This is a genomic window from Ruegeria sp. CH6, from assembly GCF_056537005.1.
Genome location: NZ_JBQFQS010000003.1, coordinates 391779 through 449449, shown reverse-complemented (window position 1 = coordinate 449449; position 57671 = coordinate 391779). Strand labels below are relative to the sequence as shown.

54 protein-coding genes, 1 pseudogene and 2 riboswitches (2 of these 57 cut by a window edge) are annotated in these 57671 nt (G+C 54.2%); of the genes and pseudogenes, 21 read left to right on the top strand and 34 right to left on the bottom strand.

From position 1 onward, the window contains the following. Positions 1-468, top strand: partial view of a TetR family transcriptional regulator C-terminal domain-containing protein gene (locus tag ACR0CW_RS10820; protein ID WP_480787783.1) — the 3' portion only. Its footprint begins 174 nt before the window's first position; only the last 468 of its 642 coding nucleotides appear in the window; its start codon lies beyond the left edge, outside the window; it ends in the stop codon at positions 466-468. Positions 469-744: 276 nt separating this feature from the next. Here the strand turns inward: ACR0CW_RS10820 and ACR0CW_RS10815 are convergent, their stop codons facing one another. The 4 genes from ACR0CW_RS10815 to ACR0CW_RS10800 are packed head-to-tail and all read right to left on the bottom strand — an operon-like array spanning position 745 to position 4136. Next, on the bottom strand, positions 745-1500 hold the full coding sequence (locus tag ACR0CW_RS10815) for an ABC transporter ATP-binding protein (protein ID WP_480787782.1): 756 nt from the start codon (positions 1498-1500) through the stop codon (positions 745-747). Further along, positions 1490-2497, bottom strand: coding sequence for a FecCD family ABC transporter permease (locus ACR0CW_RS10810; RefSeq protein ID WP_480787781.1), 1008 nt, complete (start codon positions 2495-2497; stop codon positions 1490-1492). The genes ACR0CW_RS10815 and ACR0CW_RS10810 overlap by 11 nt, the downstream gene beginning before the upstream one ends. Further along, positions 2498-3430, bottom strand: coding sequence for an ABC transporter substrate-binding protein (locus tag ACR0CW_RS10805; protein ID WP_480787780.1), 933 nt, complete (start codon positions 3428-3430; stop codon positions 2498-2500). After that, positions 3417-4136 carry a (2Fe-2S) ferredoxin domain-containing protein gene (locus ACR0CW_RS10800; RefSeq protein ID WP_480787779.1) on the bottom strand — a complete coding sequence of 240 codons (720 nt, stop codon included), beginning with the start codon at positions 4134-4136 and terminating at the stop codon, positions 3417-3419. The genes ACR0CW_RS10805 and ACR0CW_RS10800 overlap by 14 nt, the downstream gene beginning before the upstream one ends. An 88-nt stretch (positions 4137-4224) precedes the next feature. Beyond that, positions 4225-4430, bottom strand: a riboswitch (cobalamin riboswitch). A 125-nt stretch (positions 4431-4555) separates the two neighbouring features. Next, positions 4556-4747: riboswitch (cobalamin riboswitch) on the top strand. An 82-nt stretch (positions 4748-4829) separates the two neighbouring features. Here ACR0CW_RS10800 and nrdH point away from each other — a divergent pair. The 5 genes from nrdH to ACR0CW_RS10775 are packed head-to-tail and all read left to right on the top strand — an operon-like array spanning position 4830 to position 8954. Next, a complete protein-coding gene (gene nrdH, locus ACR0CW_RS10795) occupies positions 4830-5051 on the top strand; it encodes a glutaredoxin-like protein NrdH (RefSeq protein ID WP_480787778.1) in 222 nt (73 codons plus the stop codon). Between the two features lie 15 nt (positions 5052-5066). Beyond that, positions 5067-5480 (top strand): class Ib ribonucleoside-diphosphate reductase assembly flavoprotein NrdI, encoded by a 414-nt coding sequence (gene nrdI / locus ACR0CW_RS10790; protein WP_480787805.1) that lies wholly within the window; start codon positions 5067-5069, stop codon positions 5478-5480. Further along, entirely contained in the window at positions 5462-7585 is a 2124-nt protein-coding gene (gene nrdE, locus ACR0CW_RS10785; RefSeq protein WP_480787777.1) for a class 1b ribonucleoside-diphosphate reductase subunit alpha, read from the top strand. Before nrdI ends, nrdE begins: the two co-directional genes overlap by 19 nt. Before the next feature lie 11 nt (positions 7586-7596). Beyond that, entirely contained in the window at positions 7597-8568 is a 972-nt protein-coding gene (gene nrdF / locus ACR0CW_RS10780) for a class 1b ribonucleoside-diphosphate reductase subunit beta (RefSeq protein WP_480787776.1), read from the top strand. After that, on the top strand, positions 8568-8954 hold the full coding sequence (locus tag ACR0CW_RS10775) for a pyrophosphohydrolase domain-containing protein (RefSeq protein ID WP_480787775.1): 387 nt from the start codon (positions 8568-8570) through the stop codon (positions 8952-8954). Before nrdF ends, ACR0CW_RS10775 begins: the two co-directional genes overlap by 1 nt. Here ACR0CW_RS10775 and ACR0CW_RS10770 read toward each other — a convergent pair whose 3' ends face one another. The 6 genes from ACR0CW_RS10770 to ACR0CW_RS10745 all read right to left on the bottom strand — a co-directional run bounded on the left by ACR0CW_RS10770 (position 8955) and on the right by ACR0CW_RS10745 (position 13096). Continuing rightward, the gene (locus ACR0CW_RS10770; RefSeq protein ID WP_480787774.1) at positions 8955-9104 is read right to left on the bottom strand and encodes a hypothetical protein; all 150 of its coding nucleotides are present in this window, start codon (positions 9102-9104) and stop codon (positions 8955-8957) included. It lies immediately after the preceding gene. Between the two features lie 496 nt (positions 9105-9600). Then, positions 9601-10074: a phosphoribosyl-AMP cyclohydrolase gene (gene hisI, locus ACR0CW_RS10765; RefSeq protein ID WP_480787773.1), complete on the bottom strand. Its 474-nt coding sequence runs from the start codon at positions 10072-10074 to the stop codon at positions 9601-9603. A 695-nt stretch (positions 10075-10769) separates the two neighbouring features. After that, positions 10770-11012 carry a hypothetical protein gene (locus ACR0CW_RS10760; protein ID WP_480787772.1) on the bottom strand — a complete coding sequence of 81 codons (243 nt, stop codon included), beginning with the start codon at positions 11010-11012 and terminating at the stop codon, positions 10770-10772. Between the two features lie 31 nt (positions 11013-11043). Beyond that, positions 11044-11841 (bottom strand): metal ABC transporter permease, encoded by a 798-nt coding sequence (locus ACR0CW_RS10755; RefSeq protein WP_480787771.1) that lies wholly within the window; start codon positions 11839-11841, stop codon positions 11044-11046. Then, positions 11841-12581 (bottom strand): metal ABC transporter ATP-binding protein, encoded by a 741-nt coding sequence (locus ACR0CW_RS10750; RefSeq protein ID WP_480787770.1) that lies wholly within the window; start codon positions 12579-12581, stop codon positions 11841-11843. Before ACR0CW_RS10750 ends, ACR0CW_RS10755 begins: the two co-directional genes overlap by 1 nt. Before the next feature lie 2 nt (positions 12582-12583). Further along, positions 12584-13096, bottom strand: a complete 513-nt coding sequence (locus ACR0CW_RS10745; protein WP_155150338.1) for a Fur family transcriptional regulator — start codon at positions 13094-13096, stop codon at positions 12584-12586. Positions 13097-13152: 56 nt separating this feature from the next. On the opposite strand from ACR0CW_RS10745, the gene ACR0CW_RS10740 reads away from it, so the two are divergent. From ACR0CW_RS10740 to ACR0CW_RS10720, 5 genes and pseudogenes are all read left to right on the top strand, one after another. Further along, positions 13153-14298, top strand: a complete 1146-nt coding sequence (locus ACR0CW_RS10740; protein WP_480787769.1) for a zinc ABC transporter substrate-binding protein — start codon at positions 13153-13155, stop codon at positions 14296-14298. Between the two features lie 227 nt (positions 14299-14525). Further along, positions 14526-15650, top strand: coding sequence for a CobW family GTP-binding protein (locus tag ACR0CW_RS10735; RefSeq protein ID WP_480787768.1), 1125 nt, complete (start codon positions 14526-14528; stop codon positions 15648-15650). Then, entirely contained in the window at positions 15643-15744 is a 102-nt protein-coding gene (locus ACR0CW_RS10730) for a GTP-binding protein (protein ID WP_480787767.1), read from the top strand. Before ACR0CW_RS10735 ends, ACR0CW_RS10730 begins: the two co-directional genes overlap by 8 nt. 77 nt (positions 15745-15821) lie before the next feature. Next, positions 15822-16001, top strand: a pseudogene (locus ACR0CW_RS10725) (GTP-binding protein); the annotation flags it as partial. Between the two features lie 98 nt (positions 16002-16099). Continuing rightward, positions 16100-16363, top strand: coding sequence for a DUF6525 family protein (locus ACR0CW_RS10720; RefSeq protein WP_155150333.1), 264 nt, complete (start codon positions 16100-16102; stop codon positions 16361-16363). 260 nt (positions 16364-16623) lie between these two features. Here the strand turns inward: ACR0CW_RS10720 and ACR0CW_RS10715 are convergent, their stop codons facing one another. Together ACR0CW_RS10715 and ACR0CW_RS10710 are read right to left on the bottom strand one after the other, a co-directional pair. Next, on the bottom strand, positions 16624-19167 hold the full coding sequence (locus tag ACR0CW_RS10715) for a hybrid sensor histidine kinase/response regulator (protein WP_480787766.1): 2544 nt from the start codon (positions 19165-19167) through the stop codon (positions 16624-16626). Continuing rightward, entirely contained in the window at positions 19131-19622 is a 492-nt protein-coding gene (locus ACR0CW_RS10710; RefSeq protein WP_480787765.1) for a putative pterin-binding protein, read from the bottom strand. The genes ACR0CW_RS10715 and ACR0CW_RS10710 overlap by 37 nt, the downstream gene beginning before the upstream one ends. 346 nt (positions 19623-19968) lie before the next feature. Here ACR0CW_RS10710 and ACR0CW_RS10705 point away from each other — a divergent pair, with 346 nt between their 5' ends. Beyond that, positions 19969-20583 carry a response regulator transcription factor gene (locus ACR0CW_RS10705; protein WP_170424629.1) on the top strand — a complete coding sequence of 205 codons (615 nt, stop codon included), beginning with the start codon at positions 19969-19971 and terminating at the stop codon, positions 20581-20583. 21 nt (positions 20584-20604) lie between these two features. Here the strand turns inward: ACR0CW_RS10705 and ACR0CW_RS10700 are convergent, their stop codons facing one another. The 6 genes from ACR0CW_RS10700 to ACR0CW_RS10675 form a co-directional block, all read right to left on the bottom strand. Continuing rightward, positions 20605-23184, bottom strand: a complete 2580-nt coding sequence (locus tag ACR0CW_RS10700) for a calcium-binding protein (protein ID WP_480787764.1) — start codon at positions 23182-23184, stop codon at positions 20605-20607. Positions 23185-23261: 77 nt separating this feature from the next. Further along, on the bottom strand, positions 23262-24656 hold the full coding sequence (locus tag ACR0CW_RS10695) for a nucleotide sugar dehydrogenase (RefSeq protein ID WP_480787763.1): 1395 nt from the start codon (positions 24654-24656) through the stop codon (positions 23262-23264). Positions 24657-24839: 183 nt separating this feature from the next. Then, positions 24840-26258 carry a mannose-1-phosphate guanylyltransferase/mannose-6-phosphate isomerase gene (locus ACR0CW_RS10690; RefSeq protein WP_480787762.1) on the bottom strand — a complete coding sequence of 473 codons (1419 nt, stop codon included), beginning with the start codon at positions 26256-26258 and terminating at the stop codon, positions 24840-24842. A gap of 99 nt (positions 26259-26357) precedes the next feature. Further along, on the bottom strand, positions 26358-27935 hold the full coding sequence (locus tag ACR0CW_RS10685; RefSeq protein ID WP_170331981.1) for a glycosyltransferase: 1578 nt from the start codon (positions 27933-27935) through the stop codon (positions 26358-26360). Continuing rightward, positions 27928-29427, bottom strand: a complete 1500-nt coding sequence (locus ACR0CW_RS10680) for an HlyD family secretion protein (protein ID WP_480787761.1) — start codon at positions 29425-29427, stop codon at positions 27928-27930. Before ACR0CW_RS10680 ends, ACR0CW_RS10685 begins: the two co-directional genes overlap by 8 nt. Positions 29428-29845: 418 nt before the next feature. After that, positions 29846-30724 carry a LysR substrate-binding domain-containing protein gene (locus tag ACR0CW_RS10675; protein ID WP_480787760.1) on the bottom strand — a complete coding sequence of 293 codons (879 nt, stop codon included), beginning with the start codon at positions 30722-30724 and terminating at the stop codon, positions 29846-29848. Between the two features lie 118 nt (positions 30725-30842). Here ACR0CW_RS10675 and ACR0CW_RS10670 point away from each other — a divergent pair, with 118 nt between their 5' ends. Together ACR0CW_RS10670 and ACR0CW_RS10665 are read left to right on the top strand one after the other, a co-directional pair. Continuing rightward, positions 30843-31592 (top strand): SDR family oxidoreductase, encoded by a 750-nt coding sequence (locus tag ACR0CW_RS10670; RefSeq protein ID WP_480787759.1) that lies wholly within the window; start codon positions 30843-30845, stop codon positions 31590-31592. Between the two features lie 17 nt (positions 31593-31609). Beyond that, positions 31610-31999 carry an ectoine synthase gene (locus tag ACR0CW_RS10665; RefSeq protein WP_155150316.1) on the top strand — a complete coding sequence of 130 codons (390 nt, stop codon included), beginning with the start codon at positions 31610-31612 and terminating at the stop codon, positions 31997-31999. 240 nt (positions 32000-32239) lie between these two features. Here ACR0CW_RS10665 and ACR0CW_RS10660 read toward each other — a convergent pair whose 3' ends face one another. After that, a complete protein-coding gene (locus ACR0CW_RS10660) occupies positions 32240-33118 on the bottom strand; it encodes a LysR family transcriptional regulator (RefSeq protein WP_480787758.1) in 879 nt (292 codons plus the stop codon). Between the two features lie 75 nt (positions 33119-33193). Here ACR0CW_RS10660 and ACR0CW_RS10655 point away from each other — a divergent pair, with 75 nt between their 5' ends. From ACR0CW_RS10655 to ACR0CW_RS10640, 4 genes are all read left to right on the top strand, one after another. Continuing rightward, on the top strand, positions 33194-34111 hold the full coding sequence (locus ACR0CW_RS10655; RefSeq protein ID WP_480787757.1) for a DMT family transporter: 918 nt from the start codon (positions 33194-33196) through the stop codon (positions 34109-34111). Between the two features lie 362 nt (positions 34112-34473). Further along, a complete protein-coding gene (locus ACR0CW_RS10650) occupies positions 34474-35175 on the top strand; it encodes a hypothetical protein (RefSeq protein ID WP_480787756.1) in 702 nt (233 codons plus the stop codon). Positions 35176-35617: 442 nt separating this feature from the next. Continuing rightward, on the top strand, positions 35618-37279 hold the full coding sequence (locus ACR0CW_RS10645; protein WP_480787755.1) for a hypothetical protein: 1662 nt from the start codon (positions 35618-35620) through the stop codon (positions 37277-37279). Further along, positions 37213-38898 carry an EF-hand domain-containing protein gene (locus ACR0CW_RS10640; protein WP_480787754.1) on the top strand — a complete coding sequence of 562 codons (1686 nt, stop codon included), beginning with the start codon at positions 37213-37215 and terminating at the stop codon, positions 38896-38898. Before ACR0CW_RS10645 ends, ACR0CW_RS10640 begins: the two co-directional genes overlap by 67 nt. Positions 38899-39358: 460 nt before the next feature. Here ACR0CW_RS10640 and tcuB read toward each other — a convergent pair whose 3' ends face one another. The 3 genes from tcuB to ACR0CW_RS10625 are packed head-to-tail and all read right to left on the bottom strand — an operon-like array spanning position 39359 to position 42505. Next, positions 39359-40429, bottom strand: coding sequence for a tricarballylate utilization 4Fe-4S protein TcuB (gene tcuB, locus ACR0CW_RS10635; RefSeq protein WP_480787753.1), 1071 nt, complete (start codon positions 40427-40429; stop codon positions 39359-39361). Next, the gene (tcuA, locus tag ACR0CW_RS10630; protein WP_480787752.1) at positions 40419-41813 is read right to left on the bottom strand and encodes an FAD-dependent tricarballylate dehydrogenase TcuA; all 1395 of its coding nucleotides are present in this window, start codon (positions 41811-41813) and stop codon (positions 40419-40421) included. Before tcuA ends, tcuB begins: the two co-directional genes overlap by 11 nt. An 11-nt stretch (positions 41814-41824) precedes the next feature. Then, positions 41825-42505 carry a GntR family transcriptional regulator gene (locus ACR0CW_RS10625; RefSeq protein WP_480741052.1) on the bottom strand — a complete coding sequence of 227 codons (681 nt, stop codon included), beginning with the start codon at positions 42503-42505 and terminating at the stop codon, positions 41825-41827. Between the two features lie 108 nt (positions 42506-42613). On the opposite strand from ACR0CW_RS10625, the gene ACR0CW_RS10620 reads away from it, so the two are divergent. After that, the gene (locus ACR0CW_RS10620) at positions 42614-43648 is read left to right on the top strand and encodes an AbrB family transcriptional regulator (RefSeq protein WP_480787751.1); all 1035 of its coding nucleotides are present in this window, start codon (positions 42614-42616) and stop codon (positions 43646-43648) included. On the opposite strand, the gene ACR0CW_RS10615 is transcribed toward ACR0CW_RS10620, so the two are convergent. From ACR0CW_RS10615 to ACR0CW_RS10595, 5 genes are all read right to left on the bottom strand, one after another. Further along, complete coding sequence (locus tag ACR0CW_RS10615; protein WP_480787750.1) at positions 43617-44597, bottom strand: D-2-hydroxyacid dehydrogenase family protein; 981 nt, start codon at positions 44595-44597, stop codon at positions 43617-43619. The two genes, ACR0CW_RS10620 and ACR0CW_RS10615, sit on opposite strands and share 32 nt — an antisense overlap. Next, positions 44594-44830, bottom strand: coding sequence for a hypothetical protein (locus ACR0CW_RS10610; protein WP_155150295.1), 237 nt, complete (start codon positions 44828-44830; stop codon positions 44594-44596). The genes ACR0CW_RS10615 and ACR0CW_RS10610 overlap by 4 nt, the downstream gene beginning before the upstream one ends. Before the next feature lie 51 nt (positions 44831-44881). Then, on the bottom strand, positions 44882-45970 hold the full coding sequence (locus ACR0CW_RS10605) for a 4-oxalomesaconate tautomerase (protein WP_480787749.1): 1089 nt from the start codon (positions 45968-45970) through the stop codon (positions 44882-44884). Between the two features lie 66 nt (positions 45971-46036). Further along, the gene (locus ACR0CW_RS10600) at positions 46037-48067 is read right to left on the bottom strand and encodes a tripartite tricarboxylate transporter permease (RefSeq protein ID WP_480787748.1); all 2031 of its coding nucleotides are present in this window, start codon (positions 48065-48067) and stop codon (positions 46037-46039) included. Positions 48068-48147: 80 nt separating this feature from the next. Beyond that, positions 48148-49236: a tricarboxylate transporter gene (locus tag ACR0CW_RS10595; protein WP_480741061.1), complete on the bottom strand. Its 1089-nt coding sequence runs from the start codon at positions 49234-49236 to the stop codon at positions 48148-48150. Between the two features lie 139 nt (positions 49237-49375). On the opposite strand from ACR0CW_RS10595, the gene ACR0CW_RS10590 reads away from it, so the two are divergent. Further along, positions 49376-50044, top strand: coding sequence for a response regulator transcription factor (locus ACR0CW_RS10590; protein WP_480787747.1), 669 nt, complete (start codon positions 49376-49378; stop codon positions 50042-50044). Continuing rightward, positions 50041-51408 carry a sensor histidine kinase gene (locus ACR0CW_RS10585; protein ID WP_480787746.1) on the top strand — a complete coding sequence of 456 codons (1368 nt, stop codon included), beginning with the start codon at positions 50041-50043 and terminating at the stop codon, positions 51406-51408. The genes ACR0CW_RS10590 and ACR0CW_RS10585 overlap by 4 nt, the downstream gene beginning before the upstream one ends. 526 nt (positions 51409-51934) lie before the next feature. Here the strand turns inward: ACR0CW_RS10585 and ACR0CW_RS10580 are convergent. The 7 genes from ACR0CW_RS10580 to ACR0CW_RS10550 all read right to left on the bottom strand — a co-directional run. Further along, on the bottom strand, positions 51935-52879 hold the full coding sequence (locus ACR0CW_RS10580) for a YHYH protein (protein WP_480787745.1): 945 nt from the start codon (positions 52877-52879) through the stop codon (positions 51935-51937). Positions 52880-52956: 77 nt separating this feature from the next. Next, on the bottom strand, positions 52957-53895 hold the full coding sequence (kce, locus tag ACR0CW_RS10575) for a 3,5-dioxohexanoate:acetyl-CoA acetone transferase (protein WP_480787744.1): 939 nt from the start codon (positions 53893-53895) through the stop codon (positions 52957-52959). 4 nt (positions 53896-53899) lie between these two features. Further along, positions 53900-54928 (bottom strand): branched-chain amino acid ABC transporter permease, encoded by a 1029-nt coding sequence (locus ACR0CW_RS10570; protein ID WP_480787743.1) that lies wholly within the window; start codon positions 54926-54928, stop codon positions 53900-53902. Continuing rightward, entirely contained in the window at positions 54925-55788 is an 864-nt protein-coding gene (locus tag ACR0CW_RS10565; RefSeq protein ID WP_480787742.1) for a branched-chain amino acid ABC transporter permease, read from the bottom strand. The genes ACR0CW_RS10570 and ACR0CW_RS10565 overlap by 4 nt, the downstream gene beginning before the upstream one ends. Before the next feature lies 1 nt (position 55789). Further along, the gene (locus tag ACR0CW_RS10560; RefSeq protein ID WP_480787741.1) at positions 55790-56497 is read right to left on the bottom strand and encodes an ABC transporter ATP-binding protein; all 708 of its coding nucleotides are present in this window, start codon (positions 56495-56497) and stop codon (positions 55790-55792) included. Next, positions 56490-57218: an ABC transporter ATP-binding protein gene (locus ACR0CW_RS10555; RefSeq protein ID WP_480787740.1), complete on the bottom strand. Its 729-nt coding sequence runs from the start codon at positions 57216-57218 to the stop codon at positions 56490-56492. The genes ACR0CW_RS10560 and ACR0CW_RS10555 overlap by 8 nt, the downstream gene beginning before the upstream one ends. 50 nt (positions 57219-57268) lie before the next feature. After that, positions 57269-57671: the 3' end of an ABC transporter substrate-binding protein gene (locus ACR0CW_RS10550; RefSeq protein ID WP_480787739.1), read on the bottom strand. 878 nt of this gene lie beyond the right edge of the window; 403 of the gene's 1281 nt are visible here — the last part of the coding sequence; its start codon lies off the right edge, out of view — the gene reads right to left on this strand; it ends in the stop codon at positions 57269-57271.

The following is a 57671-nucleotide window of genomic DNA, read 5'->3' as shown; positions in this document are numbered from 1 at the left end:
GTTGATGAGGCTGCCCGGCACTCGTCCGAGCAGTATTACAACGGTATATATGCCCTGCTGGAAACAACCGGACAAACTGGCCAAGAACACATTGAGATGATTGTCAGAGGAGACTTGAGTGAAGCCATCCTCAACAAGAAGAACGTTTCAATTTGGTACGCATTTCGCGGGGAAGCCCGAAACAGAGCAGCGATAGCAGCCTTTTCAGATACACGCGATGCAAAGCTTCGGAATCTGGTCTTCAATGCATTCGCGCGAATTGCGAAAGAAGCCGACATCGAACATGCCAATCAGGTTGCACGGGATGCAACCCACGGCACACTCGCCATGTTGGAAGGCATGTGGACCGATTATCTGCTCCACCCGGATTCATTTGATCGCACCGAGGCAATGAGAATTGTTTTTCGATTTCTGCAGGCAATGTTCCCCAAACACTTTGACCTAAGCGGTGCCCTCTTACTTGAGTGAGATTTGGGACCAGTTTCCTAACAGGCGCTTAGGAAGTGGATAATCTCCATCTTTAAATCAACACGATGACAGCATCGTACGCGCGCACGAAATTCATTTGAACCGACAGCAATGGGCAACTTTTTCGTCACGCCGAGCCGGTCTCGTTCCGATCCCGATGAAGCAGTTTGTGTTTCACGCCCCGCTGCCCCACCTCTCATCAAGACAAACCTTCATATCAAAATCGGGACCTTTCTGATACAATCTGATCTGCTTCAATGATGAGCAAACTAACAACTACCTCATCACCGGACCATTGATCACCAAAGACTGCATGTTGAGATGTGCGTCGACTAGAAAATGCTCCATCAGGTTCTGGCGTGACAGGACATCTGCCGGTTTTCCATGATCGACGATCCGTCCGCTGCTCAACAAATGTACCTGATCGCAATATCGTGCCACTAAATTCAGATCATGCAGGGTCATAAGAACCGTCCGGCCTCGCCGTTTGACCTCGTTCAACAGCACCAATTGGTAGTGGAGATCAAGATGGTTGGTTGGCTCATCCAGAATGTAGATTTCTGGGTCACAGGCCAGCAACTGAGCAAAGTAACACCGCTGAAGTTCTCCGCCTGACAGGCGATCGGCAGGCTGGTTCCGCTTTTGGATTAGCCCCACCAGCTTAAGTGCTTCATCTCTGCGTAGAACCAGATCAACTCCGTCCAGGCCAAGAGCGGACAGACCAATTTCAACGATATCCGATGGGGTCAACCCGGCCAGCAAACCAGAGCTTTGCACCAACGCACCGCATTTCCGCGCCCACTCGTTATAGGCATAGTCTTCAATATCGCGACCATCTGCAGCGATTTCACCTGCTGCAGGGCGCTCAGCGCGGTAGATCGTACGAAGAACAGTGGTCTTACCCGCCCCGTTAGGACCAAGCAAGCAATGCACCTCGCCCCTGGGGACGGCCAGAGAAACACCTTGAACATATGGCTTGCCTCCGACATCCACCGACAAGTTGCGGATATCGAGTGCGGGATCAGACTGCACGGCGCAAACCTCTCAGTATCAGGATGAAAGGCGGTGCCGCAAACAGGGCCAAGAGCACACCAAGCGGCAGTTCCTCCGGCGCCAGTAGGGTTCTACATAGAAGGTCAACCGCAATCAAAACAATCGCCCCCAGCACCATCGACAGGGGTAGAAGAACCCTGTGCCGCGCACCTACCAGCAGCCGTGCCATATGCGGGACAATCAGGCCGATAAAGCCGACGATGCCGGCGACGGAAACCGCCAACCCGGTCAACACAACCGTTGCCACGAATATCATGACACGCAGGCGCTCTGTGCGAATTCCCAGTGCCTGAGCCCGCTCCTCCCCCAACAAGGTCGCGTCCAGAGCATTCGCGCGCATCAAGAACATGCCAGCAATAACCACAAGTGCCAGCGCGAGCAAGGGCAACTCTCGCCACTCTGTGCCCGCCGCTGTGCCCATGAGCCAACCCAAGGCGTTACGGGTAACATGTGGATCCCCAATATAGAGGAAAAAGGCCGTCACCGACTGGAACATCAACGAGACAGCGACGCCCGCCAGAATAACAATCAGCGGATCAAGCTGACGCCCACGTTGCTGAGACAGTCCAAGCGTCATCAGAAACGCCAGCGCTGCACCTGAAAACGCGATCAGGGGGACACCGACGGTTTCGGTCACTTCGGACGGCAACCAGATGATCGCCGCGACCGCTGCCGCAGAGGCACCGGATGACAGACCCATCAGGTATGGGTCCGCCATCGGGTTTCGCAGGGCTGTTTGCATCAACGCCCCGGCAAGGGCGAGCCCGGCCCCGATCAGTCCGACTGCCAATACGCGCGGGATGCGCCACTGCCACACAATCAGGGACAGCCCCCGCGGGGCATCCTCATTGCGCATCAGAATGGCTACACGATCCGACCAGCTTATGTCGGCTGTCCCCCACAGAATGCCCGCAATGGCGACAAGCACCATTACGACCATCGCCGTGGGAAACAGGACAAGGAACCGGGATTGCATTTACTCGAGTTCCGCCAGTTGGGCGTTCAGGTTCTCAACACCATCGGCAAAACGCATCCCGAGAAGGGTTTCAGAGAACGGAACAGTGACGAAGCGACCCTCTTTAACAGCAGTCAACTCGGACAAAACCGGATCGCTTTCCATGTAGGCACGCTTTTCGCCCGCCGAAGACCAGCCCGCTTCGATCAACAGGATCACATCGGGGTCAGCCTCGACCACGCGTTCCCATGCCAGATCGACCCAAGTGCCTTCGACATCGTCACTGATGCTTTTCAGCCCGGCGGTTCTTGCGACCAAAGCAGGCCCTCCGCAGCAACCGATCGAGTAAGGTGTCTCATCGCCACTGTCGTAGATAAACGCCGTACGGCCAGCCCCTTCCGGGTCAGTCTGAACCGCCTCGATACGCGCACGGGTCTCAGCGATCAGCTTGCCCGCGCGATCTTCAACATCAAAAATCTGCCCGATCTTTTCGATGTCGTTCAGGATCGGCTCGATGGTCAAAGGTACATCCTTCGGATGCGCTTCCTTGCAGGATGCGTCAACCAGGTAGGTACCGATAGCCAGATCATGCCATTTCTGCGCTGATCCAAGGTTGTCTTCGGAAAATGCGGACCCAAAACCCGCGAACAGAAAATCCGGCTCATTGGCCAGCACCACCTCTGCGGCCGGGTATTTCTCGGCCAGGACCGGGACGGACTCAAACGCCGCTTTCCACTGGGCTGGCATTTCATCGTCCAGATAAGCGGTACCAACCATCGAACCTTCAAGCCCAAGCGCCAGCATCACTTCGGTCGCTTGCTGGTTCAGGGTAATCGCCCGCGTTGGCGCCTTGTCGAAGGTGTAATCGATCCCGCAGCTTTGTACGGTGACCGGATCGGCCTGGGCTGTAGCCGCGACAAATCCAAGCGGCACGATGAATTTATGCAGGTTCATGTGTATCTCCTATTTGATGAATAAGCAGTGATCGAGGAGTGGTTCCAGCGCAAAGCGCCTGAGAAACAAAGGTCCGGATGTCGTCTAGGTTCTCCACGCGATACCAATCGCCGTGTGGATAGTGGACGATCACTGGCCCCGCATTGCAGGGAAACAGGCAGCCGGTTGTGGTCACCAGACATTCAGAGCTTTTACCTGCATGGCCGAGTTCTTTTTTAAGCGCATCCACCAGATTGGGGGCGTCTTTCAGGTGACATCGCGGGCCTGCACAGACGAATAGATGGTGGCGAAAGGCAGGAGGGCTGTCCCACCCTTTGCCGAGCTCACCGGAAGGTTTCGGCCTAATCGGTTTCAGCAGAACATCTGCATTTGCGGCAGCCCGAATGACGTCTGAATCCATTTGCAGCGGTTTGGCGAAGAACAGCTCAGGTGCGGTTTTTGCCCGCCTGTGCAACCAGCTTGCTGCCGCATTTGGCAACCAGTTTTCGAGGCTCTGGGAAAACGGCAAACCAATTGGACGCAACTCGATGCGCTTGGCTCCCTGCTCCGTGAGATCATCTAGAGCATGCCAAAGCCCATCACCGGATGCCTCCAACCTGACAGCACGGGCTTCTGTAGGCGCGGCCTCAATCAGAGCGTTTGCAAGGTGGCGGAACCGGGATTGGCTGACGTAATTTGCCGAAATCAAATAGATAAATGCGTCCATCTCTGCCCCGAAACAGGAGGCAGGTCGGCACAATGCACTGGCCCGAAGATATCCATCATCTCATCCTCCTCGGGCCCTCCGCCCGGTTGGTTACATCCTGATGATGGCAGGTCTCCTGACTTGCGGATCAAAGCTTGCCGTCCCTTCCCGGATCTTGGGCGATCCAGTGGCTCTGACGGGTTGCTCACCGCTTACAGTTGCGGGGGCAGTTTCGGATTTGGACAAACGTCCGCACCGAATTCCCTTTTATCCTTGCGGCAATCACCTCAAGGAACCATCACGGCGAAAAAACACAAGCAAAGTTGATTCGACAAGAGTACGTGCTGGCTGATCGCTGGTATTTTGCCAGAACCTGCACGAGCGGACAAAGAAGTTCGCTACACTTCACTCTATATATTGACAACTTGCCCTGGTGAAACCCAATATAGTGTTGCTTCGGTTCTTTCGATTCCTGTCGAAAGCTAAGAGGGAAACCGGTGAAAAACCGGCGCTGCCCCCGCAACTGTGAGCGGAGAGTTCGGCTGAACACGCCACTGAAAGCACGCTTTTGGGAAGGCCAGACCGAACGATGATCCGCGAGCCAGGAGACCTGCCGCAAGCTCGAATGATAACCACGAACGGAGGGTTCGGGGGCGTTTGACGGGCCTGTTTGCCCATGGCGTCCTCGGCTTTGATTAAAAGGACAGAGGATAAATGAGCATTACCGTATATTCCAAACCCGCCTGCGTACAATGCACCGCGACCACCCGAGCGTTGGATGCAAAAGGCATCAATTATGATGTCGTGGACCTGACGCAGGACGACAGCGCCATGACCCATGTGACCGAGCTGGGTTATCGCCAGGCACCAGTCGTTGTGGCCGGCAGTGACCACTGGTCGGGCTTCCGCCCCGACATGATCGCCCAACTGGCCTGATCCATGGCAGCGCCGATCCCGGCGCTGGTCTACTTCTCATCGAAATCCGGAAACACCCACCGCTTTGTTTCGCGGCTGGGCCTGACCTCTTTCCGCATTCCGAATGGAATGGACCCGCTGCCTGACCCCGGACACGCCTATGTGCTGATCAGCCCCACCTATGCCGATGGCGAAGGACGTGGGGCGGTTCCGAAACAGGTGATCCGGTTTCTGAACGAACCGGACAGACGCGCCGGGATCGTTGGGGTGATCGGCACAGGCAACCGCAATTTCGGTGCGACCTACGCTTTGGCCGGTCGCATTATCGCCCAGAAATGCAACGTACCGCTGCTCTACACGTTTGAGCTGGCCGGAACAGAGACCGACATCGCCCGCGTCCGCGCCGGGCTGGAAAAACTAGGGAGACACCAATGCTCGACAGCAGCATAAACGAGCAGGACTATCACGCGCTGAACGCGATGCTGAACCTCTATGATGGTGAGGGGAAGATCCGCTTTGACGCTGACCGCATGGCCGCTCGGCAATACTTCCTTCAGAACGTGAACCAGAACACCGTGTTCTTCCATTCGTTGGATGAAAAGCTGGGATACCTGGTGTCCGAAGGCTACTATGAAGAGGCCGTGCTGGACCAGTATTCCAAGAACTTCATGCGCAAGATCTGGGATGCGGCTTATGCCAAGAAGTTCCGTTTCCCGACCTTTCTGGGCGCGTTCAAGTATTATACCTCGTATACGCTGAAAACCCGCGACGGACAGCGCTATCTTGAGCGCTATGAGGATCGCGTTGTCATGACCGCGCTGGCACTGGCGCGTGGGGATGAGGCGCTGGCGATGTCCTTCATGGAGGAAATCCTCGATGGCCGGTTCCAGCCTGCCACGCCGACCTTCCTGAACGCAGGCAAAGCTTCACGCGGTGAGTTGATCTCGTGCTTCCTACTGCGGTTGGAAGACAACATGGAGAGCATCGGGCGCGGCATCAACTCGGCCCTGCAACTGTCCAAGCGCGGCGGAGGTGTGGCGCTGCTGCTGACCAACATCCGCGAGCACGGCGCACCGATCAAAGGAATTGAGAACCAGTCCTCCGGCGTGATCCCGGTAATGAAACTGCTGGAAGACAGCTTCTCCTACGCCAACCAACTGGGTGCGCGGCAAGGCGCGGGTGCAGTCTATCTGAACGCGCACCACCCGGACATCATGCGGTTCCTCGACACCAAGCGCGAAAACGCGGACGAGAAAATCCGCATCAAGACGCTGAGCCTTGGCGTGGTGATCCCTGACATCACTTTCGAACTGGCGAAGAAGAACGCCGATATGTACCTGTTCTCGCCCCATGACGTGGAAAAGGTCTATGGCGTGCCGCTCTCGGAAATCTCGGTGACCGAGAAGTATCACGAGATGGTCGATGACAAGCGAATCCGTAAATCCAAAGTCAACGCGCGGGAATTCTTCCAGACCATTGCCGAGATTCAGTTCGAATCCGGTTATCCATACGTGATGTTCGAAGACACGGTGAACCGGATGAACCCCATCGCGGGCAGGATCAACATGTCGAACCTGTGTTCCGAGATTTTGCAGGTCAATGAAGCATCCGAATTCAACGATGACCTCAGCTATTCGCATCTGGGCACGGATATCTCCTGCAACCTCGGCTCGCTGAACATTGCCAAGACAATGGATGGCGGCGATCTGGGACGCACTGTTGGCGCTGCGATCCGCGCGCTGACGGCGGTGTCCGAAATGTCGGCAATCGACTCGGTGCCGTCGGTGCGTCGGGGCAACGATGAAAGCCACGCGATCGGTCTGGGCCAGATGAACCTGCACGGATTTCTGGCGCGGGAACATATCCACTATGGCTCGGCCGAAGGTGTTGAGTTCACATCGGTGTACTTCGCGGCCACGGCCTATCACGCGATCCGCACCTCCTGCGAACTGGCGCAGGAACGCAAGACGTCGTTCAAAGGGTTCGAAGACTCTGGCTATGCCTCAGGCGCATTCTTTGACAAATATACAACCCGTGACTGGCTGCCCGAAAGTGATCGGGTGAAGGCTCTGTTCGATGGAATGACTCTGCCCACGCGTGACGATTGGGCGGCGCTGAAGGCGGACGCGATGAAACACGGGCTGTATAACCGCAACCTTCAGGCCGTACCGCCAACCGGGTCGATCAGCTATATCAACAACTCGACCTCGTCGATCCACCCGATCGTGTCCAAGATCGAAATCCGCAAAGAGGGCAAGATCGGCCGTGTCTATTATCCAGCGGCTTTCATGGATAACGACAACCTCGAATACTACCGCGATGCCTATGAGATCGGCCCAGAGGCGCTGATCGACACCTACGCGGCGGCCACCGAACATGTGGATCAGGGCCTGTCGCTGACGCTGTTCTTCCCGTCCGAGGCCACGACCCGCGATATCAACCGCGCCCAGATCTACGCGTGGAAGAAGGGCATCAAAACCATCTACTACGTGCGTCTGCGCCAGGAGGCCCTTGAAGGGACCGAGGTGCAGGGCTGCGTATCCTGCTCGCTGTAAGGGGAAACGATATGAAAGATATGATCCAAACCAAAATCCCCCGCGCCATCAATTGGAACCGGCTGGAGGATGACAAGGACCTTGAAGTCTGGAACCGCCTGACGGTCAATTTCTGGCTGCCGGAAAAGGTGCCGCTGTCCAACGATATCCAAAGCTGGGCGACGCTGACGGACCACGAAAAGCAGCTGACCATCCGCGTCTTCACCGGTCTGACCCTGCTGGACACGATCCAGAACACGGTCGGCGCCCCTGCCTTGATGCCAGATGCCGTGACGCCCCACGAAGAGGCCGTGCTGACCAACATCGCCTTCATGGAGGCGGTGCATGCGCGCAGCTATTCCTCGATCTTCTCAACATTGTGTTCGACCAAGGAGATCGACGAGGCCTTCCGCTGGTCCGAAGAAAACCCGCATCTGCGGGCCAAGGCCGAGGCAATCCTGAACACCTACGCGCCCGGAAACGATCCTTTGAAACGCAAGATCGCGTCGGTGTTTCTGGAAAGCTTCCTGTTCTATTCCGGCTTCTACCTTCCAATGTATTGGTCTAGTCGCGCCAAGCTGACCAACACCGCCGACCTGATCCGGCTGATTATCCGGGATGAGGCGGTTCATGGTTATTACATCGGGTATAAGTTCCAGCGCGGGTATGAGAAGCTGTCCGAGACGGAACAGCAGGAACTGAAGGACTATGGCTTTGGTCTGATGTTCGAACTCTACGGCATCGAAAACCAGTACACCGAAGAGCTGTATGACGAGATCGGCCTGACCGAGGATGTGAAAGTGTTCCTGCATTACAATGCCAACAAGGCGTTGCAGAACCTGGGTTTCGAAGCCCTGTTCCCGCCCGAAGTCTCCGAAGTGAACCCGGCCATTCTGGCGGCACTTAGCCCCGACAGTGAAAACCACGACTTCTTTTCGGGCTCAGGCTCGTCTTATGTCATTGGCAAGGCTGTCGCCACTGAAGACGAGGATTGGGACTTCTGATGCCGAAAGACACGTTAGCAATCGTCAAGGAATGGCACGAGGCGTTCGACGTACCGGTCGTTGACGCCCCGTCGATTCCCAATGAGCGCGCGCAGATGCGGCTCGCGATCCTCGAAGAGGAAGTGGCCGAGCTGCGTACTGCAGTCGAGGCTGGTGATCTGATTGAAGTTCTGGATGCGCTTTGCGACATTCAATACGTGCTTGACGGAACGTTTCTCGAGTTTGGCCTGCACGGCTTCAAGCAGGAAGCGATGGATGAGGTTCATGCCTCAAACATGTCCAAACTCGGAGCCGATGGACGGCCCGTACTCCGCGAGGACGGCAAAGTACTGAAAGGGCCGGACTTCCGGCGGCCCGATCTGGCCCGCGTTCTGCGGCGGACATAGTCAACGCATCGAAACCGCAGCTGGTGTCAGCCAAACTGCGGTTTCGAACATGATACCAGTCAGAGAAACCTCAACTTCGACCTTGCTGATAGGGTTCGAACAACTGGTCAGAAAGTTACCCGCCTTGATATCGGCTTCTGAGAACCGCAATTGTGAACCGTGGGAGCCTCTCCAGCGGCCTTCTTAACCTTGCAGGTGCCACGCACACCAAAGGTACAGACCCAAAACCAGCTAGCACGAATTGGGTTCTTGCCATCCGCTAAGAGTCACAACGGTTCGCCCTAGCTTAAAGCGATTGCCTCCTGATTTCCCCATGGGATCTGTCTTCGAAGTTGACTAGCGATTGCGTGCTGAGGTTACTATTGCGTACTACCCGAAACTTGATTTAAAGCGGCCAGAATTGACTTAACGTCTGCAACTTTGACTGCGCAAACTGGTTTGTGAACAACGAAGCTCCAACGGATTCCGCCAGGCTTCAGAATGGTGATGTGAGTGGCGGGTCCAGGGCAATTAGGGTCATCACATTCCACTTCAACAACGGTAATCAGAGAAAGCGGTCCAACCTCGATCCATTCTCGAACCAGTTTCTTTACACGTTGGACATGCCAAAGCGTGGCCGCCCTTCCTTTGATCTGACCTGCCAAGCTCACAGCTGCGTCGGATTTGGCGCATCCCCGTAGACCGCTGGGGGGCCAAATGTCTTCCTGTCTTCCGTGAAAACCAGCGATGTGCCCGCATCGCCCTCTGTCGGAATGGCCCGATAGAAACAGGACCGATAACCCACGTGACAAGATGCGCCAGATCCAGCGACCGACACGCGGAGCCAGATGGCATCCTGATCGTCATCAATGCGCGCTTCCACGACCCGTTGAATGAGCCCAGATGTTGCGCCTTTGTGCCAAAGCACCTGACGAGCACGACTGAAATAATGTGCCTCACCAGTTTCTAGAGTCAGCCGCAGAGCATCGGCGTTCATCCAGCCCAACATCAAAACTTCACCGCTTTCGGCATCGGTGGTGATACAGGGCATAAGCCCATCAGCGCCGAACTTGGGCGATAACGCCGTGCCCTCTTCTACTTCCTCAACCGAATGGCGGGGGGAGAATGAAATTTTGTCCACTTGGACATCCTTATCTATAATATGTTATTTCATAACAATCATGATCAGTATTGTTTCGCAACCTGTAAGAGCGACACGACGTTCACAATCTTATCTCTCTCACATTTTTCGATTTTAGTTTGAGGCGGGAAGTCCATCTCCGGGAAAAGGACACTCAAGGCTGCAAAAAGTTACGATGCCGCGTAAATAGACGATCCGGGTTTATACGCTGGGGCCGCCAATTGCTTATCCGAAGCCCACAATGATCTTTGGTTGGATCGAAACATATTGCTCAAATGATATTGAAGCCTTGTTTTCACTCTATCCCAAAATACGCAGTCCATGTGCCCACTATGCAGTACGAGTTTTTTGAAACGTCCGTGATAGATGCGCGGATTGTTAGATATTACCGGCGAACTTGGGTTTGACCTGCCGGGTCGACAGTTGACTCTATCACGCGGATCGCACCCTTGGGACCAAAATTACTGAGGGGCACTACACGGTTACATTCAGAAACACTAACGAGGTTCAGATTGTTCCCGCACCTTTCCAATTCATCTTCATCGACGTGGAAGGTGGGTGGCGAGTAATGGGCAAGCTTTGAGCGTACTCTATACAACTACTTCCAGCGGACCGTGGTCGTCGCAATGGGTATCATGCGGGTGCTGCAGCTGACCATCAACCAAATAGCAGGTGTGACCCCCATGAGGTACAGCCTAATGTCCGCAGCCGGGTCCATGCTCATGACCTTCTTCCTGACCAAGATGGTGAGAGTAGGCGGGGCGCAGGCCCCGAAACATACATCCAGACAAACCCAGAGCTGCAGAAGAGCAGGCCAGCGGGCGGAAGCTGTTGGTACGGGTGCCTTTTCGACCGATCTTCACAAGCTTGTAACGTCCAGCCTTGCACGCCTTACGGACAGCCTTGATCCACCCCGCGTCAATTGCCAGGCCAGTCATCTCGTTTTCCTCTAATTCGAGATTGAGGTTCCTAATCTCTGCGCTGGGCGTGCCACCCGGCGAGGCTGAAGCACGCAAACAAAATTGCGGCCACGCAGACGATTGAAGGACCGGCCGGTGTGTCAAAAACATAGGCTGCGCGCAGCCCTGCTACGGCGGAAAACGCACCGATCGCCGCTGCAATCAAAGCCATCGTTTCTGGTGAACGTGCCAAATTGCGTGCGGCTGCGGCGGGAATGATTAGCATTGCTGCAATCAACAAGACCCCAACGACTTTGATCGCTACCGCAACGGTTACTGCCAGGGCCAAGGTCAGGATCAACTGCTCGCGTTTGGGATCAAAGTCGCTGGCATATGCCAGTTCTTCATTCAGCGTCGCTGTCAACAGTTGGGACCACCGCCATGCGATCAGCGCCACGACCAGCGCGGCGCCACCCCAGATCACGATAAGATCCGAGCGAGAGACCGCAAGGATATCGCCAAAGAGATACGCCATAAGGTCAATACGAACACCTGACAGAAACGAGACAGCAACAAGACCGAAGGCAAGCGCGGAATGCGCCAAAACCCCCAGCAATGTGTCCATCGCATACCCCCGGCCAGCCAACAGCGTTACCGTCAGCGCCATGACAAGCGCAACCGCCAATGCCCCGGTAAAGACCGACATCTGAAACGTCAGAGACAGCGCAACACCGAGGATCGCAGCATGTGCTGTGGCATCTCCAAAATAGGCCATCCGTCGCCAGACGACGAAGCAGCCAAGCGGAGCTGCTGCAAATGCAACACCAACACCCGCGAGTGTTGCGCGCGTCATAAAATCATCAAGCATTATTCTGCTGCTTCCTGAGAGTTTTCACAGTGGTCGTGATTGTGGTCATGATCGTGACGGTAAAGGGCCAGCGCGCCGCCTGTTCCTGTTCCAAACAGGGCCCGGTATTCCGGGGCTGACGCGACAACAGCCGGAGATCCTTCGCAGCACACATGACCATTCAGGCAGATCACCCTGTCTGAAGCACTCATGACCACGTGCAACTCATGACTGATCATCAGAATTGCACAGCCGGTTTCGCGTCGCACATCCTCAATCTGGCGATAAAATGCCGCCGATCCCGGTTGGTCGAGCCCCTGGGTCGCTTCGTCCAGAAGCAAAACATCTGGCCGATTGATCAATGCACGGGCCAGCAATACGCGCTGGAATTGCCCGCCGGACAATCGTGACATCTGGCGTTTCAGAAGGTGCGGCACCCCTGCGGATTCAAGAGCATCCTCGCATTGTTTTCCGGAAACGCGGTCGGTCAGACGCATGAACCGTTCGACAGATATCGGCAAAGTCGGATCAATATGCAGTTTTTGAGGTACATAGCCGATTTTCAGGCCCGGCCTCAGAGACACCTTCCCCGCAGATGGCTTGGTTGCGCCGATAATGGCCCGCAACAGGCTGGTCTTACCTGACCCGTTTGGACCTACAATTGTGACGATCTCTCCGGGCTCGATGCGCATGTCCACATGGCGCAGAACATTATTGGCACCATAGCGTACGCCGAGATTTTCAACGGTGATAAGGGTCATCTCTACGCCTTTTTGGTGCAGTCCGGACAGATTCCCTCGGCTTCTACAACCGTTCGCTCAATCTCGAAACCCGCCGCGCGTGCAGCCGCGCCCAAAACTCCTTTGGCCGGCGCGGAATGCGCCTCGGCCACGGCATCGCATTTTCTGCAGATCATGAAGGCTGGCGAATGGGCAGCACCAGGGTGCGAGCAGGCGACAAACGCATTCAACCGTTCGATCTTGTGAACGAACCCATTTTGCACAAGGAAATCGAGCGCCCGATAAGCCACCGGCGGTTGAGATCCGAACCCCTCCTCGCGCAGGCGATCAAGAATGGCATAGGCACCAAGCGCCCGATGCTCCTGCAACAGCAACTCCAGAACTTTCCGTCGAACAGGGGTTAGGCGTAGCCCCTCTTCTTTGCACCGCGCTTCCGCCGTCGACAAGGCGGTCTCAACACAACTCTCGTGGTCGTGTTTCTGGAATCCAACCGTGGCCGTTTCGTCGACCGGAACAGGGTGCGTTTCGCTTGTCATGTTATTCCATATCATGTATGCCGCTCGTAACGTTATAAAATCACATAGAGGTTCTGATGTCCAGAAAGCTTCTCCCACTATCGATCACGGCTGTTCTCATGGGTGGGACGGCTATGGCGGATGTTCCGAATGTAGCGGTCGATATCGCACCAGTCCATTCGCTGGTAGCACGGGTTATGGAGGGGGTTGGAACACCTGATCTTATTGTACCACCCGGCGCATCTCCGCATGAGTATAACCTGCGTCCTTCTGAAGCTTCGGCATTGCAAGAGGCCAATCTGGTATTCTGGATTGGTGAGGACCTGACGCCGTGGATGGAGGGTGCGATAGACACCCTTGCAGATGGCGCAACCGTCACGACTTTATTGGAGTCCGACGGCACAGTTCTTCTCGATTTCCGTGAGGGTGCATTGTTTGAGGCCCATGACCACGGAGAAGAAGATGATCATAGGCATGATGAACATGCTGAAGACAAGGGTCATGATGATCACGACCATGGTGACGAGCATGCAGAAGAGGGCGAGCACGATCACGAAGCGCATGGGGAAGATGATGACCACGATCACGAGGAACATGCCGAAGATGAAGGTCACGACCATGATCACAAAGATCATGCGGAAGGCGACGACCATGATCATGAAGAGCATGCCGACCACGAAGGGCATGACGATCATGAAGGGCACGCACACGGCGAACACGACCCCCACGCCTGGCTTTCTCCGGCAAACGCTGAAACCTGGTTAAACCTGATCGCAGCACAGCTTTCGTCAGCTGATCCCGACAATGCAGGCGCCTATTTTGCGAACGCTGCAACTGCGCGTGAAGAAATGGCTGCGCTGTCTGCCGAAGTGGCCGAAACGCTTGAACCTGTCCGTGGCGGCAGCTTTATCGTCTTCCATGACGCTTACCAGTATTTCGAAGATGCGTTCGACTTCCCGGCCTCGGGTGCCATCTCGATCGGTGACGCAACTGACCCAAGCCCGGCTCGCATTGCCGAGATTCAGGCGCGTATCAAAGACGAAGGCATTGATTGCGTTATGACCGAACCGCAGTTCAATCCGGGCATCGTCGCAACCGTTCTGGATGGAACCGAAGCCAAAACCGGCGTCATTGATCCGCTGGGATCTGATCTGGAACCGGGAGCGGCGCTGTATCCTCAAGTTATCCGCAACATGGCCAAAACACTGTCGGAATGTCTTTAACCTCCAGCCCGGTCGGTGCTTAAACATTGGCCGGGCTTAACAACGTCAGGGGCGACACGGAGTATTGGTGCGCATGTTGTAGGTGATCGTGTTACCCCTGATGCATTAGGACAGAGCGCTTTAGTTAACTCTCTGTCGACACATTCCCGCCAAAACCACGATAATGTCTTGCTCCGCTTGAACTTTCATTTTGTGATGTTATCACGTATTTAAACAAGGAGAGAGCAGTGATTTCGCAAGCAGCATATGGTGCTGAACCCAACAAGGACCGGCGAATACCTGTCACCGTTCTGACTGGCTTTCTTGGCGCTGGGAAAACCACCTTGCTGAACGCGGTGTTGGCAGAGACATCTTCCGGAAAAGTCGCAGTAATCGTGAATGAGTTTGGTGAAGCCGGGCTGGACCACGATCTGATCGAGTCTGTCGAGGATGAAATCATCCTGATGCAATCCGGGTGTCTGTGCTGTTCAATTCGAGGAGATTTGGCAGGGACAATTGCGGATCTGATCGAACGGCGTGACGACGGCTTTCTTAGATTTGAGCGGATCATCATAGAAACCACCGGGCTTGCCGACCCTGCCCCAATTCTGCAGACACTTTTGATCGACCCCGAATTGGCACGCACAACTCGCATGGACGGATTGGTAACAGTCGTCGATGCGGCCAACGGGTCCAAAACCTTGGATGCACAGTTCGAAGCCGTCTCACAGGTCGCGATGGCCGATCTGATCCTGCTCAGCAAAACAGATCTGGTAACTGCCAAGGTCGCAGATGCCTTTTCCAAGCGGCTGAACGGGTTGAACCCTACAGCTCGGATCGAACGGCCGGTCGCTGGGCAGTTCGATCCGAAGCAATTGTGGGGATTGAGCGGCCTGCGCAAGGGTGTGCGTCAAGAAGATGCGATTGCATGGACAACATCGGCGCCTGAACCAAAGGTTGACCCGCTCGCAAACCTTTCGGGTTTATCCAAACCCAAGCCGGTGTCGTTTGCACCGACACCTCATGATACCCGGATCAGTTCTGCTTCGATCGTTCTGGACACTCCCATCAAGGATTCAGCCTTTGATTACTGGCTGGACACGCTGATCGCCCTCAAGGGCCCAGACATCCTGCGTGTCAAAGGGATCGTGTTTCTCGAGGGTATCGACGTGCCGTTTGTCTTTCACGGCGTCCAACACATTTTCGACCCGCCGGTCCCTTTGAAGAACTGGATCGGAGACGACCGCCGCTCTCGCATCGTGGTCATCGCGCGCGATCTGACCCGCCCGGAATTGCAACGCAGCCTCGACATGCTGCGGGCGCATCAACCCAAAACCCGGAAAAAAGAAGAAGTGTTTCTAGGCCATGACTGATACCCGACTTCTCGTCACCATCCTGTCCGGCTTTCTTGGCGTCGGTAAAGCCACCCTGCTAAACCACGCCCTAAACAGCGCGTCGCCGTCGTGAAAGCGGTAACCCTGCTCAAAGATTATTCCAGCCATGATTTCCTGTGTAACCGCAGCGAGACAAACCATTCCGTGGTCGATAGCAAGACCATTCTAGCTCTGCTGCACGGCAATCATCCTGGTGTGATCCGCGCGAAAGGGCATTTCTGGGTTGCTGTGCGGCCTGAGTGGGTCGCCAAGTTTTCCCTCGCCGGCGCTTTATCGAGCGTGCAGCCGATTGGAACATGGGGGACATCTGTCCCTGACACCAGATGGCCCGAATGCGCGACCACAATATGGCGACGCCAACAGTCTTCGAATTTCCCGTGTTGGATCGACGCGCTCGAACCGACATTTAACCTGAATGAGGCCGACTGATGAGCCGCAATCTTGGCCAGACGAAAATCCGAAAACGACGGCGCAGCGAGAACCCAATGCGCGAATTTGACAGTCTTCCGCCAATTTTGCGCGCTTGGGTTTCGCAAGCGGCCTTGCCCTGGCGGCCACGCTCAGTCCTGCGCGCCTACAACACTGCGCTTGCGCGGACCGGGGATCAAAGCCGGGCTCTGGAAGAGTTGAGGCGTCTCGAAGCTGCACAACTGGCAAAAGACAACCGATTTGCAGCCAGCGTGTATGGCTAGCATGGAGCGGAGAAGGTCAGACCAATATGTCTTTCATCTCTTGATCACGAACAAACTGAACGAGGCAGGTTTCAGCTCCCAAAGCTGCAACATATCACCTGATGAGCAAAGTCATCGCGCCCTGACTGAGACCAGGCCGGCCATTGGCGAGGACGTGAGAAACAGTAGCCTTGTTGCGCTTCCTGATAATATCTATTCCGGTTTTGGTTACCTATTCGGCGCCAATCATTTCTAAATCTCTCAAAACCCCAGCCTGTTTTTCATAGGCAAAGTTTGGCTACGTACTGCAAATCCCTCAAGAGTGTATTTTTCTCGTCGCCCCATCCCTGAGATGAGCAATTTTGAATGTCATTGAGCTTGGACCAAAGATCGTTTTTATCGAGTATCGCAGCAGAACCACAAAGCTTATGCGCCTTTTGTTTAAGCGCTCTGCTTAGCTCATCGGAAGACTTGATATCCTCAATGAGTTCAACAAGTTCACTGTTCAACTCTTCGCAGGCTTCACGATACTTATCGTCCCCAAATCGGGCTTTAAAGTCATTCTCAGGGTCTTTGATAACGGTTCCGTTGGCCTTTAAGACCCTCGCTAATTCTGATTGCAGCGCCGCCAATGAAACCGGCTTAACTAACAGCCCCTGAAATTCTGCTGCTCGTATGACTTCGTGGTCTTTTGGCGCTGCATGAGCCGTAACTGCTATCGCTGGCAAATTGCCCCTATCGATATTCAGTTCGCGAACTTTTCCGAGTGTTTCGATACCATCGATACCGGGCATGCTGATATCCAACAAAAGTACATCAAATCGCTCGGATCCAAGACGTTCTAAGGCGGCGTAACCACTTTCAGCCTCAGCAACCGAAAAGCCAAGATCTTCAAGCATATCGGTCAAGATCATTCGATTGATTTCATTGTCGTCTACCACCAGCGCTTTCAAACCCTGATAAAGCTCTGCCTGTGGCACGTCTGTGGAATCCAGTTCGCTTGTGACATCAGTTCTTGAGGTTGGCAGAGGCAGTCGCATTGTAAACAGGCTGCCTTCTCCAAGCACACTATCCGCCGTGATGTCGCCACCCATCGCTTCGACCAGTCTTTTGGTAATAGCGAGCCCTAATCCCGTTCCGCTCGTCTCACGTGCAAAGGCGGTATCGATCGTGACAAATTCGTCGAAGATAACGTCCAGATAGTCAGGTGATATCCCGACCCCGGTATCTGCAATCCGAAACTCAACCAGATCGTCATGCTGAAGCCTTTCGACTTCGATCGTGACTGATCCGTCCCGCGTAAATTCGATTGCGTTACCTAACAGGTTCACCAAGCATTGCTGCAGCGCAGTCCTGTATCCAAGAACGTCGATAAGTTCTTCAGAGAGAACATCGACCTTCAGGTCGTTGGCACGCGCATCTGCGTTCGCCGACAGGCTGTCGGCTACCTCGTGGACAACCTCCATCACGTCAAAGCTTGATCTGTCACGCAAGGCATTGCCTGAACCCAGTCTGGAAAAATCCAAAACATCAGTCACATGAGACAGCAGCAACTTACCCGACACTTCAATAGAACGAAGATACCGCTTTTGTCTGTCCGTCAGATTGCTCTGATCAATCAATGCCGCAGAACCGAGTATTCCGTTCAAAGGAGTACGCATTTCATGGCTCATCACTGTCAACAGATCGGATTTGGCCTGTTCGCTTTCCCGCGCCTTGTCTCTTGCAGTACGTAAGTCTTCCTCGGCTTTGAGTTCCTCAGTTATATCACGAAGGAATGAGACAAAGACTTGCTCTCCATCCGTTTCGGCGAGCGATATGGAAAGCTCCACTGGAAAAGTTTCCTGCGATTTGCGCAGACCCTCTAACCTGACACGCCCAGCGCCGATTACCTTTTGCTCGCCGGTCTCGAGAAATCGCGTCATGCCTTTTCGGTGCAGGGCGCGCAGGTGTTCTGGAACGATAAGTTCAGCCATATCGGCACCGATTGCCTCGGCCTGACTGTACCCAAAGACATCTTCGGCGGCGCCGTTGAATTCAAGAATTCTTCCAGAAGTATCGACCACCAACACCGCATCCAGTGACGAAGTAATGGCCGCTTCAAATCGGTTGCGAGCCGACTGGCTTTGCCGAGCAAACAACTGCCCTTGCCGGAATAGTTTGATGAGAACTGCAAAAGCTAAAAGCAGTGCAACGAAAAGTACAACAAGCAATGATGCCATTCGAGTTAGTGTGCTGGCCAACTCAGCACGTCGAGTTGCATTTTCCTGCGCAAATCCCTGAATACCGCCCAGCGCAAGCTCGCGTACTTCAGGTCGCAGTGTTTGAATCTGCGCCCGCAGATCAGGAAGTGCCGCGCGCAGCTGGTCATCCGGCCCATCAATCAATGGTGTCAGCCTGGATAAGAAGTCTTCAGTGGCTTGCAAGGCTGGTTGCGCGGCGGCACCCCCTCGCAGAAATGAAAACAGCTCGCTATTAAACAGCGTATCCGCTCGGCTATAAAAGATATCGAAACGGTTGCGTACAGCGGACAAGTCACCATTGGAACGTGATGAAGCGTCAATGACCGAGACTTCGAACCTAAGCAGCTCGACTTCGAGCTGAGACATCAACCAGCTGACGTTGTCTGTTTTTGCGGTCGAGAGCGCGTCGAGATCTGATTTCACCTCGCGCCCAAGGGAAAGCACGATAGCCAGACTCACAACCAGCAAGCCTACAAAGGCAAAAATGGGCCATCTCTTCATGCTCATGAAAGGCGCTTTAGTGTCGATGGCCTTCTCCTCGGTACTTACTGTGCAACGACTTCCAATCGATTGAGTTGCCAAATGCTGCGGGCATAAATTTCTTCGGACTGATAGGCCTCGTTAGCATCGTAAGGGTAAATTATCCACAAAGGTCCTTTGTCGCGTACTGACATCGCCTTGCCATCGCGCAAGTAGGCAACGATCGGACCACCATCTGTTGCATCACTGGTGGGAATGGTGACGGCGTAGTCATTCAAAGCCACCGCTCGTATGATCCCCTGCTCTGCCTGGACATGGTCCAGAAGCACATCAAGGGAAACTCCTTCAAAGCTCTGCGTACCCTCTGTCCAGATCGTTGTGGTATCGATTGACTTACTGGGCAATGCCTCAAGGGCTTTCCTGTCGAATATCCAAGTGTTCTTGTTTCCTTTGAAACCGACATCGCCCGAGACCGTAAGAAGTACTTCATCCGCATATGCCGCACTCGCAAATGAAATGGCGAGTGTGGCGCAAAGTGATTTTAAAGTTTTAAGCATGCGAGATTGTGTCCGAGAGTAGGTGAACCTTTGTCAAAACGCTTTTGACACAGGCCCGCGAAACGTTCTCAGACGCAATAGATTAGCTCTCTATACTTTAGGATAGTTCAGCGCACCAAAGGTCACACCATCAGCCTAATTTGCGAACTTTCGACGTCCCAAACCATGCAATCAAAGTTTTCGCGAAGTGCGATAATGAAGCTTTGGCGGCCAGCGTCAAAGAGTAATAGTTTAGGAAAACAACATGAATTTGCAAAGTTCGTCAAATAGTAACCCTTTTGGTGGTTCAACTATTCCGGGTGCGATAAAATCGGATCAAAGCATTTGTTCAAGGTCACCGATATCGATGCGAATTCTATTGGCTGATGATCACGGTTTGGTCCGTGACACGATCTCATCCTACCTCGAAACCGAGGGGCGCGCGGCAGTTGTTGCCGTACCCGACTACATGGCTGCGATGAAATTGCTGTCATCCGAAGATCCATTCGACCTGGTCCTGTTAGACTTTGAAATGCCGGGCATGAACGGGATCGAAGGGCTTTCAGACGCAATTCGTCAATTCCCTGAACAGGCTTTTGCGATATTGAGCGGGACGGCACCAAACAAGATCGCACAGGAAGCGGTCGAAATGGGCGCCGTTGGTTTCTTGCCCAAAACCATGGGCGCCAAATCCCTGGTCAACGCGGTGCGATTTATGATCGCCGGCGAAACCTTCGTCCCGGCCAGCGTTCTAAGTATGGATGGCGATGTCAAAGAAAGCGACTTTTCCCGTCAGCTCAGCCAGCGGGAAAAACAGGTTCTACGCGGATTGTGCCGTGGACAGTCCAACAAGGAAATCGCGCGAGAGCTGGACCTTCAGGAAGTCACGATCAAGCTGCATGTTCGGACCCTTTGCAAGAAACTCAATGCAAAAAACCGGACCCAGGCCGCTCTGATCGCTCGGGATGCAGGATTCGAGTGACCCGGGTCCGCAGGGGGGACTTCAGAATAGAAAGTGATCGTAGAGTTGGTCGAAATCCGACGCTACGCCTTCAAGGATTAATGTCGTATCCGGTGACAAAGTTACGTAGACATCGGTCCCGCCCACGATTTCAGCGTTGGCATTAAACCAGTCAGATGTATCAGCTCCGCCACTATCGATGTTGAGCGCACGCAGATCGAGTAAATCGCCATCGCTGAGCGAAAAATCTGTGATCGTATCGGTCGACCCGTCCAGATCCTCATCGCGGAAAATGAACCTGTCTGCATCAGCGCCACCGGTGGCTTGATCATCTCCTGCGCCAAGGTAAAGCCGATCTTTCCCTGAACCTCCGTCCAGAACGTCGTCACCGCTGGAGCCATTCAGATAATCGTTGCCAGCACCCCCATTCAACTCGTCATCGTCAGAACCACCCTTCAACGTGTCGGAGCCCTCACCGCCAGCTAATGTGTCGTTTCCGGATCCGCCATCCAAAGTATCCGCGCCGAGACCGCCTATCGCGGTATCATCACCTGAGCCCCCAGAGAGACTGTCGTCGCCCGCACCGCCATCTAGGTCATCGTTGCCAGATCCTCCGGATAGCGTGTCTTTTCCGTCGTCCCCGGACAGAAAATCATCACCGGATCCACCTGACAAATTATCACTGCCATCGCCACCGTTCAGGACATCCGCGCCAGACCCGCCATCAATTTGGTCGTCGCCAGTGCCACCGAACATCTCATCATTGCCCGAGCCACCGTCCATAACGTCTTGGCCGTCTTCACCTCGCAAAGTGTCAGCTTCGGATCCACCGCGGAGTGTGTCATCGCCCTGACCACCGATGAGAATGTCAAAGCCTGAACCTCCATCCAAAATGTCGTTGCCGATCCCACCATCCAGCATGTCGTGCCCAGCCGAGCCCATCAGGTGATCGTCGCCCTGCCCGCCGAACAACGAGTCATCGTCTTCTGTAAGAACATTGCCAAACTGGTCGTACCGCACACCGTCTTCGTCATATTGCGAGACAATGCCGCTGGCGGCACCGATGCCCGCTCCACCGTGAAGCAGATCGTTGCCGTCATCCCCTTCAAGCACGTCGCCTGAACTACCACCCGTCAGGGTGTCTGTGCCAATCCCACCGTATAGGGCATCGCTACCAGCATTGCCCGAAAGGTCATCATCGTAGCTCAACGCGCCTTCGGTAGTCGCAACAAGTGTCAGATCCTTGACCAAAACGCTTGCATCCAAATCGACGGGCGCAAACGGACTGGTTGCTGTCGGGTCGGCGGCACCATCATTCGAATACGATTTCGGCGCCTCTTCGATAAGGTGCAAACTAGCCTCGCCGGTCACATCATCCACGATGACCTGGAAAATCGCGCCTGTTGCAGGTGTCGAGTCATCCATGTCGTGGTCACCAGAGTTGCCACCAACAAACAGGTTTCCGTCCGCGTCAATGATTGCCGCACCAAACGTCATTAGCGGGACCCCATTCAGGACTTCACCGTTAATCACTGTCGATGTGACTGAAACCGTTCGAAAATCGGGTTCGCCCGAAGAGATATCAACGATCAACATAACCGTAGCTGCACCTTCGGAACTTGGGCGAGAGACACCGTAGAACGACTGTGAGGCCGCGTCGAACGCAACATCGTAGACTTTGAAATCCACAAGATCGGATGGCAACTTGTATACTGTGGTTACCGGATTTCCATCCGCATCAAGCTGATCAACATCGATGACTGCGATGCGGTCCATACTGGATTGAAACGACCAAAGGTTGCCCTGATCATCAAAATCCCCGGTCCAAGACCGATATGGCGTGCTGCCAACACGGTAGCTGTTTCCCTCGGCGTCCAGCATCACCAAATCAGAGCGGCTAACCACCTGTCCCAGTGAATCCACGCCGTCGCCTACTGCGATGGCATACAGAAGGTCGTCTTCCGTATTGTAACCCATCGAGTTCACATTGACCGTGCCCTCGACGCCCGCCATTTCATAGGCTTGGGTTTCGACATCAAACACATGCAGTGTTCCATTTAGAACCTGATAGAGATTTGATTGCCCATCGGCGAATGCGGAAACCGTCACGGTTTGTCCGCCAATCTCGACATCCTTGTCATAGTGAAACGCAGGACCGGACGTATCAATTGTTGGACCGTTGCCTGACACATCAATCGATCTGATCGTAATGGTCGAGCTGTCATCGTCAGCCGTGAATTGAACGGAATGAGATCCGAAAGCACCGCTCTGAGAAGAAAACTCAGCGACCACCTCACCATCGACCAGTACTTCGACGGCAGCCCCGGAACGACCTGCAGCAAAATTTGTCGCGAGATCCAGGTTCAGTTCATAGACCCCGCCCGCTTCGGTCGTGATCTGCTGTTCCATCTGTTGATGGCCGTTTGCAAGATCAATCAACCCCCATTCGCCGTTCTCGGCGTAGTCGGAAAAACTGACAGCACCTTCTGTGCCTTCCAGCAAGTTTGCCTCGGCATAGTCGCCGTGCAACACATCATCGCCGGCTTGCCCTTGGATCTCATCGTTTCCGGCAAGCCCTATCAGGGTCTCCTGCTCACTTCCGCCAACAAGTTGATCGGACAAACCCGTTCCTGAAATTACATTTGAAGATACCGCAGGCATCATTTCACCTCTTACTTTCAGCTATTTGGAGTAAAAATTTACCAACCGATGCCGTCGATCCGACGGTTCACCGGGTTCTCGGGGAACAAGCGCACCACATCCACGACAGGCATCTCCGGTTTACTGGAAACGGCGTTCTGATAAGCGGGGTTGCGGTGGCAAACGATGACAGCCTCGGCCTGTTCCATTACGTCTTCTATGCTGTCGCAAAGCATCGATTTGATGGATCCCGCGAGGCTTCGAATGCCAGAGCCAGCGTGATGCATGTAGGCTTGCAACCCACTCAGAGGGGTTTCTTTTGTCACCGCCGGATCATGCAGGACCAACTCCACCCCCTCGGCATGGAGCTCGGCCATGACTTCCAGAATAGGGCTTTCGCGCAGATCGTCGGTGCCAGGTTTGAACGCCAGCCCCAGAACCCCAACGCGCCTGGCCCCCGTCTTTCGCAACATCTCGGTCGCTTGATCGATCTGCTCTCGATTTGAGCGGTCAAGGTTGCCGATCATGGGCAGTTCGACACCCAGTTCTTCGGCTATATGTGTTACCGCCCGCACCTCTTTCGGCAGGCATGAGCCGCCATAAGCAAAGCCCGGCTTCAGGTAGTAAGGGGACAGGTTCAGCTTTGTATCTTGGGTAAAGACATCCATGACCGCGTGGCTGTCGACGCCCAGCGGCTTGCACAAGCGTCCGACTTCGTTGGCAAAGCAAACCTTGGTCGCGTGCCATACATTGTCGACATATTTGATCGTCTCAGCCACTTCGACCGTTGTCAAAATGGGATTTGGATCAACCGGCACGAAGATGCGCTTCATGACTTCCGCCGTGCGAAAATCGTTGGTGCCAAGCACTGTTTTCGGAGGGTTATGGAAGTCATCTATGGCAACGCCTTCCCGCAGAAACTCAGGATTGAAGCACACCCCAAAGTCCTGGCCCATCTCCTTTTCTGAAAGCCGCTCAAGGATCGGAACCAATACGTTCATCGTGGTTCCGGGCGGGATCGAACAGCGCATGGCAAAGATGTGGAATCCATCTTTTTGGCGAAGGCCAACTGCCATCGAGCGGGCTGCCTGTTCTATATAGCTATAGTCGCAGCCCCCATCCGGAGCGGTTGGTGTTCCTACCGACACAAAGGTAACGTCAGTTTCGCGTACAGCTGCGCTCAGATCGTCCGTTGCAGAGATCAGCCCCTTTTGAACGCCCTGTTTGAGCGTTGAGCCGAGATTTTCTTCGTGGATCGGGCTCTCACCGCGCGCAATCTGACCCACTTTATCGGGGTCGATATCAACGCCTATGACCTCGTGTCCAAGCGACGCCAAACATGCAGTTGATACGGCCCCAACATACCCCAGCCCTACAACACTGATCCGTGATTTCTGCGAAGACACTGGGATTACTATTTCGGCGTCGTTCTGCGCAATCTTTCTGAGTTCCATAGAAATACCTCCGATTTGAATCCAAGGTAACGCGCTGATAAAATTGCAAAACATATCGGGGGACTATGCGCAGTGCTCAAATGATGCCGGACCTATACGAATGGTCACCAATCCCATACGAGAGAAAATACCCGCGTGGAGTTCCACGCGGGCCAGTTTTCAGGAGGGAAGGTATTTGGCGTTTCAAGCTACGGCGACACGGTCATAGACATCCTCGTATCTGACAATATCGTCTTCACCCAGATAACATCCTGATTGAACCTCAATCAGATTCAGTGGCAGCTTTCCTGGATTCTCCAGACGGTGCACGGCACCCAGCGGAATGAAGGTCGATTCATTCTCGGAAAGCAGGCTGACATTGTCACCGACAGTCACGCGCGCAGAACCACTGACAACAACCCAGTGTTCTGCACGGTGTACATGGCTTTGTAGTGAAAGCTTGGCGCCAGGTAAGACCATAATCCGTTTGACCTGAAACCGAGGACCCAGCGAAAGGGTTTCATAGTAGCCCCACGGCCGATGACACCTGCGGAACATCTCGGCCTGGTCAGACCCTTCGTTGCGCAATTCGTCCACGACCTTGCCGACTTCGGCGCTGTGCGACATGTCAGCAACCAAAATTCCATCGTCGGTTGCGACTGCGACTATGTCCTTCAAACCCAGCCCGACTAATTTGATATCCGGGTTTTCCGACCTCAGCAGGCTATCGCGGCAATCAATGGCAGTCGAATTTCCAGAAGTGACATTCGCCCCCTCATCGAGCTGCCCCTGATCCTTCACCGATTTCCAACTGCCCAGATCGGACCATCCGCAGTCCAATTCAAAAGCCACAACACCAGTTTCGACATGCTCCATCACCGCATGATCAAACGAGAGGCTCGGACACTTGGAAAAGGCGTTTTGGTCCATTCGGTAGAAACCAAGATCCCTTTGACCAAGCGCCAATGCAGCCTCGACCGGTGCAGACATTTCAGGGGCATGAGCTTCGAAAGCCTTTAGCACAGTATCGACCCTAAACATGAAGATCCCGGCATTCCACAACCAGTCACCGCTTTCCAACATGCCCTTCGCGGTTTCGACATCTGGCTTTTCCGCAAAAGTAGATATCAGCAGTGCACCTTGGTACCCTCCTGCGACTCTCAGGTACCCGTAGCCCGTCGCGGCATGATCGGGTTTGATGCCGAACGTGACGATCTTACCGCGCTTGGCTGTTTTCTCCGCCCGCACCATAGTTCGACGGAACGCGGATACATCCTCAATTGCGTGATCGCTGGGCAAGACAAGCAGGACCGTTTCCGGCTCTTCCTTGTAGCGCAAAGCTGCGGCCAAAACCGCGGCGGAGGTATTGCGACCAACTGGTTCAATGATCAGTTCAGATTTTTCGGCATCAATATCTGCCAACTGTTGCTGTGCAATAAACCTGTAGTCTTCGCCCGTCACGATCAGCGGTGCAGAAAATCCGGGCTCGGATACACGTTCGATTGTTCTCTGAAACAGGCTCTGCTCACCTGCCAGTTCCACGAACTGCTTAGGGTAACTCTTACGAGAAACGGGCCAGAGACGGGTGCCGGAACCACCAGCAAGGATAATCGGCTGAATCATTTGAAACCTCTTCATTACAAGTCTGATCTCAGGTTACCGACCCTTGTGTTTAACACTGTGTTTCATAGGCTTAATTCACCTATCGAAAGGATAGGTCTGCTAGCCGAACGGCATCTCGATCAAACCAACATAGATCAGGATCGCGGTTAGAAACGTCAGGATTGCAGTGGCCATCTGGAACTTGGCAAAGCCGCTTTTCAGCGTTTCGACAAAGCCCGACCCACCGCCTGAGCTTTGATTGCCTCTGTTCGACCATTTCTGTTTGGACAAATGAAAGATCATGTAGATTTTGACCGTCGCGTTGATCACTTGGTTGAGATACAGGATGAACGGCCAACTCATGTCCGCGCGCCTACTGTAGCCGAACAGGAACAGACACAGCACGATCCGTGAAAACAGCACCCAGATGATGCAGTTCCAGAAGTAGCCCGGCGCGATCATGCTGCCGACGACGGCCATGACCGGGCTGACCATCATGGTCCACATGGCGATCCGTTGGTCAACAACGCACCACCAGATGAAAAATGGCATTGCAGTTGGTCCAAGAGCGATCGCGCGGCTTCCGTTCCGCAGCATATTGCCCGACCAGCGGCGGAAGTTTTGAACCATCCGCATGAGGCCGTTTTCTTTGATGACCTCGATTGTGTAGACAGTTGCATCCGGCACATAGGTCATTTTCGCGCCTACGCTCAGCAGTCGATACCACGTTGATTTGTCGTCCCCGGACAGAAACCGGAAGTTGCCCCAGAGCCAGTGATGCAGATGGTCTGCTTCGATCGTGCGAATGAACTTCTCGTCCAGAATATGCCTGGCTCGAAAGACGCTCATTCGACCCGTCAGTGTCAAAACGCGGCCCGACAAAGCATGGCTTTGCATCGCGAGACGGCGTTGAGCAAATCGCATGTCCAGCCATTTAGCGATCCAAACCGGGCCATAGCAAATGACCTCTTCATCTGTCGTCAGCGCCTGCAGCTCTGGATCACTTGCAAACATTGGCAGGGTTTTGCGTAAAACATCCCCGCCAAACAGGGCGTCTCCGTCCATGAAGATCACCAGATCATCAGGGTGTGCGCCAGAGCGGCAAATGGCCCGAAGGATCAGGCCAATCGCCATCCTTTTGCCCGGCTGGTTCTGACGGACAAATACAAGCGTGGCCAATTCGTCCGGAATATCCTGTGCATAGGTTTCAACAAAGTCGCGGATGATCTGCTCGTCGTATGCGCTGCCCGTGCCGATATAGATCGTTGTCGGAATCCGTTCGCGTCGGATTTGCCCAAGTATCGACCCTACGACGCGTTTGGTGATCGAGGGTTCCTCAAAATACGTTGTCATCTGAATGTGGAGACGCTTGGGCCGCCATCCTGCATCCCAAAGCACGTCGGCGCGGCGCCGCATTCCCGGCCATTTGGCTTTAGCGTAAATTTGGGCCCTCAATGCATGGGTAAACCACCAGCCAAATCGCCAAAGCCCAAGCGTTCCAAGGACCATCGTGACATGCAAAACGCTTGGATTAAAAAACCGGTTCGGCACATTCGCCAATAGCCAAAGCAGCCCCATGAACAACAACAGAAACAGCGTGAACTGCGGTAGAGACCACTTGCAAAAATAGTTGGGAACATCTGATTGCAGTTGCCTCAATCGCCGCGCCAGATCCTTGTCGAACTCATACTCAGTCATGGGGTTGGCCGCTACGAGGGTCCATAGACTTTATCCAAGTGCCAAACCGTGTTCCCAACTGTCGCTTCGCTTCCAGATTGACTGGGGCTCCCAATCGCAAACGGGTTTTGGTTTGTCGTGAAGACAGGCCGGTTGGACGAACAGTGACAATAATCCCAAACTCTCCGGGCCGCTCCGGGTTGTCCCCGGCGCGCACATCCCAGACCTCTCCGGGGATGCTGATCCTATCACCCTTTTCGTTAAACCCGATCGTCGCTGGCATTCCGATGTAGATCGTTTCGGCAAACCGCTCAGACACCCATCCTATAGTCATGCGAGGCTCAGCAGTTTCGAAAATCAGTTCTTCCGGTGTGCCGCGAAATGGTTGCCCTGCCCTGACAGTGAAATCCTGAACCACCCCGTCTGTGGTCGCACGAACGTGGTTGCTTTCTATTATCTGTTGCTGTGCTTCTCTGGTCGCTTCCAACGCCTTTACTGCAGACGAGCGGTTTCGCTCTTCGGCTTTCAGCAGGTTCGTCACTATAAGAACGGGGTCTACAGACTGCGCCAGATCCGGATTGCGTTCGCGAAGGCTGAGCCATTGGCGTCGCATATCGTCAAACCCACCGTCCTGTACAAACTCAGCGTAAAAACGCATGGCTGTAGCAACTCTTTCGGCCAGAATTTCAGAGCTGGACTGGGACTGAAGGTTCAATAGGGCGTCATTGACATTTGAGAGCTCTGCGCGCGCCAACGCCAATTCCGCTTCTGTTCGTTTGAGAGCCGCCTCTGCTTCCGCGTCGTCCATTAGGAATAGAAGATCACCCTCCAGCACCTCCTGCCCGGGCGTCACCGCAATTTGCTTGATGTAACCTTTGGCCGGTGGGAAAGAGGGGATCATGGGTGCCAGCACCCGACCGTGTTGAATGTCGATCCGATCCAGGTTGGTAAAGATGTTGTTGCCTATGACACCTACAACCGCCGCAGCGATTAGAAGGTAGATCGCCACATTGAATGCAACACGCAGAGAACGTGGAAGAAACCTCACGGGTTTTCGGGATTGCTCGCCTTCAGTTTCCTCCATCGGCACCAAATCAACCGGAGTATCGAGGCTGGTTATCACGTCGCCGCTGCTGGCCATTCGCCCAGACAAAAGTGAGCGATAGAAGAGCGCCAGAGTCTCGCGTTGTCGACCGCTCAGGCCCTCCAATTGCACTGTGGAATTCGAGTTTGGCTTGGATAGGCGTACCGGGAAACGGATATCAACTCCCTGAAATGGTACACTGAGTGTAGCAGCCTTGGGGCATTCTGGCGCATCGTCGGGCCATTCCAATCCCGCAAGCGACCAGCGTTCAATCGTGACCACGGCACCAGAGGGTGTCTCCACGATCAGCGGTGCTTTTACCTTCCAATCCAGGTCCGACCCTGGCGTTTCGTGTAATACTCGCAATGTCGCCTCAGAACGCTGTTGATAGACCTGAGCTAGCAACAGATCACGGCTTCTGACGGACACACGGACGCATATCTCTGCGCAAAAAAGATAACTTCCCATACTAAAGTATGTTTTGAAAAATCTTCTTAGGTCGGATCAGAACCTCTCACGGCGTTACCTCAAGCGAGCTATCAACGGTCAAGCGGGTGGCAAGTGAAGCGATCAGTGATTGAGTGGTCAGATCATCAGCGGATCCAAAGCACCATCATTTCATCCACCGATATAGCAGCCATAGATCTTGTATGCAGGGAAAGTCAGCGATCGAACCCAAAGCCGCCGTTGGTCACACTTCGGTCTTTCGCTAGTGCAGCAAGTCGCGAACCGCAAAATTGCAGACGTCAAGTGTCAACTGGCAAAGACGGCTTACCGGGACAAAGCTCACTACTGCTATAGGTAATCTAGCGATCGCTCTCGCGGTGCTTCGATCAAAACCCGGATCTCAAATCGACATGAGCCACTTCTTGAAGATTCTCACCGTGGCTCGTTCCTGATCGCCAGGGCGGCAAACGAAGTAGAGACCACGATCCAGTGGAACGCTGCTTTCATCGAGCCGGACTAGCCGGCCGAGCCTCAAATCCCTCTCCGCCAATAGATGTCTCGCCAACGCCACGCCCTGCCCATCAATCGCGGCCTCCAAAAGAACAGCGCTATCCACATACTTGATGCTTTGCGAGTTGATCTGATCAACGTTCAGTCCGACTTGCGCAGCCCAGCTTTCCCATCCGACGTTGAAGGCATCATGCAATAGTGGGAGAGCAGCCACATCCTCGGCCCGCATTGGTATCCGCGTTTCCTCAACAAGAGCGGGGGCGGCCACAACGATCAGTTCCTCTTGCCTTATTTGCTCATGATACAGGCCGTCCCATCGAGGTTCACCAAACCGCAGGGCCACATCGACCTCAGATGTGTCAAAATCTGCATAGGCATCATTGGTGTCCAGCAACAATGCGATACCAGGGTGCTCTTGCTGAAACGAACTAAGCAGCGGAACAAGCCATTTGAGCGCAAGCGACGTCGACAATGACACCGTAATCGAATGACGATGATGAAGTCGCTTCACCTCCATTACGCCCAGCTGCAATGCCGAAAACGCACCGCGTGTTGATTGATACAAGCGCTCTCCGGCTTTGGTCAGTTCAATACCATTGGGGCGGCGATGAAAGAGCGTCACGCCAAGGTGCAGTTCCAGCAGCTTGATCTGACGACTGATCGCCCCGTGAGTGACGTTTAGAACATCCGCCGCCTTGGTCAGGCTGGAGTGGGTTGCGGTTTCATCAAAGGCCTGAAGGGCACGAAGGTGTCTGAGGTTTTCCGCCATGTGAGAAAATCTAACAGCGAACTGCCAAAAACTCGATAGGTTCCTTTGATTTTAGAAGGTTAGAGTACTTTCGGCTCAACAAACCTCACACAATAGGCACTCATTGAAAGGAAAGATCATGGCTGAAACCAAAGTTGCACTCATGACAGGTACAGGACAGGGCATTGGCCGGGGATGCGCTATTGAAATGGCAAAGGCTGGCTACAAGGTCTCACTGATGTCACCGTCAAATCGCTCGGTGGAATTGGCGGAGGAACTCGGCGGCCTCGGCCGGCGCGGATCTGTGCTGGATGTTGATGATCTACAGGCGATGATCGACAACACGATGAGCAAATATGGGCGGATCGACGCTATCGTCAGCAACATGGGGCACGGTGGATCGGTGCCAGAAGCCATCAAGACAGTTGGGTTCGATCCCGATTTTGACGGGCCGCTTTTGGAACTCAGCGACGAATTGTGGCACGAAAGCCTGGACATGTATGTGCTGAACGTTGTGAAGATCGCACGTATCGTCACACCTATTCTGATCGAACAAGGTGGGGGTGCATTCGTAAACATCTCGTCCATGAACGCCCTCGAGCCACGCGCGCCCTACCCCATGAGCATGCTGCGTGGCGCATTGCACAGTTTCTCAAAGCTTTACGGGGATCGTTATGCCCGGCACAATATTCGCATGAACAACCTGCTCCCCGGGTTCTGCGAGAACGTCAACCTTTCTGAAGAAGCCCGCAGGTCCATACCGGCGCAGCGGCCTGCGACATTCGAGGAAATAGGACAGGCTTGCGTGTTTCTCGCCAGCGATGGAGCCCGGTATATCAATGGTCAGAGCATCTTGTCCGACGGCGGGATGAACCGTGCGGTTAAGTAGAAATGAGACGGTGAAAGATGATTGTTAAGGCACTCAAAGATATCCTTGGAACAGATCGGGACGTTTCCGGCCCGGGTTGGAAAAGCAGAAGGTTGCTGCTTGCCTCAGATGGAATGGGATTTTCGCTGACGGATACGATCATCAAAGAGGGTGCGGTGCTTGAACTTGAATACACCCATCATCTAGAGGCTTGCTATTGTATCGAGGGCAAGGGTCAGATCAAAGCGTTTGGCGGAGAAGTCTGGCAACCCCTTGAGCCATTTACTCTCTATGCTTTGGATCAACATGACAGGCACCTGGTGCAAGCCATAGACGCTGATCTTCGGCTTGTCTGCGTCTTTAACCCGCCTCTCAGCGGGCGTGAAGTACACCGCAAAGATGGAAGTTATGCGCCAAGTGAGGCTTGATAAGGACAGTGATGTCTGGGGCGGAAATGCAACTCTTTCAAAGTGCGAAATTGGGTGAATTGGACTCTCTGCGGATTTTCACTGCGGCAGTTCGCAATCCGCATGTTCGGGACGTTCGGCGCGAGGTGACGAATGGTGGGTGAGTGTAAAAAACCTGCCGTCCACGCGGTGTCTTTCTAATGCCCGATTTGAAGTTAGAAGTTCAAATCGAGACACCGCCTCTTTCCCTTGCACACGTCGTCAAAGATTGTCTCTACTTTTTTCCACGACCTCAATAAAAGCGACCGCTGCAGGCGATGGTGTTGCGTGAGGATGCATCGCGAGACCAATTTTTCGTGTCCTGACTGAATTCAGCGGCTTGCTGACCCAGCCCTCTTTTCCGTTCGTTGGGGGCAAGGCCATCTCGGCCACGACCGATACGCCCTGATTGCGTGCAACCATAGTCAAAGTGCTGAGCATCTGCGATGTCCGGTACCGCACATTTGGGCTGAGACGTGACTGCGTGAACAGACGTCGAATGATCCGGGCAGAACCAGATTCCGGCATGATAAATGGCATCTCGCACAGCTGCTCCAACCGGATAGAGGACTGCCCGGCCAAAGTGCTATCAGCGGCAACCAAGGCGACAAACTGATCCTGCGCCACAGGCCATGTACGGAAGCGTTCATCTGGTAAAACAACAAAGCCGAGATCAATGCGCCGGTCTTCGATCCACCGGATGATCTCCTCATCAGCGGCTTCCTCAACCAGTACTTCAATGCCGGGATGGATTGCATGAAATGCTTCGAGAAGGCGCGGTAAAATCTGCAACGATGACGTCGCACCAAAAGACCCGATGCGCAATCTGCCGGTCTGCACACCACGATATTCCGAAGCCTCCTGATGCATGGCATCAGCCAATCCCAGAATTTCACGTGCGCGAGATACAAGACGTTCGCCCAACGGAGTCAGTTCGATTGGCGATACGGTGCGATCAAATAGCCTGACGCCAAGCTCATCCTCGAGACCTTTAAGGGCATGGGACACTGCGGGCTGGCTGATGCCAAGCCGCAAGGCAGCAGCTGTAAATCCGCGCGTTTCTGCAAGAGTGGCGAAAATTTCAAGTTGACCAAAAGTCATAAGTAAATACTCATTTGACTATAACATAGTATAACTGAAATTCGACATGGGCAATCCGGTGTTTTAGGTGTCTCCATGTCCCATGCCCTGTCATATCCCATAGCCTCGCAGAACGCTTTGATCTACGTCCGGCTCACGATGGTGGCCTTCCTGTGGGGCGGCACGTTTGTTGCTGGTCGCATCGTCTCAGGTGAAATGTCCCCGCTGGTCGCTGCAACGGTTCGGTTTGGCTTGGCAACGCTGGTCTTGCTTTTTCTCGTGTGGAAAACAGAAGGTGGTTTGCCTCGCCTCACCTGGCGGCAGAGTGTGTTGGTGGGTTTTCTCGGGCTATCCGGCGTCTGCCTTTACAACCTGTTTTTCTTTGCCGCTCTGACTGAGATGCCGGCTTCGCGAACAGCACTGTTTGTTGCATGCAATCCGATAGCCGTGGCTATAGCCGGAGGGCTGCTTGCGCGACGGCTTCTACCGATTGGGCAAGTTGCCGGGATTTGTGTGGCGCTAGCCGGGGCTGTGATCGTAATTAGCGGAGGGGACGTTGCCGGACTGATGACTGACGTCCAGCAGAGTTTTGGACGGGGAGAACTGTTCATGCTGGCTGCGGTAGGCAGCTGGGTGGGCTATACGCTTCTTGGACGCAAAGCGCTTGGAAGTCTCTCGCCACTGGCGGCAACCACTTGGGCTGCACTAATTGGGTCTATGTTACTGGCATTGGGGTTGCCGCTGGCCGGCACCGCGCAAGTGCTGCAATTGCCCACGTTCACCTGCACTTTGGCCATCATCTACCTGGCCATTGGTGGAACAGTCGTGCCATTTGTTTGGTACTATAGCGGGGTGCGCACGCTTGGGCCGGAGCGTACGGCAGTATTCACCAATCTTGTCCCCGTCTTCGGGGTGGCCCTTGGGGCAACTATCCTGCACGAACCGGTCGGGGCTTCCATGCTGATAGGTGGCACGCTGGTGATTGCCGGAGTTTCACTTGCTAACCGTGGATGATGTCTTATGCCATGAAACAGGCGGTTACGCTGGTTTTGCAGATCGATTGCTGGCTTACACTGCGGACCTCAACGCTTCAAAAATCCGGGGCGATGAAGGCATGCCGGTGCTCGCCCGACCTACGCGGTCGCCGCAGCATCGAGTAGTTCGGGCTCGCGGCGGCCCTTCTCTAAAGCGATTTCGAACGGAATGTGTGAGCCCTTACTGGACCTTCAACAACACCCCTTGTCTCGTTCGGGCAGCAAGTCGAGAAACCGCGCATTCCGGACCTCGGAAGTCTGCAAACAGCAGAAGAGTTAAAGTTGATATCTACTTGAGGATGGGCAAAAAAAATGAAGTAATTTGGAATGATAGACATTTAGGTGAAGCAAATCGTTACAAGAACAATTCTGTTTGTAATGAGCTCGGCCCTAGCAAGCTCTTTTACTTCAACCGCCGTTGCGGACAACCGATTAACATTCAGTGTACCGGAAGATTTCCGTGGTTGTGTCGAAACACCGTACCACTTTGGAGAAAACCCATTTGATGATGAAGGTAAGATCATCGCATTTCCCTATTACGCCGGTTTAAAAAAGAGCCCGGAAGTGGACCTGATTACTGCCTCAACATCAGATGATGCTCAGCAAAACCGAATACGTTTGAGTTGTTCTGGATTCAAAAAACTGAGCAACAACATAGACTTAGTCTTTGAATTTGGTGAGACATTTCCATTTAGGGTCGGTTACTATGGGTGGGTCGAACTATTGTTGTTGTATAGTAAAGCAGAAGCCGCGAACCGGAGGTTTGGCCGCAGCTTCTACTACGTTGCAGCAGCTTCTGAAACGATTAGCGACGGGGCTAGCGCTTGTGCAGACTTCCAAACTCCTGAACCACCGTGGGATACGTTTTGCGCCCGAAGGGACCTGCTTCTTCAGATAGAAATGATTCAACAGTATTATGACCAACTTCTTGCCGCAGACTATAACGACAACGAAGTTAATCCAGATGCGGTAGTGGAGTTTGGCAGGATTGTTGCGTCCTCACTCGCTGAAGCGAAAGCAATCGCGATCAGGTTATCGAGATAGAGCGGGCCTATTTGGGCTCAGAGCCGTCGTTCTCTGCGTTAAGCCTATACAGGACTATGAGCCCTTACCGGACCTCCATCACTATTCGAAACTTCGCTTAGGCAGCATGTCGCGATGCGCGAGGACCGGACATTCAGCGTTAGATTGTCAATGACTGGAGGGCGGATAAAGCTTCCATTCGGATGACGAGCGGTAAAGTCCGATTTGTGAACACTTAACCGGATCCTTTGGAGCATGGCGCCACCTCTTGTCTCAAGGAATTAACTTTTGAATCAGCACTATAGATCACAATCAGGGGTTGTGATCTGAGCCAGCTCAGTTACGGTAACAGTGCATTTCTTATGGGCCGTACACTCGATTGCCTTATCGACTGCGAGGGGTGAAGTGTGAGGCTCACATTACGTTGGTTGGCTTAGAGATCATTTCGGAAGCATCAAGAAATATGTATCACACCGAGAATCCAACTCTGAGACGTTTATCGGCAGGATTGGTCGAGCTTTTTACTATCTTTGTGTTTTTCACTCTGCTTTTTCCCGATCATTCAGAAGCTCAAGACACTGTGTCCTTTGCAAGTTGCGGATATCCTTTGAACTCCAAGCTCGGACTGTTCGAGCGGTACGCACTTGGCGGAGAGATAACCGGCTCAATGAGCGGAGGGGAAGGTTTAGACCGAATTGCGTTCACAGGGCCAATCACGAAAGTTCTTGGGCGCGGAATCTTCGGCGAATTCGAGCTTGTCGAAGTCAAGAACGGTCAGTTTGACTCACTTGTTGTATTGGGTGAATTCCTGCAATCCGCCGACTACGGCGAAGTGGAGATTCAAGCTGACTGGTTTGATACAGTTGTCTTGGATCCCCGTTTGGATTGGACCCATTTCCCAAGTCCATCGTTTTCGGACGAACTCTATAAAACAAAACTGGATGGCGATGACCTACAAGTTCGTGTCCCTATTGGCACTTTTGTAGTGACGGGAAATGATTTGTCCTCGATTTTGTCGACCGAGGGACCTTTAGGCCGTTATTCACTGGATTTCGGTGCAGCCGCGGGTCCAGACGTACAAGTCGAAGAGGCCACTCAGGATGATGTTTCAGAAACGACTTTGACGTGGAAGGTGGGTGGGGTTGCGCGCCCCGACTTGTCTTCGATTAGACACAACGCGGACAGAGTGGTGCTCAACTTGAACAATGGTGCCGCCAACTTGGTTGAGATTGCGACCGGACATCTATTGAGTTGGCATACTGAAGACATTCATCTTCTCTTGGATGAACTTGATCGTGTGACGATTGCTGATCCGAATTGTTGGACCCTTCAAGGTCACACGGACGCGACATTGATGAGGCTATCATCGAAGCAAGAAGACGGCCGCTCCGCTCAGATTCACTTACCAAAGCCCATTTTGGAAGAGAACAATGGGCGGGCACCAGTTGTAGGGCATGCAGAACAATCGACCATGTTTCATTTATCCTATGATACAAGACGTGTATTGGATGCCATCGATTTGACCAACGGCGTTAAGGACTACTTTATCATCCGCAATGACGGCAGATTGCGAAGTTCACCGCAGACAACCATTCTTGGCGATCCCGGTCTGGATGAGATTTGGTTGGATGGGTCCTCTGGATGGACGATCAACTTTACTGACTACGGGCTTGTCGCAACAACACCTAGAGGTTTTCAAAGAGAGCCGCTTCAAATCCGGTTCGCTCCGGAGTTGGTACTGCGTAAGATGCCAATGCCGGGTTACTTGCAAAACCCAAAACTACTTGATCAACCTCATTACCCCGGAGCTCGCGATGAGTCCTCCGAAGCGGAACGAATGTATGTCACCCGAGGCGGCTATGTTAGGTTTTCTCGCGATCAATTGGCAAATCGTCGGGAAATTGACATGTCAAATGGTCGCCAAAACATCTTTCTCCTTCAGGAAGAGGATTTGACCAAAACTGCTCCGGAGTTTGAAATTCGCGGAGATTCTAACCTCGATTTGATTGATGCAACGGAAATGCCGGAACCATCTGTCCGCGAAGATGGCAGTTACGTTTGGCAAATATCTGGGCCAACTGGCCTTCGCACAATCACAGCAAAAACACTGAGAGTTATTCGTTAAAACGTATCTTAGGGAGCTTCACAAAAATGTTGCCAATTGGACGAACTGTTACCGGTGTTAGAGGCCTGGCAATCGCGGCTCTGTCATTTCTGGTAGCAACTTCGGAAATGCCCGCCGCACAGGAGCAAGAGAGCCAAGAAGAGATTACCGCTTTTGCTAACAAGTTGGCGCCTGATCTACTGAGGCAAGTCAGCCGTTCAAAAGACCAATACTTGCAACAGGCGGCAAACCAGATTTATCGCTACGCGCCGGATGGCGTGTTGACGAAGGAGGTGGTTGAATTTGCTATCTTACAGCACAAGGCACAGCAGCGCGCCAGCAGTCTGATGCCGATCATGGCTTATGATTTAAACGGGGATTTTCAGATTTCACAAGAAGAAATCAAAACGCAATCCCATTTGATCAAACACCACGTCAGAGCTCAGCTAGCACTAGCTCAAGCCGAGTATGATCAAGACGGAGACGCCAATTTAAACCTGTTTGAGCTGGCAAACTACTTTGACGACCAGCAAGAAAAACAGTTCCGCACCGATCCTCTCGATCAGCTTTTCGCATTCGACTATAATAAGGATGGCAAAGTTGACATTGTCGAAATCTCAGCAGTAGTCAGAGCCATAGACTCTGATCTGCTCAATTCGTCCAAGCAGCGGAATGTCCCGTCGAACAACAAAGCTGCTGCCCGCTGCGAAGCACCGCCTGTTCCCAAAGGTCATGAACTGGTCCTTCTCTCAGGGTATGAGGGACCCGCACTCTCAAACATAGCACTGAATGGGCAAGGAACCCCGACAACTGCTGCGACCTTTATTGTCGAGCCCGGCGAAACGCCACTCTATGTTTTTGCAACAGCCTACGATCCAATAGTATGGAAATTTGAGGGTGCCACTGACCGACTTAAGAACGTTGTCATACAGCCCCGTACTTCGCAATTCGGCCCAGGTGCGGCCGTGAGTGGGGTCAATGCAGAGGCAGTTACATTTGTCGCCCCCGGTAGTTGTGTTAGGAAATTCGTCACCAAGACCGGACAGAAACTGAATGCACTTTCAAAAGAGTTAGCAGCCAGAATGTCGGCACGTGTATCCTATCCTATTGCAGCCTACACACTAGACCATATTCAGGTTCCTTCGGGGCTTCCTTCTAAGGAAAAACAGGCTCAGGCGCTACGCGCGTACCAAGAACCAAAGAGCTTTACGATTGGAGAACAGAGTTACCAACTGGATGCCAAGGGCATGGTAGCGTTGGATGATGAAGGCAACCCAAAACCGATGCCCACCCAAGATCGTAGGACCATTCGGGAAATGATGCGATTTTATCGTGGCGGATTGATCGTTTTTGATCCAAGCGAATTAGTCGCCAAAACGAATGTTGAACCCTACGTCGTCTTGCCGGATCAGGCGGGTTTGCTGCAACTGATTGCCGACAATAAAATAGAGGTGCTTTCAAGTGGCCACTACAGGGTAAAAGATTCGATTCCACAATATCCTGCGGGGTTGACAGGTGGCCACAGCGTGACCTTTATTCTTGCGGATGGTGTTGAACTCCCGAGCGGAGATCCTGGTCACTCTACCGTGATTTTGGAAACAACAAATGCATGTATAATCGGGAATAGGTGCAAACAGTAGCGTCGACATGCTGCTTTTGCGCTCAGCAGGGTCATAGGTTCACTCAACTGGGCCCTGCGAAGCGTTCGAATGAGATTGAGGTCAGTTGAAACCCAATCCCATGACTAAATCTGAAAGCCTTGCAGGATATTATCGACAGGGTGTCAGGCTTCACTAGCAGAAAATGTGAAAAGCCGACATTCACTCGCAGTGCAACATCTGGCAATTTGGTCTCTTACTGTCATTCACTGCGGTGCGCTTGGACTGGTAGTAAGAGCCCTTGCCGGACATTCAGCATCCCTCAGTAATTAACAGGGGGTGCAACCCATCAATCATTGTCGGCTAACCCACGCAAGGCAATGATCCGTACACTGAGCGTGACTTGGCAGTCGCAAAGACGGCCATTTGAAAAACTACGTTATGTAGCGATTCAAGTTCATTTTCTCGTCGCCGCCCAAAGGGCAACATGGTTTATAGCAGCCTACCCACAATCTCTTTTTCGCTGCGCGTCTCGGATAAGAGCGGCAAGCCGATAGAACCCGTGTGCCATCTTGGTGTAGGGCGTCAGCAGGAAAAATGTCAGGACCGACCCAAGGTGGATGGCAAGCAGCGCGGGCATCAGAGCTGTTGATCCGAGGGCATAGAGAGCAAGTCCGCTAAATCCGACAAATCCAAGCAGCAATATGAAACCAATATCACCACCCCATGCAGAGGGATCACCGAGATTGCGATCGGACTTTTGCTTGAGAAGCGCCATGGCGCCGCAGCCCACTGTCAACAACACGCCTCCGGAAATTCCTAACAGTTTGGGCAAAGACCAGAACCCATATGGCGCATGTATTCCGAAACCATAATGCATAACCGTCGCGACCGAGGTCGACGCAAAGCACAGCAGGAAGCCATACATGATCGCGTGGTGAATATGGCGCCGTGCCTGACTAAAACGGTCTTCGTCTTCAAAATTGCAACCCTCACCATGCCCGGCTGCCAGATCCTGCATCTTGCCGGCGCGTGAAAAGGCGGCCACCACATCGGCAATCTTAATGGATTTGCCACCAACTTCGGCCCAATAGCGCTTGAGACTGATGGTGATGCTGAAAACTGGTAACAGAAATACCGGCGCAAAGATTGCCACCATCGCGTTATGCGACAAGACGGCGTAGAAACCTTCGCCTCCGTTCGACCCAATGGCTCGAATTGCCCAGAACAAAAGGGCAAACCCGATCACGAGTGCCAGTGCAATCGCCCCGCCATGGGTGTGGAACCGGCGCGCCAGAGGTTGTGGCCATGCGAAGCTTTCCCAGCTGTCGCGCCGAACCTCAGCCAAGGCCTTGGGCAGGTTCAGTTCGAACTCGTGCGGGGCGGTGTATTGGCAAGCGTAGTAGCAGCCCCGACAATTGTGACAGAGGTTGGCGAGTTGCGTGATGGCTGCATCTGAAAACGCCCGTTCCGCGTGCAGCGACGGGAAGACTGAGCAATATCCCTCGCAATACCGACACGCGTTGCAAATCTCGGCCTGTCGGCGGGCCTCTTGAATAAGTTCAGTTTGCATAAGAGGCGGCCTCACGTCCTGCGATACGTCCGAAAACGGTTCCGATGGTCATGCCGAAACCTGCCAGATACCCCTGCCCCAGGATCGATCCGGCCATTGTTTCACCTGCGGCCCAAAGATTTTTGATCTTACCGTTGGGCGTCGAGCACTGGGCCGCATCGTCGACCTTGAGCCCAAGGTAAGTGAAGGTCACACCTGTGCGGAGCGAGTAACCATAGAATGGCGGATCGGTGATTGGGCGGGCCCAGTTGGTCTTGGGCGGTGTCAGACCGGAAGTAGAAACACCGTCCAATTCGGTTGGATGAAAGTGGCTCGTATCACCGCAGGCTGCATTGAACTTTGCAACGGTCGCAGTCAGCTTGTCTGCAGGCAGGTCCATCATCGCAGCCAGTTCTTCTAACGTGTCAGCTTTCAACGGGGGAAAGACGGACGGCATGAACAGATTCAGCGATTTAGCGTCGATGACCACATAGCCAACTTGATCGGGTTGGGCCGCCACCAGACGCCCCCAAATCGCATAGCGCTTGGGCCAAACATCCTCACCCTCGTCATAAAAACGTTCTGCTTTCTTGTTCACGACGATGGAAAACGGCACGCAATCCAGACGGGTAACGATGCCGCCGTCGAATTTGGGCGCGCGCCCGTCTATGGCAACGGCGTGACATTGGGTTGGATCGCCGACGCTCTCAACGCCCTGATCCAGCAGATCGGCCAGCACAACTCCTCGGTTGTAGGGAGTACCCCGGATCAGAAAGTTCTTTGCGGGCTTACCCCAAGCACGGGTAAGCCAATCTGTGTCTGCCTGAAACCCGCCCGAGGCAACGATGATCGCCATGGGCGTGATGCGATGAGATTGGCCTTCATAGCTATAGTCGACCCATTCGATCCGATCGTCATTCAACTCCAAATGCGTGACGGCGGCTTCGTACAATACATCGACACCTAAACCTGCAGCGGTTCGATAATAGGCATTAACCAGAGATTTCCCGCCGCCCATGAAAAAGGCATTGGTACGAGCCAGTGACAATGTTCCGGAAAGCGATGGTTGGAACCGGACCCCGTGTTCTTCCATCCACGGCAAGCACTCCTCGGAAGTGCGGATTGCCAGGCGGGCAAGATGTTCGTCGGTTTTGCCGCCAGTGACCTTCATCAGATCCGAAAAGTACTCGTCCTCTCCGTACTCTTCGACCAAAGGACCCAGAGGGGCACCGTGCATGCAGCGAAAGTTGCGCGTGTGACGCGAGTTCCCCCCGCGATAGGGTTTCGGAGCCGTTTCGAGGATAAGAACGCGTGCGCCTGCTTCGGCGGCTGTCATTGCGGCACAAAGGGCGGCGTTTCCGCCACCAATCACAGCGATATCGTAAGCTTCCTTTTGGGTGGCCATATCCTGTCTACCTACTGATTTTCGTCGATTGTCCGATCGCGTTCCTGCAACGCCCGGATGCGCATCCGTTGTGCGGCCTGAATATGCGCGCGCATCTCTGTCTCAGCCGCGGCACCATCCCGCGCCTTGAGCGCAGCCATGATACGCCGATGTTCAGCTACTGCCGCTTCGGCCCGATCCCCGTCCAGCAATTGCGACGGCCCAAGGATCAGCAGCGCCTTTTGAAGTGACAGCATGGATTTCGCAAGGAACCGGTTCTTGGCCGCATCCAATAGCGTGGCATGAAAAATCCGATTGATCCGAGCTGCATTTGGACCGGTGCCGGCCTCGGCCAAGCGATCATTCAAAACGTCCAACTCGTCCAATTCGACATCCGACGCCGCGCGAGCTGCCAAACGTGCCGCAGTGCCTTCGAGCACAGCGCGCATCTCATAGAGTTCCATTACTTCGGCGTAATCCAGGCTGCGGACGGTCGCGCCCTGCCGCGGAACGTGGGTGACCAAGCCATCGGCCTCCAACTGCCGGATCGCTTCCCGCACCGGAGTTCGACTGACGCCCAGCCGTTCTGACAGTTCGATTTCGCGCAAGCGTTCGCCAGGCAAGAGTGTGCCGTCATGAATCTCGTCCAGCAGGCGCTGATACGCGGAATTGCCTTGCGGGCCAGGCTGTAAGGTGTCGTCCTGAATGGTCATCGAGCGCTCACTTGTCTTCTTGCGTCCACTTGTATACATTTGGATACATAGTGAGTCAATATTGTCGGAAGCCGCACTTTGCCCACCCAGAACAGAACATCTTCTCTCTTGAAAAAGCGGGCCGTAACACTGGGTCTTGCGCTTCTGGGTACGGGAGTATTCTGGGCATTGGATCTGCCACTGCCGTTTCTATTTGGCCCAATGTGTGCGTGTTTGCTAGCAGCGCTGGCTCATGCCCCTATGGAAGGTTTTGGTCAAATCTCGGTTGCCGCACGCACCATTCTGGGTGTTGCGGTTGGGGCTTCGATTACACCGGCCCTTTTTGCAGAACTGCCAAAGATGGCTGCGTCCATCGCGCTAATCCCATTCTTCATCCTGCTGATCGCGCTGGTCGGGGTGCCCTTCTTCCGCAAGGTCTGGGGCTTTGACACCACAACTGCGTTTTACGCGGCCATGCCCGGTGGATTGCAGGACATGATCATCTTCGGAACCGAGGCAGGCGCCAATCCTCGGACGTTGTCCCTGATACACGGCACACGCGTTCTGATCATCGTGACGCTGGCACCGCTTTTTCTAACGGTGTTTTACGACGCCCAGCTCACCAACCCGATCGGAGAGCCTGCGCGCGACCTGCCGATAAATGAGTTGGTACTGATGGTTCTGGCCGCCCTTATCGGTTGGAAGGGCGGCGAGCGGATCGGTCTGTTCGGGGCGTCAATTCTGGGTCCAATGATCCTGACAGCAGCCTTGTCGCTGGGAGATTTCATTCACACCCGACCGCCTCGCGAGGCCATCCTTGCAGCACAGTTCTTTATCGGCTGCGGGATCGGTGTGAAATTCGTAGGCGTCACCTGGGTCGAACTGCGCAGGGTTGTGGCAGCGGGTTTCGCCTATGTCATTGTCCTCGCGATACTGGCTGCTGCCTTCACCGCCGTTGTCACCACATTGGGCTTCGGTCAGCCGGTTGAGGCTTTCCTCGCCTTCGCCCCCGGCGGACAGGCAGAGATGACAGTTCTGGCCATCGTTTCGGGTGCGGATTTGGGTTTTGTTATCACGCACCACCTGACAAGGATCGTACTGGTGATCATCGGTGCACCTATTGCGGCCAACCTCATCTTGCGTTGGTCCAAACCTCGGGGTTGATCATGTGAATCGGAGTGCCTTCGGCATAAGCATTCACCTGATCGAAAATGTCTGAGAATTGCAGGTCGAACTCGTCCTCCGTCACAAATCCAATATGTGGTGTCGCAATCAGGTTTGGATGCGATAGCAAAGGGTCATTCGGATCAGTAAGCGGCTCTGTATCAAAGACATCAATGGCGGCTTTACCGGGGTGCCCGGCATTCAAAGCCTCAAGCAATGCACCCTTTGCGATTAGGCCCGCACGGGATGTATTCACAAACAGCGCCCCTGATTGCATCTGCGCGAAATCCGACGCGGTGATAATACCGCGAGTGTCTGGCTTCAGACGGACATGAACCGAGACAACATCGCTTTGGGCAAAGAATGCTTCACGGCTTTCAGCGACGTGAACTCCATCTACCTCCGCACGCGCACGGCCTTCATCCGAGGACCACCAGACTACATTCATTCCGAATGCTTCGGCATAGCCTGCAACGGCGCGAGCGATACGGCCATATCCATAGAGCCCCAGTTTCCGCCCCCTCAGAGTCTTGCCAACTCCGGCCTGCCAATGCCCCGCTTTGACCGAGGCCATCTGAGTGGGCAAATCACGCATCCCGGCCATGATTAGCGCCCATGTCAGTTCGGCAGCAGCATATGAGGGCGTCCCTCCATGCATGTTCGAACAAAGTAGCACTCCGTTATCCGAGCATGCCTGCACATCGATATGCGGGTAAACGCTGCGTTGACTGATTAGTTTCAGATTAGGAAGTTTCTCAATCAAGTCGCAGGTGATTTTGGTGCGTTCGCGAAACAGCACCAGCGCCTCGGCCTCCTGCAACCGCGTGGCCAATTCGCCTGTTTCTTCGACATGATCTGTCCAGACCTTCACGTCATGGCCAGACAGTTTTTCAAAACAAGGCAGGCTCTGCAGTGTTTCAAACCAATCATCCAGAATATGAACCTTCATCGGCTTTCTATACCCTGCCCTATGTTTAGTTTTCTTGGGGTCGGCACAAAATGCAATGCATCAAGTGCTGCAAGCGCATTGCGGACCCGTTCGCTTTGATCCAGCAAATGGTTGAACTGCTCATCGCATCCGGCAATCGGTGTTGGGTATTCCGCAATGTCCCGCCGTAGTACCGACTGTGCCAGCCTGAGTTCCTGACGCGCAATATCAAGGCATTCAGAATAGTCATCCATGGTGGCGCCTCCATAATGTATACCATAGTATACTTATTAGCGTTTACCATATCAACTCCCGTTCCACACAGACTCTGGTACGTAGACATGCCCATCCGCCAGCTTACGCGCAGTCCGCACCAAACCGGCAGAATTTACGTTGAAATCCCCGTCATGTGAGAAATCCACCAGCACGTCGATCTTGCCCGATGCATGTTCCAGTATAACTTCCGCCGGACTTACATCGGGACGATCTAACAACCCGTCAGCCACGGTCCCAGGCGTCAAAGCGCAGGACGCCATGCACTGCGCACCGGTGACCGCCATTGTTGGATGGGTCTTCCACGGCATAAAGTACCGAACCGCAACGGTTCCACCTTCCTTGGCTGGTGCAAAGAGGCCGAATTTTGGGGTCACTGATTTTGATACATCCCCCATACCCATCAACTTCCCGGCTTCGATCCGCACCGCCTCCATACGATCAAAGAAATCGCGGTCGGTATCCAATTCATCAGCGCTTTCATACCCTGTCAGTCCGAATTCTGTGGCCTGCGCTATGACCATTGGCATGGCAACATCCATACAGGTCAACTCGATCCCCTGAACTGTATCGCGCAGGTTTCCGGTGGGTAGAAATGCACCTGTTGCCGAGCCTACAACACCCATGAAACTCAGCTGCACAGGTGCAGATTGGCCAGGAACCCCGGCAATTTCCGCATCGCCCTCATAGACCAGTTCACCACCGGGAGTCTGCACTTTGGCGATGACCCGAGCACCCGTGTTGACAGCACGAATTCGGATTTCGGTCTCATCACCCTGAGGGTTAAACAACCCCATTTCGATGGCAGCCGGGGCGACTCCGGACAGGATGTTTCCGCAGGTGGGTTTGAAATCGACCAGCTTTTCTTCAACCGAAACCTGCGCGAAGAAATAGTCGATATCAGCCCAGTCATCCTCGCTGACTGACAGCATCGCAACCTTGGTTGTCACCGCTGTACCGCCTCCGATTCCGTCGATGTTAATCGCTTGCCCGGCCCCAAGGGCGGCGACCAGCACGTCTGCCAACGTCTCTAAATCCTCAGGCAGATCAGAGCGACGAAAGTATGGCCCACGAGAAGTGCCGCCACGCATGAAAATATACGGGATTGCTGTCTGGGTCATCTCGAACCCTCCTTTACAAACCGTGTCAGATTTTTTGTGAATTCAAGCCGGGCATTGGTGGACCACCTATTTCAGCGGCCATGGCAAGCTAACCATGTCCTGCAACAATCCCGGCGGGAAATCCCGGTTCAAAGCGCCAGCCATGAAGCCCATGAAACCGATGCCGCAGGCTGTCAGGAGCAACGTCATCTGCCAGCTGGACCCGGCGCGAATACGGAAGAATGCGATCAGGAACCCGATCAGGGCGAGGATGAACCCCACAACCCACGTGGCCGCGATCAGACTTGCGAACCACGCGAGCGTTGACCAAAGTCCATGTGGCGCGTTTGCATCCTCGCCGGCAATTTCCTTGTCGGCAAAGATTGCATCCCCCTCGGGTCGCCGCATCATCTGGATCAACAGAATGACGCAGCAGAACAGCGACACGCTGCCGATCACCAGTGGGATGATCTTGTCGGTCATGTTGTAGTCGGGGATCATATTGGCGTTGACCAAGGCGACGATCAGATAGGCCATGATCACCAGCAGAAAGATCAGCGGCGCGCGCTTACCGCCAGATTTGACCTCACCTTCGGCCATGATCATCTTGGCTTGCCGAATACCCAGAATGACCGAAACCACGGTGACCACGATCAGGACAATCACGATCGGGCTGAAGACATACTCCATGCCTTCGCCAAAGCTTTTACGGAAGCGGAAAGACGCGATCTGGAACGCTTGGTTGGTGAACTTCTCAACCGGGTTCGACAGCACGAACCCAATCAGAAAGGCCGGACGCGACCAGTCGAAGCGGCGCAGAAAAATACCGATCAGACCGATGACGAACAGGGCCAGCAGATCTTCGAAGTTTTGGCCGGACTGGAAAGCCGCAAAGCTGATCAGCATGAACAGAAACGGCGCCAGATAGGTGAACCGGATTGTCGTCAGCTTGGCGATCCCACCCGAGGCTGCGATACACAGGATGGTGCCCACCACGTTGGCGAGAGCCAACAACCAGACAATTGAATAGGTGATGTCGAGATTATCCTTGAGCATGCTAGGACCGACCTCGATATCGCCGGATCCCAACAATGCAACAGCGCCGATAAAGATCGCCATCGAACCCGAGCCGGGGATACCAAACAGCAGCGTTGGGACGAGCCCCCCGCCCTCCTTGGCGTTGTTCGAGCTTTCCGGCCCGATGACGCCACGCACTTCGCCTTTGCCGAAGTTGCTTTTGTCTTTGGTCGATTGAACTGAATGGCCATAAGCGATCCAGTCAACAACCGAGCCACCAAGGCCAGGAATGACACCGACAACCACGCCAATGATCGAACAGCGGACCGACAACCAGATGTTCGCAGCCCAGTCTTTGACCCCATCAAACCAACCAGCTCCTAGCGAAGCGCCCTTGGCAATGGATCGATCTTGACGCAGCAGCGAGACGATTTCCGGCACCGCAAAGATACCCAAGCCAACGATGACCAATTTCAGACCGTCGGTCAGGTAAGGAATATCATAAGTGGCCATACGAAGTGAGCCGCCTGCATCCGCCTCGCCAATCGTGCCAACCATCAGGCCCAGCCCTGCGGCGGCGACACCCTTCAACGGGATACGTCCGGCGAGAATGGCGACCATCGACAAACCAAGAATGGTGATCATCAGCATCTCGGGCAGACCGAATGCCAGAACGATGGGCCGCGCGACCAAAATGAACATGGTCAGAAAAGTTGCGCCGACCAAGCCGCCAAACAGCGATGAAGCAAAGGCCGCTGACAAGGCCCGCGCGGCCTCACCCTTTTTCGCCATCGGGAAACCATCCAACACCGTAGCCTGCGAGGCCGAGCTACCTGGGATACCCATAAGAACTGATGCGAAGGTATCAGAGGTCGGAACAACGGCGACCATCCCGATCATCAACGCCAATCCAAGGATCGGGTCCATGCCGAACATGAAAGGCAACAGTAGGGACAGACCTGCAATACCGCCGAGCCCAGGAAAAACACCTACGGCCAGTCCCATAACGACACCGAGTATAAGATACCCCAAGACGATGGGCTGCAGGATCAGACCCCACGCGTCACTGAGCGCAGGAAGAGCGGTGGCGAAAACCTCCATAGCGGCCGCCTTTCATAAAATTGTCTTGTGTTTGGAAAAGCGCGCGCCCGACATTGGGGCACGCGCAGTGGTGTTTGGGCTTAGTTCAGCTCGACACCATAGGCTTCTTTGAGCCAGTTCAGGACATAGGCCTTGGCGTTGTCGTCGACGTTTGTCGCAGTTTGCAGCGCCGACTTGGAGCCGTCACCAACAAACACCGGGTACTTGCCCACGCGCTTCGAGGAGATGTCGGCAAAGTCGCCGCGCTCCGTCACAGCCTGGAACGCTGCTGTGTATGCGTCGACCACTTCCTGAGGCGTGTCACCCGGCAGGAAGGCCAGCTTCTGAACCGGGAAACCGGCCACAAAGAACGCTTTCCACGCATCCCATGCCTCACCGCTGGTTTCACAGCCATCGGTCGCTTCGCAAACTTCTTTGAAAGTTGGGATATCCGGAAAGGTCGGGTCGCGCACGATGTTGCCGTCCGCATCCAGAGCCCCCCAGGTCATCATCGGCACAGCCTGACCGGATTCAACCAGAGGTGCCGATCCACCCAGATAGCCGGACGAGGTCTGATAATCGATGTTGGCTTCACCCCGCTCGAACATCAGGCGACCATCGCCACGGCCTTTGATGCCAAAAACAGGCTCAACATTCATGCCCAGCATTTGCCAGGCCAGCAGCGGTACAAGGTCAAGGCGTGTCGCGCCCTGCGAACCGTAAATGAAGTTGGTGTCTTTCAGCGCATTCGCGGAGCCATCAAACTTTGCTCCGTCTTCGGCGTTCAGATAGGCAACACCACCGGTTCCCGACGCCATAACTGGAATCCAGTCGTTGTATTCATAGCGCACGCGGGGATCGCTCAGCAGATATGGGAATTGAGTTGAACCGGAGGTGCCAAACAGCAGCGTGCCATCGTCATGGCTTTGCTCCTGGAACCAGTTCGCGCCCTTGGTCGAACCAGCGCCCGGCATGAATTTCACCACTACGGTCGGTTGACCCGGCAGCGCTTCGGACAGAAGCGGTGCAAAGAAGTTGGCCCATTTGGCAGACCCGCCGGTTTCCGAGAACGGGATGACCCATTCAATGGTCTTGCCCGAGAAATCGACCTCGGCCGTGGCAGGTGCGGCGATACCGGCGGCGGCGATCAGCCCCACGACGGCGCGACGGGTGAAGTTGGAAATGGCCATTGGTTCCTCCCTATTGACCAGACAACCACGTCGGCGCCCTCTGCGCCACCGTGATCGCAAATAGAACTGTGGGGTTGATTCCCCCTCCCATCTGGCAATCATGGAGCGCCAACCTTGCGCGAAACTTGCAGGAGACCCGATGCGGATCGTCATCGTCGAAGACAACGAGACCCTCGCCAACGCTATTGCTTATCGTCTGCGTGACCGTGGGCATGCAGCAGAAGTGCTTGTGGATGGCGATGAGGCTGATTTGTATATGGTACAAGAGGGCGCAGACTTGGTTGTTCTGGATATCAATCTACCGGGACAGTCAGGGCTGGAGATCCTGAAATCTCTTCGCAACCGTGGTGACGGGGTACCAGTGATCCTGCTTACCGCGCGCGCCGAAACAAGCGACCGGGTTTCGGGGTTGGATATGGGTGCCGATGACTATCTGGTTAAGCCATTCGAAATGGACGAGTTGGAAGCACGTATCCGAGCGCTTTCTCGACGCAAAGAGCTCGACTACGGAGCAAAAGAGAGCATCGGCAGGTTGGAGTTCGACCGCGCCGCCCGACAGGTTAGTGTACAGGGCGAGGTTATGGATATTCCACGGCGGGAAATTGCGGTGCTTGAATGCCTGTTGGAACGACGGGGCAGAATTGTTCCCAAAGGCCAACTTACAGACTATGTCTATGGCGTAGGGGCCGATGTCGAGGCCTCAGCCGTCGAGCCTCATGTATCGCGGCTGAGAAAGCGTCTTCAAAATCTGGGAATTAGAATAAAAACAGCCCGTGGTCTGGGATATCTGCTTGAGGTGCAGAAGTGATCAAGCACGGCTCCCTCAGGCTAAGGCTTTTTATTCTTATCCTGACCCCCTTGGTGCTACTTGCCGTTCTGCTTGGGCTTTGGCGCTTTACGATAGCGCAGAAAACAGCCCAGGAGTTGTTTGATGACAGTCTGCTATCTGCGGGTCTCGCAATTTCGCGAGATGTCGCGATCTCGGGCGGTGACGCTCTGTCGCCCACCACACGCAGCTTGATCCGTGACGCGTCCGGCGGAGAGATTTTCTATCATGTAACGGGTCCCGGTGGCATCTACGTGACAGGCTATGCGTACCCTCCTGCGTCCTCGACCCCGTCTATCCAAGACGCTTACGAGCCGTTTTTTTTCGAGGCGCTCTACCGTGAGGAACCGGTACGCGTTCTCAAAATGACAGAGCGAGTGACTTTAGAAAATCTTATCGGAGATGCGACGGTCACAGTTTGGCAACGAATGGCGGATCGCAACGCATTTGCCAATGAACTGTCAATCCGTGCGGGAATTCTGATGGGTATTCTTCTTGCTACACTGGCCTTTGTGGTATGGTTCGGTGTCGCCCGCGGCCTGAGGCCCTTGCTGGACTTGCAGGACGCAATCGATCTGCGCTCACCGGATGACCTGAGCGAGATCAAGCGCCCTGTTCCGGTCGAAGTTCAAGGTGTTGTCAAAACACTGAACCGCCTCTTTGGTCAGGTAGAGAACAGTATCAACGCCCATCAAGTGTTTATATCCGAAGCAGCACATCAGCTGCGGAATCCGGCGGCCGCCGTGCAGTCGATGGCCGAATCGCTGCAGGATGCGAAAACAGATGATGATCGAGAAAAACGTATCTCAGAGCTTGTGGCGGCTGCAAAAAACTCAGCAACAGTGGCCGAGCAATTATTGTCACTTGAAAGGCTCAGGCAGCCGACGCACCAAGATCAAATGGCAGAAATCGATTTCCGCTCGGTTGCCGAAGAAGCCTGCACGGACATGGGAGTTCACATTCTTGCAAAGGGTGTCGAGTTTGATGTCACGATGCCTGAGACGGCGGTCATGGTATCCGGTGACCGGGTGTTTCTAATTGAAGCTCTAAAGAACCTGTTGGACAACGCAGTCAAACACGGTGGTACTAAGTTGAGCCATATTTCAGTTGTGCTGGGCAGTGACGGCGAATACGTGAATTTAACTGTGGCCGATGACGGAGCTGGCCTTTCGCCCGAGCAAAGCGAAGCAGCTTTCAGTCGGTTTTCACAGTTGGAATATTCCGAAGGCAGCGGATTGGGGTTGTCTATCGTCTCAGCAGTGGCACAGCGCCACGGTGGAACAGTCTCAATCAACCGCGTCGAAAGAGGAGCGAGCGTTACGCTTGAGCTTCCGATAGCCCGTTAAATCGCTTTTACGACGAAACCGTGTCCTCGGCTGCGCCTGCGGATCACACAACTATTGTCGAATAGCATTGCCTCGTACACACGGCACAAAACGTGGCAGTTGTTGCTGCCTCCGATACAGTTTACGCGGCGCTGAATAGCGTGCTCAATGAGCGGCGTTGCTATATCGCGATGACGATTTGGCCGTTGGTCTCGATGGTGGACGCGAAGTTGGCTGAGACTCTCTCAAGCTTGTTTGGAAAACTGCCGCGGAAGTGTTTGAAGCTGGGACAGTTGGAAGGACTGATCGTGTCATTTTAACATCTGGCAACTTTGCCTACGACGTTGAATTGGAGAAAAGAGCCTTTCTTCCTAGAGAGAAACAGGTTGAAGCCGCGCATAATGCCGTAAACGGTTTTTGCCGTGCCGGAGGTTGTTGGAGGACTGTCCAGCACCACACAGATAAATCAGATGGCGCAATCGCAGTTATTGAGAGCTTGGGATCTTAGACACGATATGCTTAGGGCGATTGGGCAAACTGAGGAAATTCACCGCCTTTTGTCAAATGATCGGTCAGGTTGCCCGACCAAACAGTTCAATATCCACGGGTAGGTCGTGGTGACGTAGTATCCATACTCACCATCCACAGTCATGCCATTGCACTCATCCAGATCGCCAGTACCGGTGAATTCGTAGTCGTCAATATATGTCCCGTCCGGAGTGCCACCCGGACCTGCTGGCGGGGCAGGTCTCGGTGTGGCTTTCAGTTCATAGCCAGAGATCGCAGGTCTAATTCTGCCTTCGTTGTCTTTGAAAATCGTTCCGTAGATCGGAAAGCCGTCCGCTGCGAAACCTATTACCGGCGATGGCTTATCAAGGTCGTGGTCCAAAAACAGAGCATTTGGATTGGAATGGTAGTGATACCTTCCGTCGGGCTGGGCGTGGGCATTGTGAAGATCCACACCAAAATACTGATCGTAGGACGTGGGATCGAGCAGCCATGGATCCGTGTCTCGACACCCCGCCAATACATTGCCGTTTTTGTCCGCACGCGGCCCGCTTGGGCGATAACACCCGGCCGAGAGCAAATCGACCGGCACACCATTCAGCAAAATTGCGTCATAGCTACGTTGTGACAGTGCTGTTTGGCTTCCGGTTTTCTTCGGGTTTCTAGGAATTCGAAAAGTGCCGGGCAATTCCCGCACATCGTTGGCGAAGTTGGCTGTCGGGCCGTTGAAATCATGGTTGGGAATGCCGTTGGTCTTTAGGGTGCAATGGTGGCTATCTGCCGCGATTTCGATTTCGGAGTTAAAACGTTGCTGGCGGGTGACGTCTTCCACTGAAGCGGAATACACGCCCGCATAGTCCGCACAGTCGGCAGACCGGTTGCTGAGCAAAAGATCGGTGATGTCCTGAGCTGCGTTCTGCGCAGGAGCCTGAACGGCCGTAAACGCTGTCAGAAGCGCGCTGAATGTCGAAATCTCCAGTCGCATGGCTCAATCTCCTCAGTGTTTCGAAATTTTCAAACAAACAAGTCGCTCGATATGAGTTGATGCCTGTCACCCTAGCCTCAGAATGCGACGCGGTCTCCTCCTTTCAAATCCAGGATCTCTCTCGCTTCATCAGGAGTTGCGACCTGACTGCCCAGGTCTTCTACAATACGTCTAATTTTGGCGACTTGTTGAGCGTTGCTTTCGGCCAGTTTTCCACGAGAGATGAACAGGCTGTCCTCCAAGCCAACACGAAGGTTGCCGCCCATCTGGCTTGCCGTCGTAGCAAGCGACATTTGCGCACCGCCGGCTCCGAGAACGGACCACCTGTAGTCGTCGCCAAATAGCCGATCCGCCGTGCGCTTCATGAAGATCAGATTGTCGACTTCGGGTCCAATGCCGCCGAGGATGCCAAAGATGAACTGAATGAAAATGGGTGCCTTGAACAACCCGATATCCATGCAGAATTTCAGGTTGTACAAGTGCCCGACATCATAGCATTCATGTTCGAATTTGATGTCATGTGGCGCGAGTGTTTCAGCCGCCTCGCGAATGTCCCGGAACGTATTGCGAAAAATGTTCTGATCGGAGTTCGCGACATAGTCCTTCTCCCAATCAAACTTCCAATCGTCATCGCCGTATCGGTTGGCCAGAGGATGAAAAGAGAAGTTCATCGAACCCATATTCATCGAACACATTTCGGGGCTGAAAGTCTTGGCCGGGTTGATCCTGTCTTGAATGGATAATATCAGCGACCCACCGGTCGATAGGTTCACAACCGCGTCGGTGGCCTGTTTGATGCGCGGCAGGAAAGGTGCGAAGTCGTTTGGGTCAACCGACGGTGAACCGTTCTCGGGATTGCGGGCATGCAAATGCAGGATCGACGCTCCGGCCTCGGCGGCCTCGATCGCCTGCCGCGCGATGTCGTCATAGCTGTACGGAAGTGCATCCGACATGGTGGGCGTGTGAATAGCCCCTGTTATGGCGCATGTAATGATCGTTTTTTTCTGACGGGCCATGGGTTCAGTTTTCCTTGGATTGTCCGATGTGCTTTACGCGATAGCCCAACGGGAACAGTTGCAGATCATAGCGGCTGCGGATCACGCCCCAGATGCCTTTCGGCGCTTTGAGCATGACGACAATCGCAACGACACCGAGAACGATCAGGTAAGTGGTTCCGAGGTCAGCCAGAGTTTCGCGCAAAGCGAAGAAGACGAGTGTGCCGATGATCGGTCCTTCGATGGTGCCGATGCCGCCGATTACGACGATGAAGATGACGAAGGCAGTCCAGTCATTAACGCTGAACGCCGCATCCGGCGATATGCGCAACTTTTGTAGGAAGATGAGAGCGCCGATCATCGCCGTGAACGCCGACGTGACGACGTATACAATGAACTTCGTGCGCCAGATATCGATGCCGAGGCTACCGGCGGCCAGTTCATTGTCGCGAATTGCCGTCAGCGCCAACCCTTGGCGCGAGCGCAGGAAGAGATACACGGCAGTCACCACCAGCACAGCAGCTCCGAGCGCCAGCCAATAACTGAGCGCCTCTCGCATCGCGCGCCCGGACGCCAGAGATTTGACGATGGCAACGGGCAGCGAAGATCCTGATCCCCCACCAAGCGCTGAGATTTGCGCGAAGCTCAGCCGAAAGACTTCAGCGATGACCCAGGTACCTATGGCAAAATAAGCGCCTCGAAGCCTGAAGATCAGAACAGCCACCGGGATCGAGATCAAAGCCCCCAGCACGCCTGCGGCTGCAATAGCAACCAATGGGTTCAGCCCACCCAGCATCGTAAGTGCGAAGAGCATATAGCCGCCAAAGCCCACATAGGCTTGCTGACCAACAGAGACGAGACCGGCGTAACCCGCCATGAGATTCCAAAGAGTTGCGAGGGACAGGTAGAGAAACAGCTCTCCCATCAGGCGCATGTCGGCGCGGCCTGCCCACCAGGGCGCCGCAATCAGAACAAGCAGAGCAATTGCGGTAAGGATCGCCGCAACACGTGCTGCTTTTGATGATCGAGATACAGAGTAGTCCTGCAGGTTCATCCGGAAATCCTCGGGAAGAGGCCGTTCGGACGAACGGCAAGAATGACAAGGAAAGCGATATGGCCGGCTAGCACTTGCCAGCCCGGATCAATCTTGGCTCCGATGGTTTGCGCGACGCCAAGGATAACGCCGCCAACCAGCGTGCCCCAAAGGTTGCCGAGCCCGCCGATAATGACGGCCTCAAAGCCAAAGATCAGGCGGCCGCCGCCAATCGAAGGATCAAAGCTTGTCCGAATGCCAAGCAGGATACCGGCGATTGCTGTCACGCCCAGCGCCAGAGCCATAGCCAACCCAAAGATGTGGCGACGATTAAGGCCCATGAGCTGCGCGATGTCTTGATTGTCGGACACGGCCCGAAACGCGCGACCAAGCGCGGTGTGATAAAAGGTCCATTGCAGCCCCCAGATCACAGCGATGGCGATCCCGAAGGTCAGTAGCGGTAATATCCCGAGAGTCACACCGCCTACTGCAACGCTGGCTGTTTCCAGCGCACCGGCATTCAGTGTTTGGGGGTCGGCCGTGTAGACCTCCAACAACCCGTTCTGAATAATCACACTTAGCCCGAAAGTCACAAGCAGCGGTGGAAGAATATCGTCGCCCAGAGTTTGGTTCAGTAGACCGCGTTGAAGGGCATACCCAATCAGCGCCATGGCGGGAACGACAATCACCAACGCGGCCATCGGGTGCATCCCCGTCGCGGTCGTCACGGTCAGCCCGAGGTAAGCGGCCAACACAATCAGATCGCCATGGGCAATATTGACGAGCCGCATGACCCCAAAAATCAACGACAGACCTGTGGCAAACAGTGCGTATAGCCCGCCCAATAAAGTTCCCTGCACGATAGCGTTCAGCCATTCCATATTATTCGATCCCGAAATAGGCGCGCGAAATGTCTTCACGCGAAACGGTGTCAGACGCGCTTTCCAGCGAAACACGCCCCTCCTGCAGGCAGTAGACCCGGCTCGAGACCGACAGTGCCTTGGTTATGTCCTGCTCGACGATGATCGCACTCATGCCCTCACCGATGATGCCGGGCAACGCCTCATAGATGTCCTTGATGATGATAGGCGCCAGCCCGAGGCTGATTTCATCGAAGAGGATCAGATCTGGATTAGCCATCAACGCGCGCCCGATGGCCACCATCTGTTGTTGGCCTCCGGAAAGCGAAGTAGAGGCCTGATCTTTTCGCTCCTCAAGGATCGGAAGTAAATCGTAGACGGCAGCCAGATCCCAAGGGCCTGTGCGACCAACTTGGGCACCGATCATCAGGTTTTCTTTGACAGACAAAGAGGGGAATAGCTGTCGACCCTCTGGAACCATCGCCAAGCCAAGCTCTGCAACCTGGTCTGCGCGAAGGCGACTGATATCCTGACCCCGGTAGTGAATCTGATCCGGCCCGTTCGTCAGCAGCCCGGTGATAGACCGCATCAGGGTTGTCTTGCCTGCGCCGTTCGCACCTATAATGGCAAGAACTTCGCCTTCACCAACGTCCAATTCGACATCATAGAGCGCTTGGAAATCGCCGTAGTAGGAGTTTAGGCCGCGTGTTTGAAGAATTGGATCAGGCATCGGCTTCGATTCCCAGATAGATTTCTTTGACTTCAGCGCTTTCCATGATTGCCTGCGGCTCGCCCTCGGCGATCTTCTTTCCGAAGTCGATGACGATCAGACGATCCACGACAGCCAGCAGGGCGTGCACAACATGTTCGATCCAGATGATGGTGACACCAGACGCGTGAATGTCCTTGATGGTTTGAACCAGTGATTTACACTCAGCTTCGGTCAAACCACCGGCAATCTCATCCAACAGCAGCAGTTTAGGTTTGGCGCAAAGCGCGCGTGTCAGTTCCAGGCGTTTCCGTTCCAGCAGTGTCAGGCTGCCTGCTAGAACGTTTGCCTTGGGCAGCAGCTCCGTTTGGTCCAGAACCTCCAGACAAAAGCGCTCAGCCTGATGCCCATGCAAGCCGGCCGACTGCGTGGCGGCGATCATTGCGTTTTCGAAAACGGTCATTCCCGAAAACGGCTGCGGGACCTGAAAAGAACGCGCGATGCCTGCATGGCTGCGCTTTGCGGCGCTCCATTTAGTAACGTTCTGCCCATTGAATTCTATCACTCCGGAATTCGATTTGAGCGTCCCAGTGATCAGATTGAACATCGAGGTTTTGCCGGCACCGTTGGGCCCGATCACCCCGAGTGCTTCGCCTTGCTGGACCTCATAGCTCATAGCATCGGCTACAGTGACCGCGCCAAATGCCTTGCTCAGGTCTTGGAGTCTCAAGATTGTCGTCATGCTTCTCTCGGATAGAGGGTTCGGCGCCAAGATCGGCGCCGAATGTCTGGTCAGCCCAGCAGTTTCATGTCTGCCGTTACCGGAACTTCAGGCGCGGTGCTGTTTGCAACGATCTGCAGCTCGTATGTGTCGCCCGACTTCTGCCACTGCCCGCCGACCAGCGGCGTTTTGGTGATGTTGTTCATCGGTCCATCTCCCCAGTTCACCGGCCCTACAATTGTGTTCAGATTTGTCGAGGTAATTGCCGAAATGATCGAAGACGGGTCTTCCAGATCATCCGCTCTTTTGATGACATCCGCGACGACCTCGAACAGGGCGTGTTTAAAGCCCAACGGTTGCGTCCACGGACGTCCCGACTCTGCCGTGTAACCTTCGGCAAGGTCTTTCGAAGAAATGCCGGTGAGTGAGGACGAGAACGGGTGATGTGGGGACCACCAGACCTCGGTCGACAAC

Coding starts and splice junctions, on each gene's coding strand:
- ACR0CW_RS10750 (WP_480787770.1), bottom strand. CDS start 12,581: ATGACCCTTATCACCGTTGAAAATCTCGGCGTACGCTATGGTGCCAAT.
- ACR0CW_RS10690 (WP_480787762.1), bottom strand. CDS start 26,258: ATGATTCAGCCGATTATCCTTGCTGGTGGTTCCGGCACCCGTCTCTGG.
- nrdH (WP_480787778.1), top strand. CDS start 4,830: ATGAGCATTACCGTATATTCCAAACCCGCCTGCGTACAATGCACCGCG.
- ACR0CW_RS10625 (WP_480741052.1), bottom strand. CDS start 42,505: ATGACCATTCAGGACGACACCTTACAGCCTGGCCCGCAAGGCAATTCC.
- ACR0CW_RS10810 (WP_480787781.1), bottom strand. CDS start 2,497: ATGCAATCCCGGTTCCTTGTCCTGTTTCCCACGGCGATGGTCGTAATG.
- kce (WP_480787744.1), bottom strand. CDS start 53,895: ATGGCCCGTCAGAAAAAAACGATCATTACATGCGCCATAACAGGGGCT.
- nrdF (WP_480787776.1), top strand. CDS start 7,597: ATGAAAGATATGATCCAAACCAAAATCCCCCGCGCCATCAATTGGAAC.
- ACR0CW_RS10615 (WP_480787750.1), bottom strand. CDS start 44,597: ATGAAGGTTCATATTCTGGATGATTGGTTTGAAACACTGCAGAGCCTG.
- ACR0CW_RS10665 (WP_155150316.1), top strand. CDS start 31,610: ATGATTGTTAAGGCACTCAAAGATATCCTTGGAACAGATCGGGACGTT.
- ACR0CW_RS10800 (WP_480787779.1), bottom strand. CDS start 4,136: ATGGACGCATTTATCTATTTGATTTCGGCAAATTACGTCAGCCAATCC.
- ACR0CW_RS10675 (WP_480787760.1), bottom strand. CDS start 30,724: ATGGCGGAAAACCTCAGACACCTTCGTGCCCTTCAGGCCTTTGATGAA.
- nrdE (WP_480787777.1), top strand. CDS start 5,462: ATGCTCGACAGCAGCATAAACGAGCAGGACTATCACGCGCTGAACGCG.
- ACR0CW_RS10590 (WP_480787747.1), top strand. CDS start 49,376: ATGCGGATCGTCATCGTCGAAGACAACGAGACCCTCGCCAACGCTATT.
- ACR0CW_RS10730 (WP_480787767.1), top strand. CDS start 15,643: ATGACTGATACCCGACTTCTCGTCACCATCCTGTCCGGCTTTCTTGGC.
- ACR0CW_RS10560 (WP_480787741.1), bottom strand. CDS start 56,497: ATGCCTGATCCAATTCTTCAAACACGCGGCCTAAACTCCTACTACGGC.
- ACR0CW_RS10660 (WP_480787758.1), bottom strand. CDS start 33,118: ATGACTTTTGGTCAACTTGAAATTTTCGCCACTCTTGCAGAAACGCGC.
- ACR0CW_RS10570 (WP_480787743.1), bottom strand. CDS start 54,928: ATGAACCTGCAGGACTACTCTGTATCTCGATCATCAAAAGCAGCACGT.
- ACR0CW_RS10555 (WP_480787740.1), bottom strand. CDS start 57,218: ATGACGACAATCTTGAGACTCCAAGACCTGAGCAAGGCATTTGGCGCG.
- ACR0CW_RS10760 (WP_480787772.1), bottom strand. CDS start 11,012: ATGACTGGCCTGGCAATTGACGCGGGGTGGATCAAGGCTGTCCGTAAG.
- ACR0CW_RS10595 (WP_480741061.1), bottom strand. CDS start 49,236: ATGGCCATTTCCAACTTCACCCGTCGCGCCGTCGTGGGGCTGATCGCC.
- ACR0CW_RS10720 (WP_155150333.1), top strand. CDS start 16,100: ATGAGCCGCAATCTTGGCCAGACGAAAATCCGAAAACGACGGCGCAGC.
- ACR0CW_RS10610 (WP_155150295.1), bottom strand. CDS start 44,830: ATGGATGACTATTCTGAATGCCTTGATATTGCGCGTCAGGAACTCAGG.
- ACR0CW_RS10805 (WP_480787780.1), bottom strand. CDS start 3,430: ATGAACCTGCATAAATTCATCGTGCCGCTTGGATTTGTCGCGGCTACA.
- ACR0CW_RS10705 (WP_170424629.1), top strand. CDS start 19,969: ATGCGAATTCTATTGGCTGATGATCACGGTTTGGTCCGTGACACGATC.
- ACR0CW_RS10565 (WP_480787742.1), bottom strand. CDS start 55,788: ATGGAATGGCTGAACGCTATCGTGCAGGGAACTTTATTGGGCGGGCTA.
- ACR0CW_RS10580 (WP_480787745.1), bottom strand. CDS start 52,879: ATGCGACTGGAGATTTCGACATTCAGCGCGCTTCTGACAGCGTTTACG.
- ACR0CW_RS10755 (WP_480787771.1), bottom strand. CDS start 11,841: ATGCTTGATGATTTTATGACGCGCGCAACACTCGCGGGTGTTGGTGTT.
- ACR0CW_RS10685 (WP_170331981.1), bottom strand. CDS start 27,935: ATGACTGAGTATGAGTTCGACAAGGATCTGGCGCGGCGATTGAGGCAA.
- ACR0CW_RS10600 (WP_480787748.1), bottom strand. CDS start 48,067: ATGGAGGTTTTCGCCACCGCTCTTCCTGCGCTCAGTGACGCGTGGGGT.
- ACR0CW_RS10695 (WP_480787763.1), bottom strand. CDS start 24,656: ATGGAACTCAGAAAGATTGCGCAGAACGACGCCGAAATAGTAATCCCA.
- tcuB (WP_480787753.1), bottom strand. CDS start 40,429: ATGCAAACTGAACTTATTCAAGAGGCCCGCCGACAGGCCGAGATTTGC.
- ACR0CW_RS10605 (WP_480787749.1), bottom strand. CDS start 45,970: ATGACCCAGACAGCAATCCCGTATATTTTCATGCGTGGCGGCACTTCT.
- ACR0CW_RS10645 (WP_480787755.1), top strand. CDS start 35,618: ATGTATCACACCGAGAATCCAACTCTGAGACGTTTATCGGCAGGATTG.
- ACR0CW_RS10710 (WP_480787765.1), bottom strand. CDS start 19,622: ATGCTTAAAACTTTAAAATCACTTTGCGCCACACTCGCCATTTCATTT.
- ACR0CW_RS10655 (WP_480787757.1), top strand. CDS start 33,194: ATGTCCCATGCCCTGTCATATCCCATAGCCTCGCAGAACGCTTTGATC.
- tcuA (WP_480787752.1), bottom strand. CDS start 41,813: ATGGCCACCCAAAAGGAAGCTTACGATATCGCTGTGATTGGTGGCGGA.
- ACR0CW_RS10740 (WP_480787769.1), top strand. CDS start 13,153: ATGTCCAGAAAGCTTCTCCCACTATCGATCACGGCTGTTCTCATGGGT.
- ACR0CW_RS10775 (WP_480787775.1), top strand. CDS start 8,568: ATGCCGAAAGACACGTTAGCAATCGTCAAGGAATGGCACGAGGCGTTC.
- ACR0CW_RS10670 (WP_480787759.1), top strand. CDS start 30,843: ATGGCTGAAACCAAAGTTGCACTCATGACAGGTACAGGACAGGGCATT.
- ACR0CW_RS10745 (WP_155150338.1), bottom strand. CDS start 13,096: ATGACAAGCGAAACGCACCCTGTTCCGGTCGACGAAACGGCCACGGTT.